Below are 57,671 nucleotides of genomic sequence, written 5' to 3'. Positions count from 1 at the left end.
CCATCGCTTCGTCAACCAGGTACAAAATCGATTCATAATTCTTCCCGGTAGCCTCCGACATAGCCATTTCGCATGTTTTTGTACTCGAATAATATCCACTGAAATCCACTGATGAAACTTCAATCGCTTCCGGTCGTGTGGCCGATGCTGTTAGTTCGGGAAATAAAAATCCTCTGTCACCAGCCATGCCGCAACACCCTGCATGTATCGGTACATGTACGGATGATGCACAAGCCGATGCAATTTTATTAAACTTGTTTTCAATTGCCATTTTCTTTAAAGAACACACGGGATGCAATGCGACAACCTTTTGTAGTTTTTTCAGTTTTGCAAATGGTAAAACCATATCATGTAAAAAATCCACACTATCCAATATTTGCAGGCCATCAAACTTATGTCGGTTATCTTCAGTTAACTTACTACGAACATGATGCAGCGTATATGCACACGAACTCACGTCGATAACGAGAGGAAAACTTCCATCATTACTTACGTTGTATACTGCTTCGATGAATTTATTTGCGCTGTACGCTGCTGCAGAGGCAAATCCCTTCGAACTGAAAATCTGGCTGCAACAGTTTTGCCTCGTTGATTCCGGAATGATTACATTAAATCCAGCCCGTTCGGCAACATCAATAAAAGTCTGCACCTGGTCCTTTTTCCCCTCTCCACTCGAACCCATCAATCTGGAAATACAGGCAGGGAAATACACGATCGATTTCTGAGTCGGATTTCCAATGAGTCGTTTTTTATCCAGAATTCCCAGATCCGGTGGCTTGCTGATCTGATCAGTCCACCTCGGAAACGCCGGAATCAGCTTCCTGATCCCAGTGGTCATCGTCGTCATTGTTCTTCTTCCGAACAAAGAATTCAATCCATGACCAATGTTTAATGCTGTCCGAACCACCATCGCTACTGTTCCGAAATTTTTACTTACAGCCAGCGCCATGCGACTATTGAAATCTGAATGATTTTCTGCTCTCAGTCTCTTTACCAGATCACCGGTATTGATATCGACAGGGCAAGCAGTAGAACACATACCATCTACGCTGCAGGTTTCAAGACCATCGTACTGATAATCTTTCAACACATCAGCAAATTTTTGTTCCTCACCTGCATTTTTTAAAAGCGATAATGCTCTTCGTGTTACTATTCTTCGCCTGGGCGTCATCGTTAAGTTGCGACTAGGGCAAACGGGTTCACAATAGCCGCATTCAATACATTTGTCTACTTCCGATTCCACCACAGGCATCTGTTTCAGATTTTTTCTATGCGCCTCAGGGTCGTCATTGATAATTACACCAGGATTTAACAGCGCATGAGGATCAGCAGCAGCTTTCAACTGTTTCATGATCCTGTACGCGTCAGGCCCCCATTCTGTTTCAACAAAAGGCGCCATATTCCTGCCTGTACCATGTTCGGCTTTAAGTGCACCGCCGTATTTTTTTACCACCAGCTCAATTACTTCCTGAAGAAATGCATCGTACCTGTTGATTTCATCAGTCGTAGCAAATGATTGCGTTACTACAAAATGCAGGTTTCCATCTTTGGCGTGACCAAAAATGATTGCATTGCTGTAATTGTATTTTCTGAACAACTCCTGCAGGTCAAGAACAGTATCACCTAACCGATGTACAGGTACGGCAATATCTTCAAGTATAACAGTAGTTCCTGCCGCTCTAACGGCTCCTACTGCCGGAAAGAGTCCTTTTCGGATCTTCCAGTAGAATTCTCTCTCGACAGGATCACTGGTGAAAACGGGTGTATTTAAAAAATTTAAATCAGAAGACACTGCCAGAAATGCATCAACGGCATGAGTCAATTCATCCAGGCTGTTAGCCTGGAATTCTATCAGTAAGGCCGCCGCCTTTTCATCGAGCGTTTTTATAAAAGGATCGATACCCTTATAATTGGAAACTGCATGCAATGAAGCACGATCCATCAGTTCCACCATTGCAGCATTGGCTTCAATTAGAGGCACTATGGCGCGACAGGCAGAAAATATTTCCGGAAAATAAATGAGCGCAGTTGCTTTGTGCGGCGGATCAGGCACCGTCTCCAGCACAGCTTCTGCAATAAATGCAAGTGTACCTTCTGCGCCAATTAGCAAATGACTAAAAATATCCAAAGGATGATCATAGTCTATAAATGAGTTAAGACTATAACCTACCGTATTTTTTGTCTGGTATTTCGAACGGATCTGGTCATTCAGCATTTTGTTCGAAATAATTTCATTTCGAAACGATAAGAGAGATGCCGATAACTCTTTGCATTCATCCTCAAATCTGAAATAATCATCCTGATTTTCAGTACTGAATGTTTTTCCATCCGGCAGCATAAATCGTATATACCTGGTGGTATGATAAGCATTCATTGCAACACCACAACACATGCCGCTGGAATTATTGGAAAGAATTCCCCCCATCAATGCCGTGCTGATACTTGAAGGATCAGGGCCGATCTTCCGATAATGTCTACGAAGTCGCGCATTCACCATACTACCGGTTATGCCTGGCTGCACACGTACTCTTGCACCTTCATTTTCCACCGTGATCCGGTTCCAGTATTTACTTAAATCGATCAGTATGCCGTCTGTAATCGACTGCCCCGACAAACTTGTACCTCCGGCTCTGAACACAAGAGGTATCTGATTTTGATGAGAAAATCTAAACAGATCTGCAATTTCCTTTTCGGAAACTACCTGCACAACAGCCCTGGGTTGCAGATGATAAAATCCCGCGTCAGATGCGTAAGAAAGCAGGTCGATTAATCTTGTCTTTATCCGATCGGAAGGCAAAATATTTTTCAGTTCTGCAGAAATGTCCATCAGTCAAATTTAGGCAATAGGCAGGAGGCAAAAGGCAATAGGAACGCAAAAGGAAAAGTAAAAGGTCCCCACAGTACTGTGCAGGAAACAGCTGGTTGAGGTGTATTACACACTTTTTCTGTATTCAGTTTTCTTTTCTTATTAAGGCAATAGGTAATTACCGCTTCATGCATAATTACTTTTTAAATGATCTTCAGCAAATGCGCAAAGTGCCAACTTTAAACACCTACACGCAATTTACTACTCACTACTTACTTTTCTTCCAGAAATCTTCAATCTGCTCCAGTGACTTGCCTTTTGTTTCCGGTAATATCTTATAGACAACTATAAAACCTATTAAACAAAATACTGCAAATGCCCAGAATGTGCCTGCCGTGCCTAAACTTTTTAATGAAATTGGTGTCAGCTGGCCGAGTATTGCATCTGCGATCCACATCGTCATAATACTGATGGCAAGTGCGCGACCACGGATTTTATTTGGAAAAATTTCTGAGGCCACCACAAACTTCAACGGGCCGATAGAAAAGGCAAAGCTCGCGAGGAATAGCAAGACACAAAGCAAAAGCCAGACACCCGTATATCCAAAATAAAAACAGAGCCCTGTCAGGAATAAACTCACCGTTGCGCATGCAGTTCCCACCAGGTACAATTTCCTTCTGCCCATGCCATCCACTTTCCAGATCGCGATGAATGTGAACAGAACTATTGCAACACCGAAATAAATCTGACTCGTGAGTGAATCGCTCAGTTCAAGGCCCGCACTCTGTAATATCGTAGGACCATAATATATGATTGCATTTATTCCACTGAACTGGGAAAGTAAAGGCAGCAAAATACCAATCAGCAATGCCCTCCTGATACCGGGCTCAAGCAATTCTTTATAACTGCCGTTTTCATTCTTACTATGTTTACTCACCTGTTCCGCTTCCATTACAGCGCCACCGGGATCTTTAGAAATAGCAGTAAAAATATTAACGGCTTCGGACAAACGAGAATTCATAATCAGCCATCTCGGACTTTCCGGGACGAATAACAACCCAACGAGGAAAATCAGGGATGGAAGAACAAGAATGCTGAACATTCCACGCCAGACTTCCTCTACAAAAAGAAAATGGAACAAACCACCGCCACTGTTTCCGGCCTGGTTTGTGGCGTATGAAAGCAATCCAGCATTTGCCAGATAGGCAATCAATATCCCGACGGTGACGGCTAACTGGTAACAGGTAACGAGACTTCCCCTTACCGAAGCTGGCGCCACTTCTGAAATGTACAATGGAACAATGATCGATGCCACGCCGATACCAATTCCACCGACCATCCGTGATGTAATGATCCAGAATGTATCAGGAAACAAAGTGCAGCCCAATGCAGAAAAGAAAAACAGAAACGCGGATAATGCAAGCATCTTTTTTCTTCCGAAGCGATCACTCAATTCGCCTGAAAAAGCAACACCAACAATACTACCGATCAGTGCAGAAGAAACGAACCAGCCTTCCTGTGCCGGAGAAAATCCAAATTGTTCTTTTACAATTGGAAGAATTCCGGAGATGACAGCAATATCAAACCCGAACAGTAAACCACCGAGCGAGGCAATAACTGTTATCAATACAAGATATCCTGTAATTTTTGCCGGAGCTGCAGATTCATTAACCGTTTTCAACTGTACTACTGCCATAAAAATATTTTTCGCCCGCGATATACTTTGTCGGTCATTGCGGGTGTGATAAAAAATCCAGTCGGTTTTGTCGAAATGGTTTACACTCCTCTACGATCTGTCGACTACTTTGTATTGCCTTTGCGGGCTGTTTTCTCTGCGTTCTTTGGCTATCAGAACATCAAACCGCAAAGTGAACAGCCAGGAGATTCGCGAAGAAACAGCCAGGTTAATTTAGGGCAACATCTTTATGCTAACGTCTTTGTACAACACTTTGCTTTTCGGGTCGTGTCCCTGCAAGGCAATGGTTCCTGACGAAATAATTCGCTTTTCATTTCCTTTTGTCGGAACGTAATCATCAGGCTGAGTATACTCATTGATCACTTTATCATTCAGTTTCACTGTGATCGTTTTATCTTTAACAATAATGTGTTCAACATACCATTCATTATCTTTTACATACACTTCACGAACATCTTTTAGCCCGTAAACACTGCCTGTCTTACGCCAGTCACCTTGTGTCTGGTTAACCTGGATCTCAAATCCCTTTGCAGGCCATCCAGAATCCTGGTAAGCAGTCTGAATAAATATTCCGGAATTGGACCCTGGGGTAGTCATCAGTGTCACCTTCAATTCAAAATTTCTGAAATCGTGATTGCCTACTGCGCCTTCATAAAACATATGCGAACGGACACCATTCACTACAATGACGCCGTCTTCAATTTTAAAAGTTTCGGGATGTTCATTGATCTTCCAGCCGTTAAAAGATTTTCCATCAAATAATTTAACCCATCCTTTCTCCTGCGAAACACCAGCCTTGCCAGCACAGGATGCGACTACAATTGCAACGAGGCACAGGTATAGGAGCGTTTTTATTTTCATAATTCTTTTTTTTCGATCCGATGATTTATTTGTTGCCGGGGTCGGTTGAAAACGAATATGGGAGATCTGCATCAGCAACCCCTCTGCTCTTATCAGGCATGCTCGTCATCTTCATATCGATCGTTGCGCCATCAGTAAGCATTTTGTGGCTGATCCAGTTCTTTGTATAGTTCTTTCCATTCACCGTCATAGAGGCAATATAACGATTCGCTACACCATTTTGCGGAGCATTAATGGTTAATGCTTTTCCATTCGGCAATTTCACCGTCACTTTCCTGAAAAGAGGCGAACCAAAAACATATTGATCTGTGCCAGGAGCGACAGGATAAAAACCCAGCGCTGAAAAAATATACCAGGCCGAAGTCTGTCCGGTATCTTCATCACCACAATATCCTGCTGGTCCGCTATTGTATAATCGATCCATAATCTCTCTTACCCAGTATTGCGATTTCCATGGCGTTGCTGCAAAATTGTACAAATACACAACATGCTGCATTGGCTGGTTGCCATGCACATACTGACCCATATTTACAATCTGCATTTCCCGCATTTCATGAATTACGTAGCCGTACCAGCTTTCGTCAAAAATCGGGGGTAATGTAAATACGGAATCCAGCTTTTTTACAAATTTATCTTTACCTCCAATCAATCCGATCAGTCCATTCATATCGTTAACAGATGCCCAGGTATAATGCCAGCTGTTTCCCTCGGTAAATGCATCACCCCATTTGAACGGATTGAATGGTGATTGGAAACTTCCGTCTTTGTTTTTTCCACGCATCAGGCCGGTGGATGGATCATAATGAGCTTTATAGTTCATAGATCTTTTCGCAAAAAGATCGACTTCTTCTTTTGGTCTCTTCAATGCTTTTGCAAGCTGATGAATAGTAAAATCAAGGTATGCATACTCCAGAGTGCGGGCAGTATTCTCTTTCACACCCACATCATAAGGTACGTATCCCAACTGATTGTAATAAGTAACACCTAATCGACCCACACTGCGGATATCCTTTGGAGGCTCACTTACAGTATTCTTCAAAATACCTTCATATAGTTTATTGATATCATAACCGCGAATGCCCTTGATATAAGCATCCGCAATCAGGGTTGCAGAATATGCACCAAAAGTAACTCCGCGATGATGACCCGGACTGGTCCATTCCGGAAGCCAGCCGCTTTCATCATATGCATTAGCCAATCCCTGCAGAATCTGTGCGTATAATTCAGGATACATCAGGCTAAAGAAGGGAAACAGTGCGCGGAATGTATCAAAGAAACCATTGTCAGTGAATAAATATCCAGGGAGAACTTCTCCGTTGAACGGACTATAATGCATGATTTTCCCGGCTGCATCAATCTCATAGAATTTTCTCGGGAACAACAGGCATCTGTAAAGACATGAGTAAAAAGTTTTCGCCTGTTCAACGGTGCCACCTTCTACTTTCATTTTGGAAAGTTCCTTGTTCCACAGTTGTCTTGATCTTTCTTTGATTGTATTGAAATCAGCATTCCCAACTTCAAGCAAATTTCTTGCTGCCTGCTCGTGGCTGATAAATGAAGAAGCTACTTTCACTTCAATTGTCTCTCCTGCTTTTGTTTTGTATGATATAACAGCACCAGCATGATTGGAAGTCTCAGTTAACTTTCCTGGAGTTAAAATTGAATCGCTGAATGTTGCGGAATTCAGAAAGCCTTTTGGAAACTGCAGTACAAAATAGTTTTTGAAATTATCCGGAACACTTCCTTTGTTTTTTGTAGTGTATCCTACAATCTTATTCTGTTCAGGGATGATGGTAATCGAAGATCCCATGTCCAATGCATCAATTACAATAAATGCACTATCGGTTTCAGGGAATGTAAACCTGAGTACTGCGGCTCTATCTGTCGTTGTAATCTCCGCCGTGGTGTTATATTCGGCGAGATATACAGTGTAGTAATGTGGCTGCGCTATTTCAGTTTTATGGGAAAACCAACTGGCGCGGTCATCTTCATTGAATTTTATCTTTCCCGTTCCAGGCATCACAGCAAATTGACCATAGTCGCCGATCCAGTTACTCGCCTGGTGTGTTTGTTTGAATCCGCGAATCTTATCACTATTGTATTCATACATGAACGGAGCACCGGCCTTTCCTGTTTGTGGTGTCCAGAAATTCATTCCCCAGGGAACAGCAACCGCAGGATAGGTATTCCCGTTTGACAAAATCATTTTTGAATCGGAACCGACTAGTGTACTCACATAATTGATGGGCTCTCCGAAATGCTGAATTATCTGCGCATTAATGAATAATGGCATTACCAGGCTCAATACCAGAAATTTTTTGCTAATGCAGTTTACCATAATCAATTTCATTTCATCCGGTTCTCGATGTCTTTCTTTTGAATTTCCAAAAACGAAGGTGGTAATCTCGACTCATCTGCACCCCATTTTTTATTCGGCAATTTTCCCATAACAAATACCAGCTTACCGCCATTCATCAACTCATCATGCGTAAACCAGGAACGATTCAATGACTTTCCATTCAGTGTTGCTGTCTGTATGTATTTATTCTCTGCTGAGTTTTGTTTCGCTTCTATAATCATTTGCTTATTACCGGGAAGATTGATCGTTGCTTTTTCAAACACAGGACTTCCGATATGATAAATCGGAATACCTGGCGTTACGGGAAAGAATCCAACCATCGAAAAAATAATGAAAGGAGAAGTTCCACCGCCATCTTCATCACCCGGATAACCGAAAATATTATCAGGGAACCATGTTTCGAGAAGCATGCGTACACGTTTCTGTGTTTTCCAGGGACTTCCCAGGTTGTTGTACAAATAGGGAATGAAGAAACCCATTTCATTACCCATGGAATACTGACCCACCAGACCACTGGCATCTGGTTGTATTACCCAGAAATGTGGTTTGTCGATGCCAATATTTTCACGGAACAATTGATCGAGTTTTGCTTCTGCGGCTTTCCTGCCGCCCATCATTTCAAACAAATTATCGAGATCCTGTCGCGCATGCCAGTTGAAGGTGTAAGCATTGTTCTCTGTATAATATTCACGTCCCGCGAGACTGGGATTCATAGGCTCAATCCAGTTGCCTGATGAATCCCTCGGCCACATAAAGCCTTTGTCTGCACGGTACATTTTTTTGTAATTCTGTGCTCGCTGCATCAGTAATGGCTTGTCCTTTGCATTTCCGGAAACTTCGGAAAGCTGCGCGACAGCCCAGTCTCCATAACTCGTTTCCATCGTAACAGATACCGATTGCCTTCGCTCCCAGAAATTCGTTATTTCTTTTACATACTCTTTTTCATTTTCGTATAGTCCGGGAAGGTATCCCTTTCTGTTATAGAACGAATCCAGCCACGAAACTGCTGGTCCGTTTTGCCAGGGTAAGAGCGTTGCTTCAAGCGCATTTTTTTTCAGTCCTTCGTAAGCTTTCTTTATGTCGAAGTCTCGGATACCCTTTGACCATGCATCATTCATCCACACCGCGGTATAATTTCCTGTCATTGCGGGCCAATCGCCATCAATCAAAGCGAATCCCGGCATCCATCCACCCTGTTCGTACATTTTGATGTACGATCTGATGAAATATTTTTGCTTTTCAGGATTCAGAATCATTTGCAAAGGATATAGTCCGATGGAGAAATCATATATCCAACTGTCGACATAAAAAGGTTCATTGGTTTCGTGCACCTTTTTATCATAAGCACTGTAATATTTTCCGTATTCATTGATATCTACCATGCGCTCACTGGCGCGATACATCGCGGTGTAGAAAACACGCTTCTGGGATGTTGTTCCCCCTTGTACGCTGATTTGGTTTAATGTTTTGTTCCAGACATTAATTGCACTCTGACGATACACACCAATGTCCCAGCCTGTAATTTCTTTCTGAAGATTCTGTTTCGCCTGGTCTCTACTGATAAACGAAATGCCATAACGGAAAGATATTTTTTGAGCAGCATTGCTGAACTTCAAAAGTAATGCAGAAGTGCCGGAGCCTTCTTTAAATTCTGATCCTGAAAATGCTGTATTGAGCTCTGCATAGAAATACGCTTTCATTCCTAAAAACTCTTCTACACCAGAAATCATATTATTTCCTGAAACCGCCAACTCCCCTTTCTTGCTGACCAACTGCATCCGGAGAAAATGTTCTCCTTTTTCAGGAAAATTGAATTCAAAAAAACCTGCTCTTGCGGTCGGCACAAACGTCACCTGGATGTCATCTTCTTCTGCGCGAACATAGTATTGATAAGGTTTGATGATCTCTTCTTCACGAATCATCTTTCTTTCCCAGATATCAACACCGCTCCCCTGCAGTGGGAGTATGCCAAATACATTTGCCAGGCGATGCGAAGGTGAGGTAAGAGGAAAGTACCTGATCTGGTCGTCCAGGTGATCTCTTCTCACAGGAAAAACACGAACCATGCTGTTGGGAAGATGTACTGTTGGCAAAGCCGGACCTAGAACTTCACCTACTGTACCAATGGTTGGATCAACATAGTCGAGAACATTCAATTTGTTCTGTGCATATATGTTTGAGAAAACAGAAAAGAAAAGAAATAAAATCGTTGATAAAACTCTCATGAACAGCTTCTGATTATATTATGGCAACCGTAATATCCGAGATTTTAAAGATAGGGAAAAATCAGCATCTTGTATATACAAGTTGAAATTATTTTAAGTCAATAGAAGTTGTTAGGCCGCAGGCAAAAGGCAAAAAGAGAAAATAGCGGGTAGCGATTAGTGCCAAGCACCCATTCTAAAAGAAAATAAAGTTGAAAATTTTTGAAGTTTCGTGCTTTTCACAAATTTCGGAAAAACCCGCCAGGTATCCGATACTTGCAAGTATCGGATACCTGGGAACTTTCAGCAAATTCGAAAGCATTTTTGGAATTTCCAAAGTGTTTTTCCCGGAATCAAATGTATTTTTCTATTGATTGGCTGTATTTGTTTTCTTGGCAAATCAGAACATATATACGAAATGTTTCAGCTAAGTATTTAATGCTTTACATTTTTCTGCAGGCAAATCTGCGGGGTGATACTGATAACTTAAACACCTGCAACATACAACCTCCCTTAATTCAGCAGCACTTCATCAATAAGTAAAACAGAAAGTTTGCCTTTGGCTTTGTGCCAGGAAGGAAAAGTTTGCGGATGAGCAATGATTTTAATCCACTTTAATTTTTGGCGATCGAAATTAATTTCCGCTGAAGAAATATTGAGCTTCTCATCTTTAGAGGTGACCGGCAGATTTTTTTTTCTAACCAGTTTCAAATGCTGAACATCCTCACCACCCCAGATTTCCAAGGAACCGGGCGGAAAGAAACCAGCTGGTGGATTCGACAAATAATTTATAGTGACAGAACGGAGGTTGACGGTATCATTCAGTAACAGCAATAGCTCCATGGGGAATGCTGAAAATCCCACCCAACGGTCGCCGTACTGACTGTAGCCTCCGATCTTCCCATCGAAAAAACTCTCCGTTCCCAAAGCCGGAAAACGTTCGTGAACAGCTGTGATCAATTGAACAGCATCAGGTTTATACCGGCTCTTATACAACCTGAACTCAGTTATATCTCCTGAAATCCATCCGGATTTGTATGCCCTTGCTTTTATCAGAACAGATTTATCAACTTTATCTTTTCCATTGTAAACAGGCGAAACAATACTATCGGGATCTTTGCCATCAAGTGTATACCTGATGTCAACACCGGGAATTGGGTGTTTCAATTGCAGGAAGGCAGTTTCGCTGAACACCGAACTGGAATTTTTCAATTGAACTTTATTCAGTTGAAGCATCATTTGATCCTCTTCTTCATTCCCTGCATTAATTCTGATATGTTTATTTGCTGCAACGAGGCTGCGGATATTTTCCTTTGAAAGTCCTGAATTCCAGAAAGCAAGTTGATTTAATGATTTGGCCGCATTCAAATATCGCTGTAAAGATTCCATTTCCATTTTTGTACCCGTTAAGGAAAGCGATTGCAGGTGTTCCAACGGTAATAAATGAACCAGGCCCTCAGCTGTAATCTGAGTAAAATTCAGGTTCAATCGCCGCAGGTTAACAAAGCCTGCGATGTGTTTAAGGTCATCATTTGTTACAGGAACTTTATGCAGCTCCATTGAAACGATCTGCTGTTTTACACCCACCAATTCTTCAATTGATTTTGCAGACCAGCCTCGATTGTTAAAGAAATTTACGGCCAAAGCGGGAGAATTGGCAGCAATGGGCCTGACCTTACGAAAATCATTATTGAGTTTCTCCATTTTACTTTCATCCGTCGCAGCAAAGTCAAATTTTTCTTCTTTGCGAACCGGCAGAAAAGCGATGGCCATTTTTCTTAAACTATCCTCTTCAGGATAAGAAGCAATTTTTACATTGAATCTTGCGCTGTCTTTTATCCACGCATTGATCAGATCTTCTTCAGCCCTTGACAATTGCGTTTTGCCGGCAGGAGGCATATGTTTTTTATCGGACTCCGGAAGATGAATTCGTTCCATGATCAGGCTCAGTTCAGGAGACCCATGCACAAAAAGCCTTCCAGATTTGCCACCCTTCAATAGCATTGCGCTATCGGTCAGGGATAACTGCCCTTTTAATTTCGATGGATTGTGGCAGCCCTGGCATTTTGCCGCAAATACCGGCCTGATCAGATCTTCATAAATCATTGCATCTTGGAATGCAACCTGTTTTTGCTCCTGCGCTGAAGTCAACGGACCTGTAAGATAACCGGACCCGTGTGTAAGCTCACCCCCATAATGCCCGGAAATTATCAACACAACAGTCCCCGAGATTGCAAAAATCCGCGCGGCAATAATTTTTTGTGAAAACCTTTTGTTGAATATGTAAAGAATTACAGCAATGAAAAATAAAACAATAGCTCCCCACTGATGAATAAAAAGTATCTCATCATTGTATCCAGACTCCTTTGAAAGGAAGATTCCCATAATTGCGGTTAGCCCTGCCAGTGCAGCTCCGGCAAAAAGAAACCATTCCTCCATTGCACTCCAGGTATTATTTCCTGGAGTTTTCTTTATACATACAAAAACGAATGAAATCAATAGCAACACTATCGGGAAATGCAACAGAACCGGGTGCATACGGCCAATAGATTGCAAAAGGTCTGGTAATTCAATCTGATCCAGGAAAAGAAGAAGGAACAGGATAAAAGCAGATAGAGCGATTAATACATTTACCGCAATCTGTTTATTGACTGTTTTCATCCGTGCGAGTTGATTATGCGATAATTCCAGGTACCAGTTTCCCTGCAACATCGGTCAGGCGATAACGACGACCGAGATGTTTGAATATCAGCTTTTCATGATCAAGCCCCAATTGATGAAGTACGGTGGCATGCAGATCATGTACATGTACAGGGTCGCGTACAATATTGTATCCGAATTCATCAGTTTCTCCGTATACAATTCCGGGTTTTATTCCACCCCCTGCAAGCCACAGACTAAAACAGCGTGGATGATGATCGCGGCCATAATTTTCTTTTGTAAGTAATCCCTGGCTATAATTAGTACGACCGAATTCTCCACCCCAGATCACCAGCGTTTCATCAAGCAACCCTCGCTGTTTTAAATCAGTAATCAGCGCTGCCGATGGCTGATCTGTATCTTTCGCCTGTCCTGCCATTTCCGTTGGCAGGTTCTGATGCTGATCCCACCCCTGGTGATAAAGTTGTACAAAACGAACGCCGTTCTCTGAAAGTTTTCTTGCAAGCAGGCAATTGGCTGAATATGTGCCTGCGACAAGACAATCCGGTCCGTATAACCGAACAATCTCGTCTGGCTCTTTTGATAAATCCATCGCTTCCGGAACAGCCATCTGCATCCGGTAAGCCATTTCATACTGACTCACTTTCGAGTGAATTTCAGGATCTCCCAATTCTTTAAACGAAAGTTCATTTAATTCTGCAAGCCTGTCCAATGTTTTCCTGCGATCCTCTCGTGTCATCCCCTCCGGATCCTTCAGATACAAAACAGGATCTTCTCCATTACTGAACTGTACTCCCTGGTAAATTGAATCAAGAAAACCATTTGACCACAATTTGGAATACACGCCCTGCCCATTTCCCTTTCCTTTGGACAGCAATACTGTAAATGCAGGCAGGTTCTCGTTTTCACTTCCCAATCCGTAGCTTACCCATGAGCCCATGCTGGGCCGGTTGCCCTGTTGTGCTCCGGTTTGAAAAAAAGTCAATGCCGGATCGTGATTGATTGCCTCTGTATGCATCGAACGAATAATACAGAGTTCGTCAACAATCTTTGACATATAAGGAAATAAATCACTTACCCACGCCTGAGATTCACCGTATTGCCTGAAATCAAAAAATGACCCAACAAGAGGAAAAGATTTCTGACCAGAACTCATTCCGGTTAGTCGTTGCCCATCACGAACTGACGCTGGCAACTCCGTTCCCCAGAGCTCCCTGAGTTTAGGTTTATAATCAAACGATTCAAGATGTGAAGGCGCGCCGTTCTGAAAAAGATAGATCACCCGTTTTGCTTTTGGTGCAAAATGTGCGAGACCTTTCATCATCGTTTCTTCCTCTTCCTTTCTTTTAAAAAGATCCGGTATCAATAGCGAACCAAGTGCCACGGATCCGACGCCGACAGCAAGCCGTGACAAAAATCTGCGTCGATTAATATGTAATGCATGTTCATAAAGTTCCCTGTACATACACGAGGTTTTACCGAACAATAGTTTCTTCGAGATTATAGATCGTATTTATCACTTTAGTCAATGCAGCGAGTTGCACAATATCAAGGTTGGTATCGATTTTTGATTCACCGTATTGCAACAATCTGACAGCCTTCTCTTTTGTCAACGAATTCAGCTCTTCATTATAAAATTTCATGAGCACATTCATTTCCCCACCTGTTGCAGTTCTGCATTCAATTCTTCTGAAAGCCCGGCTGATCATCTTATCAGCACTCTTCTCTTCGTTCATCATTTTCGCAGCATGAAGTCTTGATGCTTCAAGGACTACCGGATCATTCATCATCACCAATGCCTGCAATGGTGTGTTTGTTTTCAACCTGAATACTTCACACTGATCCCGGTTGCTTGCATCAAATATCATCATCGAAGGTGGAGGTACAGTTCGCTTAATGAAAGTGTACATACCGCGACGATATAATTTTTCCTGGTGGTCCTGTTTGTAAGTACCAAGAATACCAAAGCTTCCCCCGGTGGACGCTGCTGCCTCCCATAACCCCGATGGCTGATAAGGCTTAACACTGGGACCGCCGATTTCTTTATTCAAAACACCTGCAGAACCAAGAATGATATCTCTCACTGTTTCTGCCTTTACACGGTTTCGTGAAGAATAGCTCAGCCATTTATTCTCCGGATCTTTTTTGCGTTTATCCGGATCCGTTATTACCGATTGACGATACGTTGCAGACGTAACCATCTGCCTGACCAGCCTTTTTATATCCCAACCATTCTCTCTGAAATCTACGGAGAGCCAATCCAGCAATTCCGGATGTGTTGGTAACGCTCCCTGCATTCCGAAATCCCCGGAAGTTTTTACAATGCCGGTCCCGAAAAATTCCTGCCAGAGAAGATTGACAAAAACGCGCGCCGTAAGCGGGTTTGCAGAATCAAAAAGCCATTCGGCAAGCCCCAACCGGTTCTTTGGCCAGGATGGTTTAAAGGGAAGAATGGCCTCGGGTGTCGAAGGATACACTTCTGTTTTGTGCTGATCATATTGTCCACGGTCAAGTATATACGATTTTCTTGCAGTATCCCGTTCGCCCATGATGGAAACTATCAGCTTTCCGGTGTCTTTCTTATTTACAAAATGTAGAATCGTGTTTGCGTCTTCATTTGAGATAGACATAAAAGGCTTCTTAGCATAGGTCTCAGGCCCACCAATAACCGACTCCTGCCCGACTTCTGTCACGTTGTTGAAGAATGCGAACAACTCGTAGTGTTCCTTTTGTGAAAACGGGTCGTATTTATGATCATGACAATGGGCACATTCCATTGTAATACCAAGGATTGCTTTACTGAAAGTGTTTGTTCGATCAGTAACATATTCCACACGATACTCTTCATCAATTACACCACCCTCTTCAGTGATTTTATGATTGCGGTTAAATCCGGTAGCAAGCAATTGTTCTTTAGAGCGATCCGGCAAGAGATCACCTGCTATCTGCCAGCTCACAAAATCTTTGTACGATAAATTTTTATTGAAGGCATAAATCACCCAGTCGCGCCAGGGCCATTGTGTACGATAGCCATCATCCTGGTAGCCGTGTGAATCGGCATAGCGTGCGAGATCCATCCAAAGCAGTGCCATCTGTTCACCATAAGATCGCTGTGCGAGCAGGGTATCTACTATCTTCTCGTAGGCATTTTCGGATTTGTCATTCAGAAAATCATCCATCATTTTTTCTGATGGAAGAAGTCCTGTCACATCGAGGCTCACTTTTTTAAGCAACCTTTCCCTATCTGATTCCGGATTGGGCTTTGATTTTCTTTCTTCAAGAGTATGGAGTATAAAACGATCGATTTCATTTTTGGCCCATGCTTCATTGTCAACTTTTGGCACCGCAGATTTAACCGGTGCTGTAAATGCCCAATGCTTTTCGTAGGTGGCCCCCTGCCTGATCCATCTTTCAATCAACCGGACCTCAAAACTATTGAGAGAGAGATGTGAAGAAGGTGGCGGCATCAATTCGGAAGTATCTTCGGATGAGATCCTGCTGAAGACGACGGAATTCAGCGGATTGCCCGGAACTATTGCATATTGACCAGGGGATTCCTTTAAAACAGCATAAGCGCTATCTGCAACATCTAACCGAAGTCCGGCCTGTCTTGCATTTTTATCGGGTCCATGACAGGCAAAACATTTATCTGATAGAATGGGCCGGATATGAAAATTATAGCTGACTTTTTCCGGCAACCTTTGATCATCTCCTCCATCTTTATTAAAACATGATGGAATTGAAAAAAATCCCACTGAAATCAACAAAACAATATGAAATGATTTCTTTTTCAATCCAACTCAAATTAAAAACTCACCACCAAAGGAATTTTATCAGATGATTTTGGGAGTATAAACACCAGCCATTCTCCATCTGCCTTACTTTTCAATGACTTTCCGTTGATCAGCACTTTTGCTTTTGCAGGATCCATCTTTTCTTTTATCCTGACTTTTACCACCTGGTCCTTTTCACTTTGGTACTCCCCCGAAATCGATTTGTCTTTCATCAGGTAGGTAAACTGAATGCCGCGCCAGTCGATCGTCTGACCAAAACCAGCAGTCCAAAAATCTGCAGGAGCCGTTGGAGAAAGTTCAATTGATCCATCAAGACCAAACTCAACTCCAAACAAAAATCGTTGTGTAATCCGGATCAGGTTCGCGGGATACTCATTGTATTTTTTTGCGCCATAACCACCTTTGGCATTGTATCGCTCACGCCAGTAATACCCACTATCGCGACCTTCTTTGCAAACACGTTGAATACTTTCTACGAGTCCTTTTCCATCATTCATATTAGCTCTTGCCCAAGCTTCGATATACCAAACCCTTCCCATCGCTGCAAGATCCTGGTTGTCAGCATACGTAGTCTCCCAGGCTTCATAGGTTTCAGGCTTTGTTGAAATACCTGTCGGCATCCCGTTATAATAGAAAGAGGGCTGACTGATCAGGTTTGGCCAGAGTATAATTTGCTGTTCGCGGGTAGCCATATGCGTGGCGATCGATGTCCAGTCTACATCGGTATAACCATGATTCGATATAAATCCTCTTTCCGGATTATAGTACTCTGCGAAATGATCTTTCATCCAGAAACGGTTCTGAAAATTCGATTTGATTTTATTTGCAAGTGCTGTGTACTTTTCAGCTGATTTTTTATCGCCGGCAATGGTGTTTAATGCAGCCAGTCTGTAAAAAGCATCTGCTGCATGACCTTGTGATACACCATCAAATTCTACACGTGTGGGTCGCTCCACATAGTAACCCGCGCCTCCGACATCTCCTTGTGCATTCACCATCGAGGCAAGATAATCAGCTGTTAGGTTGATGGAAGGAAGCTGACTGATCAGCCATTGTTTGTCCTGAGTGAATCGAAAAATCACATCAGCATTCTGAATATACGTCGGACCTGCCAACGGCTTCAACGGATCTTTTGGTACCCAATGTTTGTACAAACCTCCATTGGGATCTACAGGCGCCTGGAATCCTTTTGGCCCGATCATTTTTCCAGCTTCGGCAGGAATAATTGCAATAGGTAATTCTCCTTTTGATTTCTGAAATCCACGAACATAATCCCAGTTGCCCTTTACTACTTCTGTTTGTCCCAGCCAAAGCAAGGCGTCACTCATCTGGTGCCCATCCAGCGAAGGATACGTGTTGCCATAACCGAAACCAAGACCGTCGGCGCAGACTGAAAAATATCCGGGAAATATTTTGTTGTTGACTGCGGCCAGTACATTTTGTGATGCGGCCTTTTCATATGCTTCTGTGATGTTTTTATCAGGAAGAATAAGATTAGTTGCAACCTGGGCAGAGGCAGAAACAGAAAACAGACAACTGAAAACAGAGTAAACAGCCAAATATCTTTTTTGTAGAGTCATGTCTTTTTTATTTCCTGATAAAAATATCTGCAAATCTGGGAGGAACCTGCAGTTTCACTCCGCTACCAGATTTCAAAATAGTTTCGCTATATAATCCTTTAAAATCCCCCGGACTATTCAGATTGACAGTGACAGATTTATCCATCGCGTTTTGCACCGTGATGAATTCTGTTTTCCCACCGTTCTTTAACTCATCAACACGAACAGCATTAATCTCTGGAGAATTGAGTTGTAAGGTTTTCCTGATTCCAGCTTTATCACAAATCCTGGTTAGTAATTTTGCCAGACCGGAATTTTCTTTTGATGCACCGATCCCGAGAGATCCGGAATAATAATGCACATATCCCTTCCCTACTGGTTTTGAAATGGCGACAGGATGGTCTTTTTCGAAATAACCTTCAACAGTAAATCCTGTTCCGGAAATTTCGGCATACCTCAGCGCCGACCAAAGTACAGTTCCATCTTTAAGTTGAATCGGGTAAAATTTCCCACCGGTTACACCAGTAGACTCGAGTAGCTTTTTTGTCTCTGCATTCATTGGTCCGGCAGAGCTAAGCGCTTCGGATTTATCCATTTGCAAATGAAAAGAAGCTGTCGTGAAATCTTCTTTGATACCAAAAGCTTCGGCCAATCCCAATCCCGGCATATATCGGCTATGCCTTCCAGTTGATCCGTTATATCCGCCCGTATGTGCTTCTGTTAATAGGGTTCCGCCTCTATTTACCCAATCGATGATCGACTTCGCTTCTTCATTAGTGAGATAATAGGCAGATGGAAGAATCAGCAATTTTATTCCTGCAAGATCTCCGGCAGAAAGCATATCTCCGGAAACATAACGGTAGCCATAACTGTTCCAGTAGCAGGTATTCGCATATCCGAAGACGTTATCAAAAAGATTCGTCAGGTTTCCATACATGCAGTAGTGAAAAATCTCATTCTTCCTGCTTTTCCAGATACCAACAGGTGGTGCATCCGGAAAAGATTTCATCAGGAGATTGGTATGCGGACTCAATTGTTTCCAGAAAGTTCTGATACCCCTGGTTACTTCTCTGTCTGTCCCATCCGTATTCACCAATCCCCAGGCGGGTGATTCATTCCCCAGTATTTCTGAACGGTATTGCCAGAAAACAATGCCTTTAATTCCAAGTCCGAGTTGCGGAATGATGTCTCTTTGTAATGCTGCGAGATCAATTTTTCGCTGATGCATAGAAATGCCGCCGCCGTTGATGTGGTTTTCGACGTTGTAACAAATCTTTCCGACTCCGGCGGAAATCACCTGCGGGGTAAACAATGGGCCTGCATTCATTGTAGCAGCAAATACATCACCCAGTTTCGCCACTTCAAAATCATCCGTGCAGGTACTTACTGCATTAAACGGAATCATGGTGTTGGGCACCACATGAAGAAAAACTATTTTGGAAGGGTCATTGGCACGTACAATTTCCATTCTCCATTTTGCTTCATCCGTCATTACAGCAGAATGAAACTCTCGCCAATCGATAAAATCAACAAACGTACTATGGGATCGGGGCATTTCTACATATTTCCACTCCGGATAATTTCTACCCCATACATAGTTTAGGCTTTTCAGATCCTGATATTTTTTTTGCAGATAGATACGAAAATCAGCTTCGCAATATTTGCAATAACAAACCAGTTTTTCAGTATCAATTGGTGAACGCTGCGGGAACGACAATTCAGGTTCATTCCATACATCCCACATATTTACAGCCTTGTATGGCTTTAAAGTTTTAACTGCTTCTATCAGAAATTTCTGACGCTCTTTGCGTGCGCCGGGATGAGAATAACAGGGACCGGGATGTCCTCCGATATGACGATGACCAACCGCGAACGGTTCAATGATTCTACCATTATTCATCACCTGTCTGGCATCCGGATATTTTTCAAAAAGCCAATGCGGTGATACATCAAAGAGGTTGTTTATCGTAATATTAATCCCGTACTTTTCTGCAATGGTCAACAGCTGTTTAAAATCTTCAAAATCGTATTTGTCCTCTGCAATATGCGACCAACGCCACTGCATCAGGAATTTCACATTGTTGAAGCCCAGCTCCTGCATCTTTTTGAAATCGCCATCCCAAAGTTCCGGTTCGGGTATGGGTGCGCGATAGTAAGCAGATCCCCAGAGAAAAGGATAATTTTTTGCATCAGGCCGGTCCACCATTCCGGCTTTACCTATTGCAGGTGATATACTCAACCCGGCTGTTGCCATCGCAGAATTAACTAAAAATTCCCTTCTCTTCATAGTCTTTGGATATATTCCGGTGCTACGCTTTCCAGCTTATACGAAATGTTTTTATTTCGAAACCACGTATTGCAAAGCTCACACCATTACCGGTTGTGTTCAATTTTGAGATCGGATCTTCGATAAGGTTCACTTCAGAAATCTCTCTTACCGGTCTGTTAAATTTCAGGTTTACAGCCTGTTTTGCATTCCCGGTTGACTCATATACACGTACGATTGTCGTTCCATCAGCACCAGGTTTTACCGAAGTTAGTATTACTGCAGGATCTGAAATTTCCAGCAGGTTCCATTTTGAAGACAGCTTTCCTGTATGCGGTTCTTCTTTCCGGCAGATCAGTGGATTATTAAAGCAGAGTCCTGCAAATGCAAGATCGGCTTCCTGCCAGCCACCTTTATGAGGGAGCAATGCATAATTAAACTCCATCGTTTTATTGAGTTGTAAACCCGTGTCAGAAGTCATCCAGGGTTCATACCCACCGAAATAAGGGTAATCGTCGATTTTTGCCGACCGCATCAATGAAACCATCATCGTTGAATTGCTCGTGATGTTGCCTGGCAAACCACGGTTTAAAACTGCAAGTCCTTTTGAAGCGTCACTATAGTCCGCCCAGTTCTGTGCAGGGAATTCCATTGAATCAGGTCGTTCAAATGCACCGAAAGGAATTTCATGCATAATTTTTCCATTCTGAATACTGGTGGGGAACATCACCTGGTATCTGACAAATTTTTCAGTGTTGTATAGGGTAGTGAAAATATCGATGCGTTTTAACCCGGTGTATAAACGAACGCGCGTAGAAAATTTATTTGCCGCACCAAAACCGTGACTAACCGAAAATTCACTGTACACCGGACCACGACGTATTACGCCTTTTTGTCCGCGATATAAACGTTGATTGCTCAGGCGCTCTTTTTCAGTGGTGGGAACAGTTTGCTTGGCAGTATTCTGAACCATTCCACCGGTAAGATTATGGTACAGTTCCCAGAAATCGCCTCCATCATACTGCCTGGAAACAACATTTGCTGGAGCTTTCAAAACTTCCCATTGCTGGGCTTTGTCGTAAACGCTGGTAATAGCACCACTGTTAAGATCAATTTTGATGCGCCAGAATTCATTCTCTATCTGATCTTCCGGAATATCCTGTTTCAATTCTGCCGCAGTTTCTTTTTTCCCTTTAAGCCTATAAAGTTTGTAGCCAAGTGACGGTATCTGCTTCGCAACAAAAATGATACGTGCCGTACGAATGGAACCGTCATCATATTTTTCCTGGTGCATGATCTCCGCGGGAACCTCTGCCCCTTTATCATCGGTCAGAAGTATTGAATTGATACCGGTTTCAAGGAATGCGATATCGGCTTCTGCAACATCATCGCGAACCAAACCGAGACTATTAAATACAATCACTGCAACGCCATCACCTGTTGTATTTATCTGGCCTGATAAATAGTCAAGATTTTCTTCCAGCAATTCTTTCCCCACCTGCTCTGCATATTCATATCCACGGACAGTATCTGCATACACATGATCCGTCATTACGCCTGACATCAGATCATGTGCCTGGTTAAACAGCGTAGGCTCCCAGGCTTTCCAGATGAGGCTATCGTCGGTTTTTCGCCCGAATATTTCATTTAGCGCTGCAGTTTTTTCCGCGGCAGTAAGTATTGTTTCAACATCACGCAGTTTTTGTTTCAGTTCTATCCTGCTGCTGTAAATTCCCTGGAAAACGGGATTTAGTTCTCCGCTGTAAGTCTGCCGGTTAGTACGTTTCCGAACGATCGCTTCATATGCTGTCGGTACAGAAAATTTAAGATCAAATTGACGTGAACTATTTTTATTATAAGCGCGAACAAGTTCCGGTAAAACCTCCTGTGGATTCTGCACGTCCATACCGGCAAGACCTACCCGATTCTTTTCGCCCTCCATATTCGGAGTAAGTTCATTAAATTCCCTTTCAACAAATGTTGTAAATTCTTTTTCGGTTTCTGGTACCCGTGAGAGGTTCACATAGCTCTGTGCCAGCCAGATAGCATCAATCGGAGTGCCATCCAAAGATTTCCAAATAAATTCGGCCGGAAAATCCTGTCGCGGTACACCTCGCTGGAACCAGACGGAATTAAATCCTGCAAGGCGTAGAATCTGCGGCATCTGCGCGTTATGCCCGAATGTATCCAGTGCCCAGCCCGTTGTGACGTCAACACCGAGTTCTTTCCGGTAATAATGTTTCCCATACAGGTATTGACGTACGATAGATTCAGCCGAAGGCATATTATTGTCGTGCATGGAATCCATGGCGCCTACGATCTGTAAGCGCCCCTGTTTTACAAACTCCCGGAATGCCAGGGATTCTGATTCATATCGTTCCAGGAAAGGTTTTACATAATTGACCTGATCGAGTACAAAAGTGTATTCGGGATATCTTTTTAGCAGGCTCAGCGCTGTAATGATGTGCGGGTGACCCATCTTGAGGTAGGCCTCACGGGTCGCGAAAACAGCGCCTTCCCAATGTGTATGCGGGATCACATAGAAAGTACCCTCAGGCGCCAGTGGTCCTTTGCCCCATTCATCGGCTGCACGTACTGTAAGACCTGTTGCAAAAACACCAAGCGTAGTGATTGCGGAATTAAACAGAAATTTCCTTCTGGAGTTTGTTGATTTTACATTCATAAAGCAGCAATTGTTTGGCAATCCGTTGATCAATATGACCAACTTGTATATACATGTTTAAAAATAGGGAAATCAGCTTGTATATACAAGAAAAGTTGGGAGTTAAAAGTTAAATGTTGAAAGTTTAATGTGGGAAGTGAAAAGCTTCGATACCCGGGAGGCTCTTCATCAGGAGAGAAAGCGATAGTGGTGAGCACATGACTTTACGCCTGATTAATTTCGCTGATATCCGGGTATAAGCATTTAGCATACGACTATCGGCTTATTCATGATGTATATTTGTTATATGGAAATCAGGGAACCAATACCGGTTTATGGAAAGAATAAAGTCACCGCCGAGGAATACCTTGAATGGGAAAAAGCTTCGACTGAAAAACATGAATTTTACAAGGGTGAAGTCTTTCCTATGGGGGGACATGGTGAGCTACTGGCAATGTCGGGCGCAGGGAAAAGACACAACAGGATCTTTACTAATATTTTTGGAGAACTTTTTTCCAGATTGAAGGGAAAGCCATGTCAGCCATTTGGCCCGGATCTGAGAGTCTACATTCCGGAAAATTCGCTATTTACCTATCCTGATATTTCTATCATCTGTGGTGATATGATTACTTCAGGTGTGGATGAAAATTCCGTTGTTCAACCGACTATCATCATTGAAATATTGTCACCTTCCACGAGGGATTATGACCAGGGTGAGAAATTCCGGTTGTATAGGGATATTCCGACACTGAAAGAATATATCCTGGTTGATGCATCTTCAGTACACATTGAATCATTTCGAATAAATGCAGCAGGGTTATGGGAACTCATAGAATATAAATCGCTCAAGGATGAACTCAGCATTGGTTCAATTGAAACCGCTCTGCCTGTTGCGGATATTTATTTTGGAGTGAATATGAGTTAAGGTCCTGTACATGTCATCGCACATCAGGTTGGTCCGGTCTTGATAACTCCTTAGTACTAATTCAATATCGGAAGGCTGTTTTTGTAGAAATCGTTCGTCCTTTCCCGGATCAAACGAAAATTCTTTCTATTGTTTTTTAGGACTCAGGACTTAGAAAATTTAAAAATGGAATAATGGCAACAGCGCGATACGATCTCTAGCCGAAATGCTGAAGGCGCAGAAACGCAATGCACGGCGTCTGGTGTACATGCCTGTACCGACTACTAAGCCGGCCATTCCATTATCTTACCTCTATCCTCAATTTTCAGACATTCTTTTAGTGTCTGTTCGTCGTAGGCAAGGTTGTACTGTTTCAGAACATCCTCAGGCACGCCATCCCAGGCATTGGGCTTGTTGCCCTGGTAACCCATGTCCTCAATGCCCATTTTACTGCTGAAAAATCCCATGGCAACGAGATTGCGAAGTTGCGTGAAAAATGCAGCGCCCTGTTTGTTTTCGGGAAGAACATCTTCAGGATATGCAATCAGATCGAGGATTACCTGTTGTTGTTCCTTACTGCTACCCGTAAACGAAGTCCCATACATATTGGCAGCCTTCATATCGATCCAGCGAAGTCCGCCACGGATCGGCGTTTGCAATCGCGGCTGATCCTTCACGATAAAATCAATAAATGCAGGAACGCCAGCATCAGAGGCAGATCCGGATTTTTCATCTTTGGGAATTATCCAGTCGCCGAGCACTGTGATTGTACTCAATTCAGCAGCGGTGAGAAATTTTTCTGCTGCAATTTTCCTATTTCGTTCGATTTCCTCTGGTGTCTGACCAAATAATTCAGCGGCAGCACCTGAAGTTTCAGCTGCTTTTGTTTTATCGACGGGGTCGCATCCGGTAAGAATTGCACCTGTTCCAATCGTTGATATTGCGAGCGCTTTTAATGTCTCTCTCCTGTTCATACGTTTTGTTTTTTCAGATGTTCTGTTTTTTCAACTGATCAACAATAAATTCTGAAGTCTTTAACGACAATGCCAGTATTGTCCATGTTGGATTTTTATCCGCCTGAGAAACAAAAGGTCCCCCATCAACGACAAAAAGATTATTCACTTCGTGTGCCTGGCAATTTTTATTTAAAACAGATTTGTTTTTATCATTACCCATTCTTGTTGTACCCACTTCATGAATGATCTGTCCGGGTTTTGCAAGGCCATACATATTTTCTTTGCCTGGTTTATCGCCCATGGCAATTCCTCCCATAGAATCAATGATCTGTTCAAAGGTATCCTGCATATGTTTCGCCTGCAGGATCTCGTGATCTGTCCATTGATAATGAAACCGAAGTACAGGTATACCATACTTATCCACTACTTTCGGATCGATTTCGCACCTGTTTGATTCGAGCGCAATGCTCTCTCCTCTTCCTGCAAATCCAACATTCGCTCCATAAAATCTCCGGTAATCATTTTTCAAAGAAGCACCGTATCCGCCGGCTTTTTTTGTTTCGCCTGCCTTCAATCCATACTTTCCATTGAAACGTTCAATACCTCCGCCAAAACCATAACCCGGCATTCCCATTCCTCCGCCATATTCGATATGATATCCACGCGCGAAGTCAAGCTTTTTATTATCCAGCCACCAGGGAGTATACACATGCATCCCGATCGTTCCATCTTCATTGTACCTTTTTCTGTCCATCAGCTTTGGAATGAATGCAGACCGGGAGGCACCGGTAGAATCATGAAGATACTTTCCGACTACACCGCTGCCATTCGCCAGACCGTCAGGAAAGTTTGCAGATTTACTGTTCAGCAACAATCTTGCAGACTCACAGGCACTGGCAGCCAGGACTACCACCTTACCCCGGACATGGTATTCCTGCAGATCTGTGCGATCAACATAAAATACACCAGTTGCTTTTCCTTGCGCATCGACAGACACTTCACGTGCCATCGCATTAACAATAACCTCCGTGTTTCCGGTTTTTCTCGCAGGTTTAACCAATACTGATGATGAAGAAAAATCGCCGTATACAGAACATCCCCTGTTGCATTGAGCACAGAAAAAACAGGACCCGCGGGAATCATTGATTGGTCTTGTCAGAACAGACTTACGTGCAGCAACAACAGGGACATTGATTTTATTTCCAGCTTCTTTAATCAGTAATTCATGCAGGCGTGGTTTGGGCGGAGGGAGAAAAAAGCCATCGGGCTCATTCTCCATATTCAGATTGGTTCCATAAACGCCAATCATTTTATCTACTCGGTCATAGTAAGGTTTTATTTCTTCGTAAGAAATAGGCCAGTCTTCGCCAAGACCGTCAAGACTTCTTCTTTTAAAATCGTGTGGGCCAAACCGTAAGGAGATTCTTCCCCAGTGATTTGTTCTGCCGCCAATCATCCGTGAGCGGTACCAGTCGAATTCTGTACCGGCATCTCTCATGTAAGGTTCTCCTTCAATTTCCCAGCCACCATAGGCGGCATCAAAATCACCCCCTGCACGAAAAGGTGTTGACGCACCGCGCCGCGGTGACTGGTAAGGCCATTTCAGTTGTGTCTGCTGCGCAGGATCCGCCGGGTCATAATCTGGACCCGCTTCGAGAAGTGCTACCTTAAGCCCGGCTTCGGAAAGAATTTTCGCAGCCATTCCTCCTCCCGCTCCCGATCCTACTATTACGGCATCGTAAATTTCTCCTTTGGTTTTTATTTCAAAGCCCATGATGGTTTATTTGCAATCGTTGAAAGTTGAACGTTAAACGTAGGCCTAAGCTATTTCAATGCTGTCAAAAAAATATAAAATGTTTTCCACTTTTAGTCAATACTCAGGTTACGCGAGCTCTGACGTTTTACGTTACACGTTCTGCGTTATACCTCATATCACGCGTTCATTCCCACCATCCACCGGGATCTGTGCGCCCGTAGTTTTTGCGAAAAGCGTTCCGCATAATTCAACAGCCAGTTCACTGACATCGGCACTGCGGATCTCGGTTTTCAGGACATTATTCTTTTTGTATTCTTCCAGGGTAAGTCCGTAATTCTTCGCTCTTGCAGCGAGAACTTCGTCCGTCCAGATACCTGTATCAAAAACTGCATTGGGGTGAACTGTATTGATCCTGATGTTGTCTTTTCCCCATTCAAGTGCGGCTACCCTTGCCAGTTGGTTGAGCGCGGCTTTTGAAGCTGAATATGCGGCAGCGCCAGGTCCTGGAGCAGGAACATTTTTGGATCCGATGATGGCAATACGTCCTCCCCGAAATGCTTTTTTCAGAAATGGATATGCTTCATGCATCAAAATAAAATTTGCGTCGAGATTGATGCGCATTACTTTCTGCCAATCGCTGAGCGCCATACCTTCGATTCTGCTGCTTGGAGGGAATATTCCTGCATTTAACAGAAGGATATCCAATCCCCCAAATGCAAACACTGTTTTCCTGAGTACATCTTTTATTTGTTGCTGATCAGTTACATCACAAACCAATCCCAGGTACGCATTTGATTTAAAAAGTTCTTTTACTGATGAATTGAGATCAATACCGACCACTGCGGCACCTCTTTTCAATAATGAATCAGCACATGCCTTACCAATGCCGGAAGCAGCGCCTGTAACAATCGCAACTTCTCCGGTGAATGCAGGTCCTTTTCCCGCTTTGGAAAGTTTTGCCTGTTCAAGCTCCCAGTATTCCACATCGAAGATATCTTTTGCAGGAAGTGCTTTGTATCCGCCAAGTTCGGTTGCCCATTGTATAATATCAATCGTATGATCATAGATATCTGCAACGATCTGTGCATCTTTCGCAGTTTTACCAACGGCACAAACACCAAACACCGGATCAAGAACTACACGTGGCGCGGGGTCAAGAATTTTTTTCCTTTCTTTCGCTAAAGGCTCGTTTGCTTCGAAATAGTTTTTGTATTCAGAGACGTATTTCCCGACATCCCTTCCCACCAGAGGCAACCTCTTTGTACGGATCACATGGTCGGGAGTTGCTGGCCCCTGTGTAGATATCGATGCAAGATCTTCCCGCGAAACAAAACTCATCGACTTTGCATCATCCACTCTCTTCACAATTAACGGAACTCCTGCTGCCTTAGAAATTTCAAGCCTCAGATCAGCAAATTCAATGGCCGTCTGATCATCCTGTTTAGCCTCTGGCGATTCGCTGTTTACGTTAGCATTTTCCTTTAGATAGTCTTCTGCCTGTTTTACCAGTTCGATCATCCTGTTGTATGATTCTTCTGCAGTATCGCCAAATGAAAACACGCCATGGTTCAACAGAACCATTCCTTTTTTGTCAGGAGTAAGTTCTTTCTTCAGTATTTCTGCAGCAAGTCGTGAAAGATCGAAGCCCGGCATGATGTAGGGAACGTATACAACAGTATCGCCATAGATTTTTCTTACAATTTCATCTCCATTCTTTGAATTCGAAATCGCAACAAAAGCATCAGCATGGGTATGATCTACATAACGGTAAGGTATAATTGCATGTAAGATAGCCTCCACTGAGGGAACCGGTGCACTGGATTTTTTCAGATGGGTAACCAGCTCGTTGACCATCACTGAATCAGGCAGCTCTGAGAGTTCGGCAAGTTTTTTCAGGTGATTTAATCGTACAGGAGAAAACCCATCAGCTGTTATCGTCTCCAGGTCCCAGCCGCTACCCTTCACATACAATATCTCTTCTTCTTCCCCGAGAATATTCTTTTCGGTGACCTTAACTGATGTATTGCCACCTCCATGCAAAACCAATGATTTATTATTTCCCAGTTGCCGCGAAGTATTTACCCGCGCTTCTATCAATGAAGCATTGTCAGCAATCGCCATAGTTTTAGTTTTAGAATTTCAACGTGCGAAGTAAAGATAGGAGGTTCAACTTGTATATACAAGATAATTTTTAAGTTTGAAAGTTAAACGTTGAAAGTTAGACGTAAATGCCCGCGGATGATCTTTTCGTACTTAAATGAAAAAGGAATAATAGGTAAAAAGTTGTCGCACTGGTTAATCAGAGAAAATACCAAAATTGAATTATGAAAAGCTGATGATCACAGCCAGATTTGATTTCGAATTTTTAAAAACAAAATTCAGCGAGCAAAAAATTTACGGAAGATTTTATTACGTCGCATTCATAAAAGCTTTAAAATTGAAGATTGTCACTATTCCATTTCCACTAATTCTCCTGCCTCCATACCCCTACTATATAACCACCTTTTGCCGGGAAGTCTCCAAGACTCGAAGGTTGCTCAAAGATTTGCTTCGGGCTGCCTTACAGTCTTTGAGTCTTAGAGGCTATAACCCAGACGATCTATGTTATTTTTAAAGAAACATTAGCGTCGCGCTAATAGTGAGACTGCCTGCTGCCTAGAAATAATCATCCAGATAATAGTTCTCCGTATTACAATACAACCAGGAATAAATATTCAGGTCCCGGACATTTGTTTTAAGCTTGCGCTTCATATGAACGATTGGACTGCCGGCTTTTAATTTGAGCAGTTTTGATTTGTTTTTATCTGCAGCAACGGCCCAGATTTTTTGTTCGCCTCCAATGACTTCCACTTGGTAATGTTCGTTAAGTACTTTCAGGAATGAACGATTTTCCAGGCTGCGGGATGTGAACCTTGGAAGATTGATATCAGAAAGAAAAGTTTCTTCAAATAAAATCGGAACGTTATTGATATTCCGAAGACGTGTAAAGAAAATACAACCGGCAGCCTGCTCTTCATAACTCAACTGGCCCTGCAGTTCCGGTGGCCAGTTTTGTTTGACTGGTTTCTCCAGGATCACCGTTTTCAGGTTCTGGTCACCGACGCCCGCTGTTACACCGCTTACCGATAAAATGCCAAGACCTCGCCTGGGCTCAGCCACGATACTACCCTTGCCCTGCTGCCGTACAATCAGACCAGAATTTGTTAATTCGGAGAGCGCCTGCCTGACCGTGGGTCTTGTTGTATGATATGTTTTGCACAAATCATTTTCTGAAGGGAGAAGTTCTCCTTTTTTATATTTTCCTTCTTCGATCGCTTTTTTAAGATCCTCGATGAGCTTACGGTATAAAGGTGTCGTGTCGCCCTTTTGCATTCACTAAAAATTAAGGTTAGTATTTTTTAAAAATTGAATAAATATCGTTTTTTTAACAATTCCACCTAAAAAAATAAATTTAAGTTGTATAGACATGTTTATGTACATTCGCATTACTCCTAACCGTTCTATCGACTGAACTGCGTTTTTTACCTGCGATACACCATTCATTGTTCTATCCAAAAAACAGTTTGCCATGTGTTCTTATTCCAACGGAAAGATATCCGGTATTTTACTTTCATTTTTTTGCAGCGTCATTTTTTTTTCCGGAGGTTACAGTCAAACGGGAAATGAAACAGCAACGATCAACTTTGAGCCTGTACATGCCTGGAGGCCACCTTTTGGATTGGACAGGGTCGGCAGATCGATGGATGTGATCATTACCATTCCGGGCAATGGCTCACGGCTTTCAGCATACCAACTGACTTCTCTTTCCAATGGACAGAAATTAGCTACTGAAACGATCAGTTTTACCGGATCAAAATCAGACTCATCGAGGCTCACCATACAGGAATCGGCTGATGAAATTATAGTACAGGGTAAAACGACCAGCGGGCAGTGGAAAGAGCTGGCAAGAAGCAAGCCCTCGCTGCCTGTGTTTGAGTGTGATGCTGCCACAAGGCCTGCTGCGTTTAAACATCCGATTGATATGGGTGTCATCCTGGCGCCAGCCAATTGGCTGGTAATCAATGGCGGGCAGCAGTCTTTTGCAGATCTGGCGCTGATCAGCAGAAAAAGAGGGACTGAAAAATTTGAAGTAAAGGCATGGTTTACATCACAGCCGGAAAAAGCAGTAACGAAATCCATTTCACTATTGGGAAATAAAAAAACTTCCGTTGCAATTCCTCTTCCAACGACATCGAACAACCTGGAAACTGATTCGTTGCATTTAACCGTGAAAGATGCCAGTGGAACAAAAGTGTGGGAGAAAGGAGTACATGTAATGCTGGTGCAGAAAATGCAAAAGCTTCCGGGTTTCGGAGTAGCAGAAATGAAACTGAGGTACGATATGCCGATCACCAATATAGTTGATGGGAAAAATCAACCCTTCAGTTACGATTCTGCATGGTCTCCTGAGAAGAAGGACTATGTTGTTTTTCTACCCAATGGTTCACGCTGGGTTTTCTGGCGCGGTGCAAGCTATATCCCTGTCTGGGTGAGCAAATACAATACAGGTCTGAGTTATGAATGGGCTGAAAGAATTTCTCCGCTGGATGGGTTTAAAGATTGCCCGGAACCATTGATGGACAAACAGCTTCGTTATGGAAAAGTTGAAGTTATTGAAAACACCAATGCCCGTGTGCATGTACGATGGAACTATCAGTCATGCGATTTCAACTATAAAGTGAATGGTGATTTTGCACAGGAAGATTATTATTTCTATCCTGACGGACTGGGAACACGTGTACTTACATTGACCTGTTTGCCTGTTGCAGAATATGAGGTTGCCGAATTTATTCTTCTTGCACCACCGGCTGCATTGCCATTTGATGTCATGCCCGAAAAACCTATGCAGATTATTTCATATCAAACAGGAAAATCTGCATCGCTTTCGCTTCCTGAAAAAGATACCACATGGAAAACCCTTGGTGATCCTGTAATCTACCGGATGAAAATTCACAAAAAAGAACCGCTGACTGCATTTAGTTTTAGTCCGCTGTTGCACAAAAAACCCTGGGCATTCGCACCTTTCAAGGACCAGGGTCTTGTTGTAACTCCGGCATACTGGGGCGGCCATTGGCCATTGAGCCAGGGGTTTAATACAGGAAGAAGCATAAGTGAATCTATCTGGACGGGACCTTCACATAATTCACTCATCACCTTCGCCAATAAAAGACCTGAGCCGATCCGTTCAAAAACTTTTGAAACGAGAGATGCATTGGGTGTTGTAAAACCGATGCGTGAAGAAACCTGGGTCTGGCTGATCGGGATGACGGATGAATCTGATCAGTCATTGCTGGAAACATCCAGGAGTTTCGCACAGCCGGCGACGTTGACAGTTAAAGGGGGACGCCAGGAACCGGATGGATATGCATCTGAGAGAAGAGCTTTTAAATTGATTGCCGACAGTAAAAAATTAAACATCACTATCCAGCCTCAAAGCTGGTGCGTGAATCCAGCATTTGAAATAAAATTTGCATCGAAGGAGATTAAGAAGATCAGTTTGAATGGTGTTGCATTGGCAGCTGATAAATATCAATGGGATGGAAGTACTTTATGGATCAATGCGAAGTTTAGTGATAAACGGGTTCTTGAGATTCAATTTGGAGATTGATATGCAATGATAAAGTCAGGTGGCCCTAAAAATTAACGGTTCGTGTCCATTTATCACTCTACGAATTCCAGATTTCAATTTTACAACGTTGAAATTGATAATTAAACCAAGGTGATAGTTACCCAATCTCAAATAAGTGAGTAATTGGGCTAAATGAGCATCATTAATTGCTTCAACACTTTTAATCTCCAGTACTAACTTATTCTCTACCAGAAGATCCATCCGATAACCACAGTTAAGTTTAATTCCCCTTCTTATAAAAGGAATAGGTTTCTCCTGCTCAACCAGAAGGCCCGATTCTCTAAGCAATAACGCAAGATATTCTTTATAAACATGTTCAAAGACTCCCGGACCAACATCATTATGCACTTCAATTGCCTTACCTATTACAAGTTGCGTGAGTTCATTCTCTTTCATTGTCCATTTTATAGCAAATTAAATTTGCAGAAATGTTTTTCAATGTGAAGAACCCCATTAATGGAAGAGAGTTTTCTGTGGGATGTTCGTAAAAAGACAAACCACAGAGAAGAAGCCGAGTTTTCACAGAGCAACAGCCGAGTCAATCCTCTGCATTTGCTCTGTGGGCTGTTTCTCTGTATCCCTCTGTGTTTTGCCTTTAAAAAAAACTATAAACTTATAAACTATGCTATTATCTCAGCCTCATATTCTTCAATAAACCGAAGTATCTCCTCTTTGGATTTAATCCCAGCTGTTGTCCCGATCTTCATGATACAATGCGCTCCGACTGCATTTGCAAAGCGCGCAGACTTCCGCACATCCCAGCCTTCATGAAGGCCGGTCAGAAATCCTGAACAGAACGAATCACCGGCGCCTGAACTATCGACAGCTTGCACCCGATTGAAAGAAGGAACAATAAATCCTTCCTTACCTTGTTCCTGCACATAACATCCTTCTGCATTCAGTTTGATAATTACATTTTTCACGCCTTTGCTGAAGAAAACAGCTGCCATATCTTCCGGCGCCCTAAGATTTGTTAACTCAAATGCCTCATCGTAACTGGGCATAAACCAATCAAGATATTCGAGTGAAGATTCAATTTTTTTCATCCACTCCCCTTTCGAATCCCAGGCGGTATCCATGCAACAGATCAATCCTTTTTCTTTTGCATACTTCAACAGTTTCCTTGTTCCTTCACCATCAAATGAAGGCATCAGAAAAGTGCCCGCAATCAACAATACTTTTGCATCAGCAACAACACCGAGATCAATATCTTCAAATGCAAAATGACTATTAGCTCCAAAGGAATGGATTATGGAACGTTCCCCGTCAGTAGAGATCATCACCATGGATGCAGAAGTAGAAACAGCGTCATCTACTTTCAAACCGGAAGTATCAACCTCATCTTTCTGCAGAGTATCCAGCAGAAATTTACCAAGACTATCATCACCTATTTTTCCTACAATCGTTGGTTGTAACCCGATTTTCGCGAGACTGATGGCTACATTCGCAGCGCAACCACCCACCTGTAAAGTAATTTTGTCGACAAGACTCAGCTTTCCTTTTTCCGGAAGCTGATCAATAGTTTTACCGAGCACATCGGCACAAAGAATGCCCGCACAAATAATTCCGGATTTTTTTGCCGCCATATGATTAAGCTTCGTCGACTACAGTAAACCTGTTGATCCGCGGATCTGAAAAAATATCCTGGTCGTCTGTACTCATAGTTGAAAATTCAGAAACCACAGCACCTTCTTCTCCTGAACGAAACCAGTGCCAGGTATCCGGCATAATGGTATACTGTTCCCCCGGCAATAATACAACTTCATGGGCCACTTTTAAATATTGCGCATGATCATCCAGCCCATCCGTGAAAGGTTCGCTGTTTTTCGGGCCGCTGACGTACAAATGAACTTTACCCCAGCGACAACGAAACGTCTCTTCTTTTCCAGGTATTCCATTTTTTGTAGGATGAATATGTTCGGGACAGGTCTGCCCGGGAAACATCACCAGCTCTTTCGCACAAACTCTTTCTGTATTCACATACACCAGCACTTCGAGACCGATCCTGTATAAATCGCTTAGTCCGAAATCAGCAATTTCTATTTGGTTTTTTTCCGCTTCTGTGAGTACCAATCCTGCACGATCATAGTACTGAACGGCACGGATACGGGCTTCTTCTATTTCGGATGGCTTGAGCATGGTTTATTTTTTAGGCAGGAGGCAGGAGTAAGGAGGCAGGAGAATTAGAAATTTAGAATATTGTAACAAGCTTTCAAGAAAATCTTATTGACACCCAAAAACTATTGCAATTCATTTTACTTAGTACTATTATTCTATTCACTATCTCTCCTGCCTTCTCACTCCTGCCTGAATTCTTTTCCTCAATACAACAACAACTCCGGATCTTCCAGCAACTCCCTCACTTTTTGCAAAAACGGCGCGCCGACGGCGCCGTCGATGATCCGATGATCGAATGATGCGGTGATATTCATGATATCCCTGATCACTACTGCATCATTCACTACCACTGGCTTTTTGCTGATTCCACCTACGGCAAGAATACAACTTTCAGGTTGATTGATGATGGCAGTAAATCTGTCTATACCAAACATGCCGAGATTTGAAATCGTAATCGTTCCGCCCTGCAATTCTGATTCGGTAAGCTGGTTGTTTTTTACCCGGGCAATACTCCTCGAACTATCTGCAGTGATTTCAGCAATCGATTTTTTGTTGACGTTATGTACTACAGGAACAATGATCCCTGTTTCTGTAGCGACTGCAAGACCGATATTTACATTTCTGAAGACCTTCAGTTTATTTTCAGAGAAACTGGCATTCACCAAAGGAGCACTCTCAACAGCTTTTGCGACGACTTTCATCAGCAGATCATTAAAACTTACTTTCAATCCCTGTTTAGAAAGTCCGTTTTTATTGAGCTTATTCCTGAGTGCGATGGCAGCAGTCATGTCCACATCGACACTGATCACATAGTGCGGAGCCGTGTTAAGACTCTCACGCATTCTTTTTGCAATCGTTTTGCGGATCTGCGAGTTATCGATGAAATAGTGATCGGATTCTATTTCTGTTTCTACAGGCGCCTTTGTTTGTTCCCGGAGATATCTGCTGATATCTGCTTTCTTTATCAGGTTACCCGAAACGAAACGAGCTACTTTTTCGAGATCAATCTTTTCAATTTTTGCAAGACTTTTGGCCAATGGAGATGCAAGGATTTTTTTGCTGCCATTAAACCTCGCGGGAGTGTCTGTTTCAGCGACCAGTTCTTTATTTACAACAGCGTCTCTCTTTTCTTTCCGATCTACCTTCTCTTCCTGTTTCTGTTTTTGATTCTCCTTCTTCTCCTGGTCCAGGTCGCCGGGATTTCCTATCAGCGCTACCACTTCTCCCACTTTCACCATTACTCCCTCGGGAAATCTCACTTCCAGCAAAACTCCTTCCGCGAAACTTTCAACGGTGAGTATTGCCTTATCGGTTTCAATTTCAAATAAAATATCACCGCGTTTAACTGTGTCGCCTACGTGCTTATTCCATTTCTGAATAAGCATCTCATCTGTTGTTTGGCCTCCCGACGGCATTAATATTTTACTCAGCATATGCTCTTCAGATTAGGTGAGCTTTGTTTTCGCTCCCGATAATTTTGATAAATCTTACTACTTCTTCCGCAATCGCTTCCCTTGCTCCGCAAAGCATATCCATAGAACCTCCCCTGCCAATTACATTGTGCGGATCCATATGATCAACATCGTGGTTGCCCAGGTAATTCTGAATAGACTTAAGATACGCTCGTTTCAAAATGGTGCCCACATTGACCTTGCACATTCCCAAGGAGACGGCCTGCCTGAGATCATCCTCAGAAATACCAGTTCCACCATGAAGCACCAAAGGCACTTTTACTTTTTTGCGAAGGCAACGGATCAGATCAAAATCAATTTCAGCATGACCTGATTCCAGCAGGTGAACATTCCCAACCGAGACTGCCAGTGCATCTACTCCCGATTCCTCCACAAATTTTGCAGCCAGGTCGGGATCTGTTTTTTCTCCTTTACTGATGGTATTGCTGGAAATATCGGAATCCGGCAACTGTCCGATCTCCGCTTCCACCACCGCACCCAGATAATGTGCAGTCTTTACCAGGTATTTATTCAGCGATGTAAATTCTTCGATACTGAGATCGTGGGACTCATACATGATCGCATTAAACCCGCTGTGTAACCCTTTGATCAGCAAATCAACTGTATGTGCTTCATTCAGTAGTAGTGCAACAGGAAGCTTTGTATTCTTGGCGATTGCTTTTCCCAGGTATCCGTAGTGTTCAATGTTTTCCCTGACGGTTCGCTTTTTGCTTCCTATGAATTGTCCGCCAAAACCGATGATGACCGGCGAATTTGTTCTCTCCGCCGCATCAACTACAGCAAGGATTGATTCCATATTCCAGGCCTCAAAATAACCAACCGCATACCCGTTTTGCAGCGCATGATTCATTAAACCGGTCATCGAAACTAATGCCATAGTAGTTATTTTAATTTCAGGCTTTCATTAATTTTCTGGCTGCCTCTGCTATCCGTGCGGCCGACGGTACAACAAAATTTTCCATCACAGGCGCAAAAGGAATGGGCACATCATATGTTGCAACGCGGATAATGGGTGCATCGAGATAATACAATCCATCTTCAGCAATCTGTGCAGCAACTTCTGCCCCCCAGCCATTTCTCCTTGTATCTTCTTCAACGATCATCAACCTGGACGTTTTCTTAATCGACGACAGCACCAACTCATAGTCGAATGGCACCAGTGTACGTGGATCAATTACTTCAACGCTGATCCCTTCTTTCTCAAGTATCTCTGCAGCTTCCATCGCCCGATATACCATCAGCAGATTCGCTACAATGGTGATGTCAGTACCTTCTCTACGTATCACCCCCTCTCCAAAGGGAATCAGGTATTCTTCTTCGGGAACCTCACCGACAGGGCTAAGCGCTGATTTCTCTGCGCGGTTTCCTTTACTGCCGTACAATAATTTATGTTCGAAAACCACCACAGGGTTTTTATCCCTGATCGCTGTCTTCAACAAACCTTTTGCATCGTAGGCTGTTGAAGGACAAATAATTTTAAGACCGGGTACATGCGTGAAAAAACTCTCAAGACTTTGTGCATGCTGTGCACCACGTGTAGTGGCACCCACCGGCGCACGCATCACCATAGGTACGCTGACTGTACCACCCGACATATACGTCATCTTTGCTGCGTTATCAGCCAGCTGATCCATCATACAAAACAAAAAATCACCGTACTGTACATCAGCTATCGGAATCATGCCGGTCATCGCAGCACCAACTGCGGCGCCTGCGATCATGATTTCAGAAATAGGAGTATCCAATATGCGTTCGTGACCGAATTCTTTTGAAAGACCCAGGGTAACAGTAAATGCTCCACCAAATCCACCCGGAATATCGATATCTTCCCCAAGGCAAAACACGCGCTCATCTCTGCGCATCTCTTCCCGGATTGCTTCTCTCAAAGCTTCTGCAATTGACATTTTGGCCATAATCGACTTCTCTTTTTAATCAACTTTTAAACAGCGTAAACATGTTCCAGGGCATCTTCCGGTTTTGGATCCGGACTATTCTTTGCATATTCAACAGCGTCTTCAATCCTTTGTAAAACGCGTTTTTCAATTTGTTCCAGTTCCTCAGCAGTAGCATATTTCTCTTCGAGGATCCGGTTTTTAGAAATGATCAAAGGATCTTTTGCATACCACTCTTTTTCCTCCACCTTATCGCGGTATGCACAGGCATCATTACGTGAGTGCCCGCAACGGCGATAGGTTTTCAGTTCGATAATTGTTGGACCTTCACCTTTTCTCGCTCTTGCAATGGCGCGGGTAGCAGCCTCATTTACAAGCTCAACGTCATTGCCTTCCACAACCTCACCAGGCATGCCGTAAGCTGAAGCCCGATCTGCTATATTCTCAATATTCGTTACGAGTTTGATATGGGTGGAAGCTCCGTAAAAATTATTCTCACAAACAAACACCACCGGTAGCTTCCAGATTGCAGCAGCATTCATTGCTTCATGGAATGCACCTTCATTGCTTGCTCCATCACCAAAAAAACAAACCACAACATTGTCCGTTCTTCGCATTTTACAACTGAGCCCTACACCTACTGCTACGGGCATTCCACCTGCAGTAATCGCAATTGCAGGAATTGCGCCGACACTGATATCACCCGTATGCATTGCACCTCCTTTTCCTTTGCAACACCCTGTCGACTTTGCAAACATTTCCGCCATCATTGAATCAAGCGAAACTCCTTTTGCAAGACAATGACCTGCCGGGCGATGGGTAGAAGTCATGTAATCTTCCTTTCGCAAATCAAATAACATCCCAACCGCACAAGCTTCCTGGCCCTGGCTTTGGTGAATCGTACCTGGCATCACACCTTCAAGAAACAGGAAGTAAATTTTTTCTTCATAACTCCTCAGCAGAAACATCTGCTCATACATTTCCAGTAAACGCGCAGCGGCTTTATTCTTATCAGCTTTGCTCAGTACCAGTTCATTTTCTGTTTTCATGCAACAAATATAAAAATTAAGCGGACAACTTGTATATACATGTTAAATATTTCTCTGGGTAATTTTAAATCATCGGCCACCGACATACAGCGGATCCTTATGCTGCAAGGGTTCTGTCGAAATAGTAACAGGTATATAATTAAGCTTATACAATTCTTTTTTCTGATAATTACCCGTGGGATACAGGATTGCCTTCACCGTTTTATCATCTACTTTCTCCTGGAAACGCTGTCCCACGATAGGTACATACCAACCCAACTCCTTAGTATCAAGCGTTTTAAATTTCGTCCATGGTCCCCACGGTTTAGGCGCCTCATAAAATTCATTGATGGTTCTTGGATCAGTTCTGAGATTATAGGTGGTATAGTGCCACACAACCATGATATACCTGTTCAGACCAGGGATATAAGTCATCCCTGTCATGCTGGAGTTACCGGTGTTCGTAAGTATGTGACCAGCGTCGTCCATATTCGCAACCCAGCTGGCGTCGTTCATACCATCTCCGGATTTATAAAATGTCCAGTCAGCAGCATTGAGATCAGCGAGTTTCGATTTGAGTACTCTGCCGATGATGTAATTATCACCACTTTCGAAATGTCCGTTGTTTGAAACAGCGTATACGTATTTGTCGGCGTTGTCGACAGATCCTTCGCCATCTTTTCCAAACCACACAAAATAAGGCGCACCGAATCTTTTGCCCGGAAACATGGGCTGATCATAATTTTCTTTTTCAGAGCGCGTCCAGGTTTTTCCACCATCTACTGATTTGATAATACTGGAACTTCTGAATACATGACGATTGGCTGTGTCACCCGATTTTTCAGGGTATAAACAACGTGTAACAAACATGTACAAAACGCCATCAACACTATAACTGTTCATGGTTTTCCAACTGGCGCTGTCTGCTTTTAATTCGCCGGCATAACCATACTCATTCATCGGATTTATTGTAGTACCTGTCAGATTATAAGGACTGCTTCCTTCCAGTTTTCCAAAAGCGAGATTATTATTTTTACCCGGACCAAAACTTGATCCATCGTCATTCCCTGTAAACAATACATCGTCACGTCCCCAGGTCGGGGCCCACTCATCACCTACACTGTTAGGAATTTGCAAGTAGGAAGAATCAAAGCGGATATCGACAATCGGCTTTGAAGTAATTTCTGTTGCCGCGCCTGTTTCTGTTTTCTCTTTCTCTTTCTGTTCGCCGCCGCAGGAAAATACCGCAGGAATTATTAACAATGATGCGAAGTGTAACAGCGGATTTCGTTTTGTTGCTTTAGGCATGAGTCATGATTTATACTTGTTTACAACGAAGAATGATTTATTACCTGGAAGCACGGACTACTCTGAAGCCAAGTGAATGATAACTTCTCCGTGGAGAATTACCAATACGATAAGTCGGTCTGGCTCGTTTGGCAATATCATCCCAACTTCCTCCCCTCCTGATTCTGAAAACACTATTTGTTGAACCTGTTGGATTTGTTGCCGGGGATGCACTGTATTCATCCAAAAGGTCGCTGCACCATTCCCATGCATTTCCACTCATATCGAAAATGCCCAGCTCATTTGCTTTCTTCCCGGCTACGGGGTGCGTTGATCCTTTACTGTTCTCACGATACCATCCAACTTCGTCCAGCTCATTACTCCCTGCATACAAATTATTTTTTGAGGAAGCTCCGCCACGGGCAGCATATTCCCATTCGGCTTCTGTTGGCAGACGATATACTTTGCCGGTTTTGCCACTCAGCCATACGCAATAGGCTGTTGCTTCTTCCCAGGTTACGTTTACCATCGGATGATCATCATTCCAGCCCCAGGCGGGCGCATCAGGCATCTTCAGATTCGCGAGCGTAGTATACTCACGCCATTGCTTAACCGTAATTTCTGTTTTACCAATTTCATAATCCGATAGCGTAACCTTGTGAACGGGCTTTTCATCGGGATCACCACCACCTTTACTATCACCCATCATAAAAGATCCTCCTTTCACTTTGATCATTTCAGGTTCAGTCTGTGCAGAAACTGTCAGGCTAAAAAAAAGTGCAATAGGTAAACCAGCGAATATTTTTCTCATTGTAGAATATGATTAAGAACAGGCAAAGAAACCCTAGCCGCGGGGGAAGAAGCTAGGTTGAACGTTCAACGTTTAACGTGAAACGTAAAAAAGAAGTTCCGGTATAGAAATACCGCAACTTACTATTAACCGTATTAGACGACTGAATATGACTTTATTTAAGAGCAAAAATTCCCTGTTATTGACTCGCTTTCCATACAAGCAGTCACCTCATTCCTGCACTTCAATATCAACCCGCTGTGTCTGGAAATAATATCCTTTCGGATACTGTGTCCATGAAAGCCAGAATGATTTACCATCTGCTGCTATCCAACCCGGCATGATCTGTGGCTGATAAGTCTGCCCTTCAGGAGTTCCTCCCGGCGGAAACCAGGCTTTATCTTCATGAATCTGTTCCCATGGCCCCCATGGTGTTTTTGAAGTCCATATTCCGAGATAAGTAGGTTTTGTAAACCACATTCCTGAGGTATCAACCCCCACACCCCAGTTGGACATCATGTAAATATCCAGAGGCTTATTATACACCACACTCGGATGCCAGGAATACGGATGCTTTAAACGGTTGACATATCCGGAAGGAAATGTTGCCACCGGTTTTCTTTCCTGGATATTTTTTGACCAGTTCGCACTACCGTTATCTGCAGTTCCAGTAAAGAATTCGTATTCACCACGTTGAAGGATTTTATCTTTTGGTACGCGGAACATCACCAACTGATTCATTTTACCTTCGGTTCCTCCATTTGGCGAGTACACATATACGTAACCGTCCGTATTGTCTTCATAACCTTTTCCCATCTGTAACATCGTAAGTAAGGAAAATGAATTGTCTTCCTCTTTGAAGAAAGCCATGTTCGATTTGCTTCGTTGATTGGTCTCTTCAAATACGATCGGCGTAGACTGATCCTGGTTGTGCCAGGTTTTTCCGGTGTCCGGCGAATAGACGAGTTTTGTACCGATAAAATTCCATGGAGGATCTGTATACCATTTATCAGGCGTAGAAAAATAATGATAGATATTTGGTCCTACACCGAGAATACCGAATCCGTAATAACGCTCGTGGGGCTTTTCTTTCGGACCAGGATGCGAGAAAACTTCTTCAAACCTGAAGTCCGATGGTTTACCAATAAGTTTCCAGATCTGTGTGTTATAACCCTGGCCATCACATTGCAATACATATTGATTACCGTCAGATGCCCAGGTTGTATGCCAGTTGTCTCCTTCAAAATTGGGTTTCCTGATAATGGAATCGTTCCTGAAATTGAGTTTTAGTTTACCCTTTCCCGTTACTGCAGTTTCTCCCGATGAATCCTTACCGGAGTTACAGGACTGACACAACAGCATCAGCGCTGAAACAATTACAGGAAAAAGACGATGAAATGATTGCTGATCGACCTTCATGATATTTTATTTCAGGCAATAAGAAAACTTTCCGGATAATCTTCCCGGTTGAATAACACAACCGGGAAGAACATTCCAGTATCAGATTTTCGCAAAATCATTCATCAGTATCCAGGATTCTGAGGTTGCAGGTTTGGATTGTTCTGCATCTCAGGACGTGGCAATGGCAGTAACAAATGTTTTTCAGCCAAAGGTTTGTTGGTGCTCAGGTTGATATGGCCAACGAAATCATCAAATCCTTTTGTAGTTACATTGAACACTTTCCTTGTTCTGATCATATCAAACCAGAGAATGTTTTCATATGCCAGTTCATACCAACGCTCGCGCCATACTGCTTCACGGAAACTTTCTTTTGTAAAGCTGCCGACAGCAGGTGTTGAAAGCCCAGCACGATCACGGATTCTTTTCAGCGCGTCAACAGTTGATTGATCCGGGCCACCCACTTCATTCTGTGCTTCGGCATAAATCAACAATACGTCTGCAAAGCGAATCTGTGGCTGATTCAGGCTGCTGTTAGCAGTACCGGGCACCCCTGGGCTTCCGTTAGCTACTACGTCGAAATGTTTGAAGATATATGGCGCACCAAGATCATAGGATGCACCGTAGCCGCCCTGGAAATAAGTAGTGTAGAAATAACCTTCCCTGTCTTTCGTTCTTTTGTCGCCAGCTTCATAAGAATTATAGAACTGAGGAATAGGAACTGTAGTACCGAAGTTGGCAGTGTAAGCAGTAATAGGTTTGAAGTTTGGCAGATAAAGAATCTGCATATCATTATTACTGGCGATACCTGCCACGAACTGAATCTGGAAGATATGCTCAACGGTATTCTTTTTGGAAGGAGTGTGAATAGAAAGATAATCAGGGAACAGGTTGATTGTACCTGGATTGTTGATGATTTCTTTTGCCTTGTCCGCAGCCAGCTTGTAATACTCTGCGCCTTTGTTCAGCGGAAACCCTGCCATTGTTAAGTATACTTTTGCCAGCAGGGCTTTTGCAGCTGCCTGTGAAACACGACCGGTTGCATCCGTCCAGGGCAATCCGGCACCTTCAGCAGCTTTCAGATCCAATACGATCTGATCATAAACTGCAGATGCAGGTGTACGCGTAGGCAGAAAATCTTCTGAAGTAGCAGTCTGAGGTTTCAGGATCAATGGAACATCGCCCCAGTATTGTACCGCGTAAAAATAGGCCCATGCGCGGAGGAAAGCCGCCTGGCCAAGGATTTTGTTTTTGGTGGCCTCATCCATAGGATTAATGCCGGGAACCTTGTCAAGAACCAGGTTCGCCTGTGCGATCACGTTATACAAGCCATTCCACCAGTTGATGATGTGCTGGTTGCCCGCATCATGTGCCAGACCCAGCAGGTTATTCAGATCGGAGTTCTGTGCAGACTCGGTACTTGCAATACCTGTCAATGCATCCGCCATCTGGTAGTTGATTGAAATGATGTTCGCACCACCTACGATAAACCTGGTTTGTGCGTACACTGAAGCGATGGCTGCGTCAGCATGTTGCGGAATCGTGTAAAAATTGTCCGGCGTGAGATTCGAAGGATCACGCTCGTCAAGAAACTTTGAACAGCCCGTGCCCGCAAACAGGAGCGCCGCTAAGGCCAGTGAAGTTATTTTTGATTTATGACGTAACATATGATTATTCGTTTAATAAGGTTAGTATTAGAATCCTACAGAAACACCAAACATCCAAACGGTTGATTTAGGATATGCGTGGAAGTTCTGACCCTGTGCAAATACCCTGTTGGATTCGTTACCAAATGTGTTGAGCGTAATTTCAGGATCGCCGTTCGGATACTTCGTGATCAGGAAAAAGTTCTGTACGGAAGCGAACAGACGCAGTTTACTGATATGAATTCTCTCGAGCATTGTGCCTTTGAAATTATAGGCGAGCAAAATGTTTTTACCTCTGATGAAACTTCCATCCTCTACCCAATGGCTATCCACGTTGGTTACATAACCAGCTCTTGTATCACGGATCTGGGCGATGGGTGTATTCTGATTCTGAGGAGTCCATGCATTCAATACACTCTTATAACTGTTAGCCAATGACTGGCGGTCTTCACTGGAGTGTTTAGTCTGATCCAGGATGTCGTTACCGAATGAATACTGAAGTTCGAGAATGAATTCCCAGTCTTTGAAACGAAGGTTATTTGCCCATCCGCCGTAAGCGTTCGGGTAACCATTACCAATGATCATCCTGTCTGCATCGTTGATAACATAGTCGCCGTTTACATCCAGGTATTTGATATCACCAGGCAACAGTGTCAAACCGTTTCTGTAGCTGGTATATTTCGCAGCTTCAGCAGCTTCTGCTTCACTCCAGGTACCGAGACGTACAAGCCCCCAGTAAGCACCCACGGGTTCGCCTACACGGATTATGTTTGTCTGGTTAGTGAAACCAGGTCCGCCTACGCCGAAGATATCAGCCGGAGTGGCGAGAGACAAGACTTTATTCCTGTTGAAGGAAACGTTGAATGCCGTGTTCCATGAGAAGTTTTTCTGACTGATAACAAGTGCATTCAATGTCAACTCAAGACCTTTATTCTCCATGGAACCTACGTTCTTCCTGATCGTTGCATAACCACTGGTTCTTGCCACAGGCGCATCCAACAGCATATCTGTTGTTTTCCTGTAATAAAGATCAGCTTCAAGATTCAACCTGTTGTTGAACATGCCCAGTTCGAATCCAAAATCAAACTGTGCTGTTTTCTCCCAACGAAGATCAGGGTTTGCGAGGCGACCAAGACCGGTGCCTCCTACACGGGCATCACCAAGAATTCCAACGTATCCTGAACTAAGAACAGAAAGCGAAGTGTAGGGCGGAATTTCTGAGTTACCCGTCAAACCGTAGCTGGTACGGAGTTTCAGGTGAGAGATCAATTTATTATTCTGCAGGAACGCTTCATCAGATACTCTCCATGCCAAAGCTGCAGAAGGGAAGAATGCATATTTATGATTGTCCCCGAATCTTGATGAACCGTCTGCACGACCCGTTACTGTTACGAGGTACTTGTTTTTAAACGCATAGTTAACGCGTCCAAAGTAAGAGTTGAATGCGAATGAAGAACGTCCGGAACCATAAGTAGGATTGAAGCTTCCTGCTCCAAGGTTATTGTACTGAAAATAATCAGTAGAAAAATTTTGAATACCGACTGCAGAAGAATTAAAATCCTGGTGTTGCCATGACAGACCCAACAGGGCTTTCAGGTCATGATCAGTACCAATGCGTTTTGTATAAGTAAAGTAGTTTTCCAATGACCAGAAAGTCTCTTTACTGTTATTGATACTTGCACCACCTGAAGTACTGGGTTGTAAGCCGCGACTGACTGCCTGATCAATTTCCTGGTTCAACACATTTGCACCCAGTACAGTGCGCATCTGCAGATCTTTTGTGAAATCAATATCAGAATAAATTGATCCCATGGTAGTCTGGCTCTTCACAATGAATTTCCTTTCAGTAAGTAGCTGAACGGGATTCCAGAAAGGCTCAGCAAAGGGATAATCACCACTCCATGACCAACGGCCATCATCATATTTCACAGGTTGAAAAGGAAGACCTTCAGCGATGTTACGCATCACCTGGTAATCCTGGTCAACTATATTTTCCTCCTGATTATTATAGCTGAGTGTGACGCCAACTTTCAACCACTTCTTAACCTGTTCATCAGCTGCCACACGTGCAGAATATCTTCTTAAAAATGAATTGAGCAACAGCCCCTGATCATCGCGATAACCGAGACCGATAGAGTATGAACCTGTACTGCCACCCCCTGTAAAACTCAGATCATGGTTCTGAGAAAGTTTATGTTGAATACTTTCTTCCATCCAGTCAGTGTCATATTTCGGTTTACCATTTGCATCGAAAACACGCGGGTCCGTTCTTGTGAGTGCAGGATTGCGTGAAGTATATTTACCCGCTGCCCAGCCTGCAGGGTCAAACTTCGCCATGTTTGCATATGCCAGATCTTCAACATCGAGGTACTGCTGTGCGTTGAGTACTTCGTATGGATTTGGCCCCAGCGTATTAGTGCTGAACTGACCATTATAGCTTACGCGACCGGGAGTGTTGTTACGACCTCTTCTTGTAGTTACGAGGATAACGCCATTCGCACCGCGTGCACCATATATTGCTGTTGAAGACGCATCTTTTAATACTTCCACTGAAACGATATCATCAGGGTTGATATAGTCAATTGCGTTTGTGGCCTGCACCTGTATACCCACCGGCATCGCAACTCCGTCGATCACATATAACGGGTTGTTCGAAGTATTGATTGAACTGAAACCGCGGATACGTACGTTGTTTCTTCCGCCCGGCCGACCGGAGTTTGAGTTTACCTGTACACCCGCGATCCTGCCCGCAAGACCCTGTGCAAGTGATGGCGCTGGTCTTTCAGCAAGCGTTGCCTGTTTTACACCACCAACAGAACCCGTAAGGTCAGACTTACGTGCTGTACCATAACCGATCACCACTACTGAATCTAGTGAGGTATTTTTTATGTTCAGCACAACATCCAATGCCCGCTGACTTCCTACCCTGAACTCCTGTGAAACATAACCTGTATGCTCAACAACGAGTACAGATTGCTCCGAAGGAACTGCAATTGAAAATGCACCATCCGAATTGGTAGTGGTTCCTTGTTTGGTTCCTTTAACAGTGATGGAGGCGCCGGGCACTGGCGAACCATTCATGTCCCGTACGGTACCGGTGACCGTAATTGTTTGTTGAAAATGCCGGAGATTGTTTTCTGATTCCGGCGCCGCGGTCAGCTGAGCAGCTACCCCGGTGAGCATAAATACCGATAAGAATAAGCCTTTCCTTATTCTTCGCCCGAATGTCGTCAAATACTTGTGGGAAGGACAAGCAGTCTGCTTTTTCATGCAATCGTTTTTTGGTTACTATGATTTAAATACAACTGAAACCCTGAAAAATTCTAAAACAACGGTGTGGAAATTTCATACAGCCACCCTTGTTCCACTCAAATATAGGATTATATCTTGTATATACATGTTTTTGAATAATTTTTTTTTACGAGTGGTAAATTTTCGCGAAAACCTTTACTGGCCTGCGTTTCAAAAAATTCATTCGATTGCAAAAAAAGTCGCGTTTGTTCCTTTTCGTCGAAATTCTTGTATATACATGTAAATTTCCCGGTAAAAATACTGTTGATAAACTGTTAGCAGATGTGCAATTCTCCCGGGGAGTAAACCCAGTATGGCCAGCGATAACGAACGCAGCTTTACCATTCCTGTTAACAGGAATTACTGATCCGCAGGGAAATTTTGGGGTGAAGGGACACCACCTGGAAATTCAACCGGTAAATGTCAAAGAGAATAATTAAAACAAAAAGACATCCGGAGGACGGAAAATGATGCATGAGAAAAATAATGATCGTATTGCGTATATCGTAACTCGGAAAAAAATTAGATTTTATTCTTATATAAACATCAGTCGCTCGATATTAATCTGATCCCTGCCTGACATTAGCTGTTGTTCCAACTTTAAAAGTCAATATTTTTTAGCCACATTTTCATTGATCGGAATGGGCGCATCGTTAAGTGACTCTTACAGATTGCAATTAAACAATAATGCAGCCGATGGGCTGCATTATTATATTTTTCCAATAACTGATCGTAATCTCTATGCTTTACCAGGAATCTTTTATTTGGTCATTGTATCAAATCGATGAATCAAATGTCCACCAACGATAAATTTAAACCTTCAATTCCAGCTTAATATTTACTTCATACTACTCACCTACTTCTCACCTCTCACTTGAAAATGTATCTCCCTGCCTGATATCACCCGTTTCATAACCTTTCTTGAACCAGTACATTCTTTGTTGTGAAGTTCCATGAGTAAATGCATCCGGTACCACTTCTCCCGTTGCCTGTTTTTGCAGGCGATCATCACCAATTGCATTCGCGGCATTCAATGCCTCCGCAATATCACCTTCTTCAAGACTTGAAAACATTTTCTGCGCATGATTTGCCCAAAGCCCTGCATAAAAATCAGCCTGCAGTTCCAACATTACACTATATCTGTTTCCTTCAGCTTCGCTGGATTGCTGACGGATCCTGGTTACCTTTTCTGCTGTGCCCATCAGTTTCTGAACATGATGCCCTACTTCATGTGCAACTACATAGGCCATAGCAAAATCGCCTGGCGCTTTGAAACGTTCCTGCAGTTCTTCGTAAAATGATAAATCGATATATAATTTTTCGTCAAGCGGGCAATAGAAAGGCCCCGATGCTGCACTCGCATTTCCGCATCCCGATTGAACCCGTCCGCGGAACAGTACAAGCGTTGGTTTCCGGTACTGGGAGCCATTATCTGCAAAAATCTTAGACCATACATCTTCCGTGTCGGCGAGCACTACGCCGACAAAATTTGCACGTTGATCATCTTCTGCTTTTTGTTCCTCTGACATCGGCGCACTACTACTCTGCCCCGGATTAAGATCAGGTATCTGCGAAGGATCTATCCCGTTGCCCGATAGCAATGAAAAAATTAAATAAATAATCAAACCTCCGATACCGCCACCCACTGCAAGACCAGTTCCTGACATTCCCCTGCGATCTTCAACATTTGAGCTACTCCGTCTGCCAATCCATTTCATAATGGTTTTAGTTTATTCTGACCGATAAAATTTTTATGCCAGCAAAGTATGGTATTAAATATATGATAAATGTGTCGAAACGAAAAACGTTCCATGCATCAGCTAACCAGCCAAAACAAACGAAATCGGGAGTGCCATCATGCACCCCGGATGATAGTAAGCAAACAATATTTACCCGCTGTCAACTGATAATCCCATTAGGAATTATCCGGAGATAAAAGCTTAGATTTTTGAATTCAATTCATCTGACTTCTCCGAACCTTTAATAAATTCCTTTCCAAAGTGTACAAATGCCCGCGCGACCGCTTACCCTCCAAATCCTGCACGGGATGAACATGGTGATCTGTTGTCATATAATTTTCCCAAACTATCCTTACTTTTTCCCAGTAACAAGTGACGAACCATCAGCTTCGGAAGATGGATCAAAGTTTTATCCGCAGTTATAACCTTTGCTACTTCAGTTTTCGGGTGATGTAAAATGATATCTGCGCAAAGCTGATCGTGGCGTTTGGTATTCTGTTGATAAACGGGCGAGAGTCTTTGAACCTGCCTAAAGGTCAATTCCTGCAACTGCTTTCGGAGAGGAGTAACCGATTTGGAATTGCCTGGGCGAATCAATGAAATTCCCGCAGGTGTACATTGGTTTCGATCGTTCTACTGTAGCGACCAATGTTTCCAGCACCGGTCAAAACATATTGATGTACTAACCCTGCTTGATTAAGCAGGTCATGCGCCCTAACACCTTGACAATTGGGTAGAATCAGCGGTGCCGGGATGAAATTGCAAAAATTCACCGATAAGTGTTTCAACAATTCCGTCCGTCAATCGATACCTGGCAGGTCTTTAAGACCTCGCAGGTGTAAAGACCTGGCAGGTGTAAAGACCTGGCAGGTTTAAAGACCTGGCAGGTTTAAAGACCTGGCAGATGTAAAGACCTGGCAGGTGTAAAGACCTCGCAGGTTTAAAGACCTGGCAGGTCTTAAACCTGGGAGGTTTAGCACCCCCAAGGTTCAACCACCCAATCACCCCAGAGAAAATCTTTATGCAGTGATTTTCAACAATTTAAATTTTATCGGAAGGGAAATTCATCTCAATTATTGCCTTCCGGTTTTCGCGTGTTCCCATCAACAAAGCGTGCATATATCTCCACAACGTTCTCGCGGTTGAAAACAGTTCAGGGGGATTTTCTTCAATACAGTCAAATGGTACGGTTTTTTGAATATAAGAGCGATTGCAACCAGAAATGCAAAACTTTTGTTCACCATTTAAACCTCTATAATATGAAACAGAATGAAAAAACAGCTGAAATATTAAATGACCTTATTCAAATCAATAATGACCGTGTGGCAGGATATGAGAAAGCATCAAAAGAAACAGGTATTGGTGATGGCGATCTGAGAACACTTTTCGCAGACCTTGCAGCAGACAGTCGCCAGTACGCTACAGAGCTTAAAAAATATGTATTCGCTGAAGGCGAAAAACCCACTACGGACACTACACTCCGGGGCAAGATATATCGCGCATGGATGGATGTGAAAGCCACGTTCTCAGGTAAAGACAGAAAATCTGTGCTCGAATCCTGTGAGTTCGGTGAAGATGCTGCGCAGCGCGCATATGAAGCCGCATTGAAAGATAGCGATGAATTGTCACCAGAAATCGCGAGTGTGGTGCGCGAACAGCAACGTAAACTTCGCAATGCTCATGACAACATCAAAGCGTTGCGTGACAGGCAAAAAGCGAACGCTTAATATTAACCGTTACACGTAAAATAAATCACTTAAAACGTAAGGTACCATTGAGATAATTAATATTCCACTCCGATCAACAATTTGCTCGACCAGCATTTTGTCTCGAATTGAAGTATTTGATCCCTGCGTTTTTCGTAAATTCTACCTTAAGAAATATAACGGACCGGCTTCGGCTGGTCCGCTTTTTTTTATGCAGGAGGTACTAAATGCGGGGTCGGTTTTATCCCTCAGTTTATATAGATAGAAAAAATAAAAGGCCGCTGCATCAGCAGCGACCGTAAGTTTTGAAATATCAATCTAAAATTTGATCCAGTCTCATCCCCTTACCCCTCACTTTATTTTGCGACGCCTAACGGAGAAAAGTAGGCGAAAACACAAAGAATAATCACCACTACGAACAACGAAAGTATTACGTCAGTTCTATTCCAACTGGCGCGGCTTGCAGCACGATCTTCAGCAACGGTTGTCGCAAAAGTAAGTCCACGGACATGTTCTTCTGCCGGCGTGGGAGTCAACAGGCTCACTACCACCATGACGGCAATACTGAAGATGAAAAGATAAATACAGAAGTACAAAAAATTCAGTGTAGCAAAGGAATGGATAAACCCACCTGGTGCAAAATTCTCTGCAGTCATCTGTAATGTCAATTTCAGCAGACCCAGAATAAAACCGATCACCATTGCAGAGTAAGCTCCTTTCGCATTCAGCCGTGGGAAGAAAACGCCAAGCAGGAATACTGCAGCGATCGGAGGTGCCAGGTAGGACTGTACGCTTTGCAGATAATCGTATAGACCGGTTGAAATCTTTCCCATCAACGGGATCCACGCCATCCCTAATAACACCACCACACCTGTTGCAATTCTCCCGACTTTCACCAGCTCTTTTTCAGAAGCATTGGGATGCGATTTTTGATAGATGTCCATTGTATACAAAGTGGAACATGCATTATATACAGATGCGAGCGAACTCATCAATGCGGCAAGTAATCCACCGGCCAGCAACCCGCGAAGACCCACCGGCATGATCTGTTTTACCATCGCAGGAAATGCCGCATTGGTATCATCGAGAACGAGTTTTCCCTGCTGATGCAGTACATATGCAATCAAACCTGGAATCAGGAAAATAAAGAAAGGCAGTAATTTCAGGTAAGCAGCGAAGATGGTTCCCCTACGTGCCTCGCGTTCATTTCGTGCTGCGAGACAGCGCTGAACGATATGTTGGTCCGTACACCAATACCAAAGCCCCACAATGGGCGACGCAAACAATATCCCGACCCAGGGAAATTCAGGATCACTGAGTGGCGGGAACATGTTCAGTTTACCTTTTGGAATTGAAGCGATCATGCTATCCCACCCTCCTACTTCTTTTAAACCGAAAACGAGTAATACCGCTGAGCCCAGTAATAATACAATTGCCTGGATAGCTTCAGTGTACATCACAGCATGTAAGCCTCCAAATATGGTATAGACTCCGGTGACAACCACGAGGATGATCGCACCCGTCCAGAAATTAACTCCGAAAAACTGGTTAAACACAAGTGCACCCGCGAAAATGGTCACCGATGCTTTTGTAATTACATAACTGAGCAATTGTATGATCGATAACAACCGGCGTGATTGAGGATTGAATCGTCTCTCGAGGAATTCAGGCATCGTATATACCTGGCTCCGCATGTAAAAAGGGACGAAAACCCAACCCAGTACAAGTACGAGATAAGAATGCAATTCGTAATGACCGAGAACCGTTCCCGACCGCGCAGCCGAACCTGCGAGGCCAACAATATGTTCCGATCCGACATTCGACGCGAGAATGGAAGCGCCGATAACAAACCAACCGAGGTTTCGGTTAGCGAGAAAATAATCGGATGCGGACTCTTTACTTTTTCGGATACTCCATACCGATATGCCACCGATAATGATTAGATAGATGACGATAAAAATCCAGTCGACCGGGCCGAGAAAATTCATATAGCAGTTGATTTGGAAGTTTGATGTTCCTGGTAAGATAGAGAATATTTAGGAAGTTCAAAGTACGAATTACGAAAGGCGGAGATGAAGTTGAAAGATGAAAGGTGGTAAGTCGAAAGTCAGTTTATGTGAGGATAATAGGTTTAGAAATGGAATGACTTCGGGACCAATCATTTCTCCGGCAACCGTACCACCTGACCGTTGGCGAACTTTCTTTTATAATCGCTAATTTCGGAGATAAACCATTCGCATGCGCCCGGGCTATTTTCTTCTTATAGTACTTCTGCTTTCATTACAGAGTGGTTTCTCACAATCACTGTCTAATCGCTACAGCGAATTTTTTACCATTGGCGTTGCAATCACACCAAGGTCCACAACAACAGATGAAGCGAAACTGATTGTTTCACAATTCAATAGTGTGACAGCAGAAAACGCAATGAAGATGGGTCCGGTTCATCCGCAGGAAGACCAATATAACTGGGCCGGACCGGATTCTATTGTTGCATTTGCGCAAAGCAGTGGAATGAAAGTACGTGGTCATACCCTGGTATGGCACAATCAAACACCGGCCTGGATTTTTAAAGATGCCAATGGACAGGAAGTGAATAAAGAAATATTGCTTAAGCGACTCAAAGAACATATTACAACAGTTGTCACCAGGTACCGGGGAAAGATTTACGCATGGGATGTAGTGAACGAAGCCATCAGCGATAACCCAAACGAATACCTGAGAAATTCAAACTGGCTAAAGATTTGTGGCCCGGAATACATCAACCTTGCATTTCAGTGGGCGCACGACGCAGATCCCGATGCGATTCTTTTCTATAATGATTATAACGAAACAGATCCTGTGAAACGAGAAAAGATATACCGTCTTATCAGCGAATTAAAATCCCAGGGTGTGCCGGTAAGTGGTTTGGGGCTGCAGGCACACTGGAACATTTATCATCCTTCTGCGGCACAAATTGATAGCGCATTGCAACTCTATTCAAAACTTAATGTAAATCTCCAGGTAACCGAGCTGGATTTATCCGTCTACCCCTCCGGTCCGGATTCGACCTTTAAACCCGGAACTATTCCGGCTGAATTCACCCCTCAACAAGAGCAAAAACAAATTGAAAAATACCGGGAAATTTTTGCAATATTCCGCAAATACAAAAAACAGATAACCAGCATCACATTCTGGAACATTTCTGACCGGAGAAGCTGGCTTGATAATTTCCCCGTGCGTGGCAGAAAGAACTATCCATTATTGTTTGATAAGGATCTGAAACCGAAAAGGGCTTTTGATGCAGTGATGAATTTTCAGTGAGTAATACGTGGTAAGCAGGAAAATAGCCGACCTATGAAATTTTGGGGCCTCTCTTGCACTTAAGATAGCATTACTCAACTCTTATTCCTTCCCCGGAATACGAATATCAATATTATTACCACGACCAGTATAACAAGAAATATAGCTGTGTTAAATCCTGCTTTGAAAATTCCGCCTACGAGTTCACAGGAGTTCAGGGTAATCATCAAAAAAAACGCCGAGAAAAATGCAATCAGGCTACGCATGTGATTTGTTTAAAATACTATTTAAAATTTCATACCAGCTACCCCAACCTGGGAGGTCTTAGACCTCCCAGGTTGCCGGTTCTCCGAATGTAAAAGAGCAAGTTATGCATAAAGTTTTCCCTGAAAGGCGATTCACACCTGGCAGGTCTTAAGACCTGCCAGGTGTGAATTCAGCTCGTTGCCCATTGATCGAAAATCGCTATCTTCCCAATCATTAACCAATCAACGATTATGAGAATTCTGCGACTGAATTTCCTGGTAATTCTGACCTTTCTATTGGCTCAATCCGCTTCCGCACAAAAACAGTTTAAAGCCCTGCTCGTAGTGAATACAAAGGGCTGGCATCACGAATCTATTCATGCAGGTGTACTGGCAATGCAACAGCTGGGGCAACGGAATTTTTTTGATGTTGTACTCTGGGAGAACCCCGGTGGATTCAATGATAAATATCTTGAACAGTTCAAAGTGGTCATCTTCCTGAATACTACTGGTGATATCCTTGATACTGCCCAGCAGAAAGTGATGGAAAGATTTATTCAATCCGGAAAAGGATTTGTCGGAATCCATAGCGCTTCGGATACTGAATATGACTGGGAATGGTACACAAAACTGGTAGGCAGGATGTTCAATATTCATCCGGCTAACCAAACCGCAAAACTCCAGGTACTCGATGCCAGTTTTCCCGGCTTACAGGGTTTGTCAAATGGGAAATTATGGACAGATGAGTGGTATGACTTTTCTCCCGAAAAAACAACCGGGCTGAAATATATCCTTGCTGTTGATGAAAAAACCTATAACCCCAAAGCACAATGGGGAAATAAAAAAAACAGTGAAACCAATGGAATGCATCCCATTGCCTGGTACCACGACTATGATGGTGGAAGGGCTTTCTATACGGCGCTTGGCCATATCCCCACCAATTACAGTAATGAAGCATTTCTGGACCACGTTTATGCAGGAATTCTGTGGGCTGCGACTGGTAAAAAATAAAAACTATTCTTCCCGATATTTATTGAATTGCGGTTGCACCTTTGTAACCGCAATTTGTTTATCAGTCAACCTATGATTTTTAACCGAACTTACTTTATCATCGCGGCATTGCTATTGATGATCGAAATTCTGATCGCCTTATTTGTTAATGATAAAATCGTCAGACCCTATATCGGGGATTTCCTTGTAGTGATCATGTTGTATTGTTTTGTGAAATCATTCACTAACGCATCGGTTTTAAAAGCCGCAATTCGGGTATTACTCTTTGCTTATTTTATCGAATTTCTTCAATGGCTTCAGCTATCTGCGAAGCTTGGGATATCCCGTAATAAACTTGCACACACTGTTCTCGGGAGCTACTTCGAATGGATGGATATGCTCATGTACACGGCGGGAATCGCTGTAGTCATCATTTGGGAAAAATTTCGGTTCAATAAAGAAAGATGAAAATAAAACAGCGGCATGTCGATTTTTGATACCTTCATTTTTAACGACCTTCATGCAGATCGAATGTTTCAAAGCGACTCTTAAAGATGTTTTGCCACTTCGCGAACTCTATCTCCAGGAAAACAATTTCCAGATCAGATATAATGCACGGCATGAGCGCGGCTGGGCAGATGAATACATAATCTCCTGCGACGACCAAAGGGTCGGATATGGCTCAGTGGCAGGACGTAATAATATAAGTGACCGTGATTGTGTTTTTGAATTTTTTCTTCTGCAGGGTTTCAGAAATATTTCCGAGACTGCTTTTGAAAAATTGCTTGAAAATTCGAAGGCAAGGGTAATTGAAAGCCAGAGCAATGATCTGCTGACCACTTCCCTTCTCTATCGTTTCGCGAAAAACATCAACGCTGATATTATTCTTTTTGAAGAAAATGTTACAACCCATTTAAAACCTGTGTCTGCTGTTTTCAGAAAACGCCGTGAAGAAGATATCATTTTTGAACATTTTGCTGAACCTGTCGGTGATTATTTGATCGAATTCAATAATGAAGTAGTAGCTACCGGTGGGTATCTTACCCACTATAATTTCCCTTTCTGCGATCTGTACATGGAAGTAAGAGAAGATCAACGATTGAAAGGGTTCGGAAGTTACCTGGTCCAGGAAGTAAAAAAAGTAAGTTATCTGAATGGCCGGGTACCTGCCGCACGCACCGGTATCGAAAATAAAAAATCGATGAAAACTTTGTTGAAAGCCGGTTTTAAGATTGCCGGATTTATGCTTATTGGTGAAGTAATTGAAGAAGTTACGTAACCAGGCTCTGGTCATTTATGCTATTTCCCCTGACCATCCTTTTTCCTGAACATCGTTTGAAGCATCTGATATATTTCCGGATGATGTTGCTCCAGTAGCACCGGCTTCGTGAAAAAATATTCAGAAATCACTGCAAGAAATTCCGCTTCGTTGGTTCCTGCATATGGATTGATATCATCGCCTTTCTGCCTGATTTCGGCAATAGCTCTGTGCACCTGTTTCAGCCAGGGATCCTTCAACGAAGAAGGCATAAAAAATTCTGGAAGTCCGTCAGTAGCACCATCTGACTTATCAAGCAGATGAACAAATTCATGTATACCGGTATTGCCAGCATTTTTTTGCTCATATCCCTGCCGCAATGATTCCTGTGATAAAATCATCTGACGGTTTAATGCGCCATCTCCTACCATTCCGAGTACATTCCGATCCTTACTATGCTGTTGAAATCCTTCATCGAATGAGCCGGGATACACAAGCACTTCATCGAGATTTGTATACTGCCATTCTGGAAAATGAAAAATCGGAATAATCGCGCTCGCACCAATATAAACTTTGTCGAGATCTGTCAGTTGTACATTACCAACAGGTGTTATCCTCGTTGCAGATAAAAACTGACTAACCCTTTTTGAAAATGATTCCTGCTGGCCGGAAGATAATCGCTGATAAAAAGAAACATGTTTGCTTAGCAGGTCTTCAATGTTATTTGAAGCAGGAACAGGTTGAGGTGCATTTGCCTTCTTACTAAATTTTACAAATAATAAAATGATGACTACAAAGAATCCGATACCGATGTAGGTTGCCATAAGATCAATTACCACGGCAATGATATAATTAAATATTGAATATGATGAAATTTGCTACAAGACTATTTGTCGGAGAAATGCTATAAACACCATTTTCCTTGGGATGGCCAACGGGCAAAAGCTCTGGTCAGTCATGAGGAACTTTATAATTCGAGAAAATCACCAAAATGGGAGGAGAAAAAAACGTTTTGAAATGCTTAAAACAACATTCCGGAATGCAGAATCAATTTCAATTTTACTTCATGACAGAAAATGAAATATCCTATCTAATCAGAGGTTGTGTTTTTAATGTTTATAATGAACTTGGTCCGGGGTTATTGGAATCAGTTTATAAGGTTGCATTGGCTTTTGAACTAAACAAGGCTGGTCTCAAGGCTTATTCGGAAGTGCCATTACCGGTCGTATACAAAGGCATTAAACTGGAATGTGGTTTCAGAATGGATATCGTTGTTAATGACCTGGTATTGGTTGAAATAAAATCAGTCGAATCACTTGCGAACGTCCATCACCTGCAAATGCTTACCTATTTAAAGTTATCGGGAAAGCGACTTGGACT

The 57,671-nt window shown here is 43.0% G+C and carries 39 protein-coding genes (1 of these 39 only partly in view); 9 read left to right on the top strand and 30 right to left on the bottom strand.

What is annotated here, in order from left to right:
- The 11 genes from P2W82_RS14915 to P2W82_RS14865 form a co-directional block, all read right to left on the bottom strand.
- A protein-coding gene (locus tag P2W82_RS14915; RefSeq protein WP_336516701.1) for an FAD-binding and (Fe-S)-binding domain-containing protein crosses the window boundary here: on the bottom strand, window positions 1-2,827 show its 5' portion. It extends 11 nt beyond the left edge of the window; only the first 2,827 of its 2,838 coding nucleotides appear in the window; its start codon is at window positions 2,825-2,827; its stop codon lies off the left edge, out of view.
- 247 nt (window positions 2,828-3,074) lie between these two features.
- On the bottom strand, window positions 3,075-4,502 hold the full coding sequence (locus tag P2W82_RS14910; protein ID WP_336516700.1) for a sugar porter family MFS transporter: 1,428 nt from the start codon (window positions 4,500-4,502) through the stop codon (window positions 3,075-3,077).
- A 213-nt stretch (window positions 4,503-4,715) separates the two neighbouring features.
- Window positions 4,716-5,363 (bottom strand): 3-keto-disaccharide hydrolase, encoded by a 648-nt coding sequence (locus tag P2W82_RS14905; RefSeq protein ID WP_336516699.1) that lies wholly within the window; start codon window positions 5,361-5,363, stop codon window positions 4,716-4,718.
- A 25-nt stretch (window positions 5,364-5,388) separates the two neighbouring features.
- On the bottom strand, window positions 5,389-7,713 hold the full coding sequence (locus P2W82_RS14900) for a GH92 family glycosyl hydrolase (RefSeq protein ID WP_336516698.1): 2,325 nt from the start codon (window positions 7,711-7,713) through the stop codon (window positions 5,389-5,391).
- Window positions 7,710-9,947, bottom strand: a complete 2,238-nt coding sequence (locus tag P2W82_RS14895; RefSeq protein WP_336516697.1) for a GH92 family glycosyl hydrolase — start codon at window positions 9,945-9,947, stop codon at window positions 7,710-7,712. The genes P2W82_RS14900 and P2W82_RS14895 overlap by 4 nt, the downstream gene beginning before the upstream one ends.
- 492 nt (window positions 9,948-10,439) lie before the next feature.
- On the bottom strand, window positions 10,440-12,587 hold the full coding sequence (locus tag P2W82_RS14890; RefSeq protein ID WP_336516696.1) for a c-type cytochrome domain-containing protein: 2,148 nt from the start codon (window positions 12,585-12,587) through the stop codon (window positions 10,440-10,442).
- 13 nt (window positions 12,588-12,600) lie between these two features.
- Entirely contained in the window at window positions 12,601-14,052 is a 1,452-nt protein-coding gene (locus P2W82_RS14885; protein WP_336516695.1) for a DUF1501 domain-containing protein, read from the bottom strand.
- 10 nt (window positions 14,053-14,062) lie between these two features.
- Complete coding sequence (locus tag P2W82_RS14880) at window positions 14,063-16,381, bottom strand: PSD1 and planctomycete cytochrome C domain-containing protein (RefSeq protein ID WP_336516694.1); 2,319 nt, start codon at window positions 16,379-16,381, stop codon at window positions 14,063-14,065.
- Between the two features lie 11 nt (window positions 16,382-16,392).
- Window positions 16,393-17,961, bottom strand: a complete 1,569-nt coding sequence (locus P2W82_RS14875; RefSeq protein WP_336516693.1) for a hypothetical protein — start codon at window positions 17,959-17,961, stop codon at window positions 16,393-16,395.
- Between the two features lie 7 nt (window positions 17,962-17,968).
- Window positions 17,969-20,227 carry a beta-galactosidase gene (locus P2W82_RS14870; protein WP_336516692.1) on the bottom strand — a complete coding sequence of 753 codons (2,259 nt, stop codon included), beginning with the start codon at window positions 20,225-20,227 and terminating at the stop codon, window positions 17,969-17,971.
- 22 nt (window positions 20,228-20,249) lie between these two features.
- Window positions 20,250-22,889, bottom strand: a complete 2,640-nt coding sequence (locus P2W82_RS14865; protein ID WP_336516691.1) for an alpha-mannosidase — start codon at window positions 22,887-22,889, stop codon at window positions 20,250-20,252.
- Window positions 22,890-23,175: 286 nt separating this feature from the next.
- On the opposite strand from P2W82_RS14865, the gene P2W82_RS14860 reads away from it, so the two are divergent.
- Entirely contained in the window at window positions 23,176-23,793 is a 618-nt protein-coding gene (locus P2W82_RS14860; RefSeq protein WP_336516690.1) for a Uma2 family endonuclease, read from the top strand.
- Between the two features lie 263 nt (window positions 23,794-24,056).
- On the opposite strand, the gene P2W82_RS14855 is transcribed toward P2W82_RS14860, so the two are convergent.
- From P2W82_RS14855 to P2W82_RS14840, 4 genes are all read right to left on the bottom strand, one after another.
- Entirely contained in the window at window positions 24,057-24,746 is a 690-nt protein-coding gene (locus tag P2W82_RS14855) for a gluconate 2-dehydrogenase subunit 3 family protein (protein WP_336516689.1), read from the bottom strand.
- A gap of 13 nt (window positions 24,747-24,759) precedes the next feature.
- Window positions 24,760-26,502 (bottom strand): GMC family oxidoreductase, encoded by a 1,743-nt coding sequence (locus tag P2W82_RS14850; RefSeq protein WP_336516688.1) that lies wholly within the window; start codon window positions 26,500-26,502, stop codon window positions 24,760-24,762.
- 153 nt (window positions 26,503-26,655) lie between these two features.
- A complete protein-coding gene (locus P2W82_RS14845; protein WP_336516687.1) occupies window positions 26,656-28,605 on the bottom strand; it encodes a bifunctional aldolase/short-chain dehydrogenase in 1,950 nt (649 codons plus the stop codon).
- Between the two features lie 534 nt (window positions 28,606-29,139).
- Window positions 29,140-29,856 (bottom strand): GntR family transcriptional regulator, encoded by a 717-nt coding sequence (locus tag P2W82_RS14840; RefSeq protein ID WP_336516686.1) that lies wholly within the window; start codon window positions 29,854-29,856, stop codon window positions 29,140-29,142.
- Between the two features lie 196 nt (window positions 29,857-30,052).
- Between P2W82_RS14840 and P2W82_RS14835 the strand changes: the two genes are divergently transcribed.
- Window positions 30,053-32,131 (top strand): hypothetical protein, encoded by a 2,079-nt coding sequence (locus tag P2W82_RS14835; protein WP_336516685.1) that lies wholly within the window; start codon window positions 30,053-30,055, stop codon window positions 32,129-32,131.
- Between the two features lie 15 nt (window positions 32,132-32,146).
- Here P2W82_RS14835 and P2W82_RS14830 read toward each other — a convergent pair whose 3' ends face one another.
- From P2W82_RS14830 to P2W82_RS14775, 12 genes are all read right to left on the bottom strand, one after another.
- Window positions 32,147-32,548 (bottom strand): GxxExxY protein, encoded by a 402-nt coding sequence (locus P2W82_RS14830; RefSeq protein ID WP_336516684.1) that lies wholly within the window; start codon window positions 32,546-32,548, stop codon window positions 32,147-32,149.
- Between the two features lie 224 nt (window positions 32,549-32,772).
- The gene (locus P2W82_RS14825) at window positions 32,773-33,738 is read right to left on the bottom strand and encodes a carbohydrate kinase family protein (protein WP_336516683.1); all 966 of its coding nucleotides are present in this window, start codon (window positions 33,736-33,738) and stop codon (window positions 32,773-32,775) included.
- A gap of 4 nt (window positions 33,739-33,742) precedes the next feature.
- On the bottom strand, window positions 33,743-34,291 hold the full coding sequence (locus P2W82_RS14820) for a D-lyxose/D-mannose family sugar isomerase (RefSeq protein ID WP_336516682.1): 549 nt from the start codon (window positions 34,289-34,291) through the stop codon (window positions 33,743-33,745).
- A 182-nt stretch (window positions 34,292-34,473) separates the two neighbouring features.
- Window positions 34,474-35,703 (bottom strand): dihydrolipoamide acetyltransferase family protein, encoded by a 1,230-nt coding sequence (locus tag P2W82_RS14815; protein WP_336516681.1) that lies wholly within the window; start codon window positions 35,701-35,703, stop codon window positions 34,474-34,476.
- 7 nt (window positions 35,704-35,710) lie between these two features.
- Entirely contained in the window at window positions 35,711-36,619 is a 909-nt protein-coding gene (locus tag P2W82_RS14810) for a class II fructose-bisphosphate aldolase (protein WP_336516680.1), read from the bottom strand.
- Between the two features lie 16 nt (window positions 36,620-36,635).
- On the bottom strand, window positions 36,636-37,655 hold the full coding sequence (locus tag P2W82_RS14805) for an alpha-ketoacid dehydrogenase subunit beta (RefSeq protein WP_336516679.1): 1,020 nt from the start codon (window positions 37,653-37,655) through the stop codon (window positions 36,636-36,638).
- A 26-nt stretch (window positions 37,656-37,681) separates the two neighbouring features.
- Window positions 37,682-38,683, bottom strand: a complete 1,002-nt coding sequence (locus P2W82_RS14800; RefSeq protein WP_336516678.1) for a thiamine pyrophosphate-dependent dehydrogenase E1 component subunit alpha — start codon at window positions 38,681-38,683, stop codon at window positions 37,682-37,684.
- A 69-nt stretch (window positions 38,684-38,752) separates the two neighbouring features.
- A complete protein-coding gene (locus P2W82_RS14795; protein WP_336516677.1) occupies window positions 38,753-39,970 on the bottom strand; it encodes a hypothetical protein in 1,218 nt (405 codons plus the stop codon).
- A gap of 40 nt (window positions 39,971-40,010) precedes the next feature.
- Window positions 40,011-40,760: a formylglycine-generating enzyme family protein gene (locus P2W82_RS14790; RefSeq protein ID WP_336516676.1), complete on the bottom strand. Its 750-nt coding sequence runs from the start codon at window positions 40,758-40,760 to the stop codon at window positions 40,011-40,013.
- Between the two features lie 210 nt (window positions 40,761-40,970).
- On the bottom strand, window positions 40,971-42,158 hold the full coding sequence (locus tag P2W82_RS14785; RefSeq protein WP_336516675.1) for a hypothetical protein: 1,188 nt from the start codon (window positions 42,156-42,158) through the stop codon (window positions 40,971-40,973).
- 104 nt (window positions 42,159-42,262) lie between these two features.
- A complete protein-coding gene (locus P2W82_RS14780; RefSeq protein ID WP_336516674.1) occupies window positions 42,263-43,804 on the bottom strand; it encodes a RagB/SusD family nutrient uptake outer membrane protein in 1,542 nt (513 codons plus the stop codon).
- 27 nt (window positions 43,805-43,831) lie between these two features.
- On the bottom strand, window positions 43,832-47,053 hold the full coding sequence (locus P2W82_RS14775) for a SusC/RagA family TonB-linked outer membrane protein (RefSeq protein WP_336516673.1): 3,222 nt from the start codon (window positions 47,051-47,053) through the stop codon (window positions 43,832-43,834).
- Between the two features lie 209 nt (window positions 47,054-47,262).
- Here P2W82_RS14775 and P2W82_RS14770 point away from each other — a divergent pair, with 209 nt between their 5' ends.
- On the top strand, window positions 47,263-47,514 hold the full coding sequence (locus P2W82_RS14770) for a hypothetical protein (RefSeq protein ID WP_336516672.1): 252 nt from the start codon (window positions 47,263-47,265) through the stop codon (window positions 47,512-47,514).
- Window positions 47,515-47,937: 423 nt separating this feature from the next.
- Here P2W82_RS14770 and ypfJ read toward each other — a convergent pair whose 3' ends face one another.
- A complete protein-coding gene (ypfJ, locus tag P2W82_RS14765) occupies window positions 47,938-48,792 on the bottom strand; it encodes a KPN_02809 family neutral zinc metallopeptidase (RefSeq protein WP_336516671.1) in 855 nt (284 codons plus the stop codon).
- A gap of 1,280 nt (window positions 48,793-50,072) precedes the next feature.
- Here ypfJ and P2W82_RS14760 point away from each other — a divergent pair.
- Window positions 50,073-50,540 (top strand): PA2169 family four-helix-bundle protein, encoded by a 468-nt coding sequence (locus P2W82_RS14760; RefSeq protein ID WP_336516670.1) that lies wholly within the window; start codon window positions 50,073-50,075, stop codon window positions 50,538-50,540.
- A gap of 335 nt (window positions 50,541-50,875) precedes the next feature.
- Here P2W82_RS14760 and P2W82_RS14755 read toward each other — a convergent pair whose 3' ends face one another.
- Window positions 50,876-52,507: a sodium:solute symporter gene (locus tag P2W82_RS14755; protein WP_336516669.1), complete on the bottom strand. Its 1,632-nt coding sequence runs from the start codon at window positions 52,505-52,507 to the stop codon at window positions 50,876-50,878.
- A 250-nt stretch (window positions 52,508-52,757) separates the two neighbouring features.
- Here P2W82_RS14755 and P2W82_RS14750 point away from each other — a divergent pair, with 250 nt between their 5' ends.
- From P2W82_RS14750 to P2W82_RS14735, 4 genes are all read left to right on the top strand, one after another.
- Entirely contained in the window at window positions 52,758-53,819 is a 1,062-nt protein-coding gene (locus P2W82_RS14750) for an endo-1,4-beta-xylanase (protein ID WP_336516668.1), read from the top strand.
- Between the two features lie 476 nt (window positions 53,820-54,295).
- A complete protein-coding gene (locus P2W82_RS14745; protein WP_336516667.1) occupies window positions 54,296-55,054 on the top strand; it encodes a ThuA domain-containing protein in 759 nt (252 codons plus the stop codon).
- Between the two features lie 72 nt (window positions 55,055-55,126).
- A complete protein-coding gene (locus P2W82_RS14740; RefSeq protein ID WP_336516666.1) occupies window positions 55,127-55,501 on the top strand; it encodes a ribosomal maturation YjgA family protein in 375 nt (124 codons plus the stop codon).
- Between the two features lie 52 nt (window positions 55,502-55,553).
- Window positions 55,554-56,312: a GNAT family N-acetyltransferase gene (locus P2W82_RS14735; protein WP_336516665.1), complete on the top strand. Its 759-nt coding sequence runs from the start codon at window positions 55,554-55,556 to the stop codon at window positions 56,310-56,312.
- Between the two features lie 20 nt (window positions 56,313-56,332).
- Here P2W82_RS14735 and P2W82_RS14730 read toward each other — a convergent pair whose 3' ends face one another.
- Window positions 56,333-57,115, bottom strand: coding sequence for a M90 family metallopeptidase (locus P2W82_RS14730; protein ID WP_336516664.1), 783 nt, complete (start codon window positions 57,113-57,115; stop codon window positions 56,333-56,335).
- A gap of 242 nt (window positions 57,116-57,357) precedes the next feature.
- Between P2W82_RS14730 and P2W82_RS14725 the strand changes: the two genes are divergently transcribed.
- Window positions 57,358-57,671, top strand: a 314-nt coding sequence (locus tag P2W82_RS14725; protein WP_336516663.1) for a GxxExxY protein, incomplete at its 3' end; no start/stop codon positions are given.

Origin of the sequence: Pollutibacter soli, assembly GCA_029269725.1 — a bacterium.
GTDB lineage: Bacteria > Bacteroidota > Bacteroidia > Chitinophagales > Chitinophagaceae > Pollutibacter > Pollutibacter soli.
This window is presented reverse-complemented; position numbering and strand designations above follow the sequence as displayed.

What these genes read in the sequence shown, in the direction of transcription:
- P2W82_RS14785 (WP_336516675.1), bottom strand. Translation starts at nt 42,158, where the DNA reads ATGAAGGTCGATCAGCAATCATTTCATCGTCTTTTTCCTGTAATTGTT.
- P2W82_RS14750 (WP_336516668.1), top strand. Translation starts at nt 52,758, where the DNA reads ATGCGCCCGGGCTATTTTCTTCTTATAGTACTTCTGCTTTCATTACAG.
- P2W82_RS14790 (WP_336516676.1), bottom strand. Translation starts at nt 40,760, where the DNA reads ATGAGAAAAATATTCGCTGGTTTACCTATTGCACTTTTTTTTAGCCTG.
- P2W82_RS14810 (WP_336516680.1), bottom strand. Translation starts at nt 36,619, where the DNA reads ATGGCATTAGTTTCGATGACCGGTTTAATGAATCATGCGCTGCAAAAC.
- P2W82_RS14895 (WP_336516697.1), bottom strand. Translation starts at nt 9,947, where the DNA reads ATGAGAGTTTTATCAACGATTTTATTTCTTTTCTTTTCTGTTTTCTCA.
- P2W82_RS14800 (WP_336516678.1), bottom strand. Translation starts at nt 38,683, where the DNA reads ATGAAAACAGAAAATGAACTGGTACTGAGCAAAGCTGATAAGAATAAA.
- P2W82_RS14760 (WP_336516670.1), top strand. Translation starts at nt 50,073, where the DNA reads ATGAAACAGAATGAAAAAACAGCTGAAATATTAAATGACCTTATTCAA.
- P2W82_RS14735 (WP_336516665.1), top strand. Translation starts at nt 55,554, where the DNA reads ATGCAGATCGAATGTTTCAAAGCGACTCTTAAAGATGTTTTGCCACTT.
- P2W82_RS14865 (WP_336516691.1), bottom strand. Translation starts at nt 22,889, where the DNA reads ATGAATGTAAAATCAACAAACTCCAGAAGGAAATTTCTGTTTAATTCC.
- P2W82_RS14835 (WP_336516685.1), top strand. Translation starts at nt 30,053, where the DNA reads ATGTGTTCTTATTCCAACGGAAAGATATCCGGTATTTTACTTTCATTT.
- P2W82_RS14860 (WP_336516690.1), top strand. Translation starts at nt 23,176, where the DNA reads ATGGAAATCAGGGAACCAATACCGGTTTATGGAAAGAATAAAGTCACC.
- ypfJ (WP_336516671.1), bottom strand. Translation starts at nt 48,792, where the DNA reads ATGAAATGGATTGGCAGACGGAGTAGCTCAAATGTTGAAGATCGCAGG.
- P2W82_RS14830 (WP_336516684.1), bottom strand. Translation starts at nt 32,548, where the DNA reads ATGAAAGAGAATGAACTCACGCAACTTGTAATAGGTAAGGCAATTGAA.
- P2W82_RS14850 (WP_336516688.1), bottom strand. Translation starts at nt 26,502, where the DNA reads ATGGGCTTTGAAATAAAAACCAAAGGAGAAATTTACGATGCCGTAATA.
- P2W82_RS14755 (WP_336516669.1), bottom strand. Translation starts at nt 52,507, where the DNA reads ATGAATTTTCTCGGCCCGGTCGACTGGATTTTTATCGTCATCTATCTA.
- P2W82_RS14885 (WP_336516695.1), bottom strand. Translation starts at nt 14,052, where the DNA reads ATGTACAGGGAACTTTATGAACATGCATTACATATTAATCGACGCAGA.
- P2W82_RS14740 (WP_336516666.1), top strand. Translation starts at nt 55,127, where the DNA reads ATGATTTTTAACCGAACTTACTTTATCATCGCGGCATTGCTATTGATG.
- P2W82_RS14855 (WP_336516689.1), bottom strand. Translation starts at nt 24,746, where the DNA reads ATGAACAGGAGAGAGACATTAAAAGCGCTCGCAATATCAACGATTGGA.
- P2W82_RS14910 (WP_336516700.1), bottom strand. Translation starts at nt 4,502, where the DNA reads ATGGCAGTAGTACAGTTGAAAACGGTTAATGAATCTGCAGCTCCGGCA.
- P2W82_RS14905 (WP_336516699.1), bottom strand. Translation starts at nt 5,363, where the DNA reads ATGAAAATAAAAACGCTCCTATACCTGTGCCTCGTTGCAATTGTAGTC.
- P2W82_RS14875 (WP_336516693.1), bottom strand. Translation starts at nt 17,961, where the DNA reads ATGACTCTACAAAAAAGATATTTGGCTGTTTACTCTGTTTTCAGTTGT.
- P2W82_RS14825 (WP_336516683.1), bottom strand. Translation starts at nt 33,738, where the DNA reads ATGGCGGCAAAAAAATCCGGAATTATTTGTGCGGGCATTCTTTGTGCC.
- P2W82_RS14775 (WP_336516673.1), bottom strand. Translation starts at nt 47,053, where the DNA reads ATGAAAAAGCAGACTGCTTGTCCTTCCCACAAGTATTTGACGACATTC.
- P2W82_RS14780 (WP_336516674.1), bottom strand. Translation starts at nt 43,804, where the DNA reads ATGTTACGTCATAAATCAAAAATAACTTCACTGGCCTTAGCGGCGCTC.
- P2W82_RS14820 (WP_336516682.1), bottom strand. Translation starts at nt 34,291, where the DNA reads ATGCTCAAGCCATCCGAAATAGAAGAAGCCCGTATCCGTGCCGTTCAG.
- P2W82_RS14730 (WP_336516664.1), bottom strand. Translation starts at nt 57,115, where the DNA reads ATGGCAACCTACATCGGTATCGGATTCTTTGTAGTCATCATTTTATTA.
- P2W82_RS14805 (WP_336516679.1), bottom strand. Translation starts at nt 37,655, where the DNA reads ATGGCCAAAATGTCAATTGCAGAAGCTTTGAGAGAAGCAATCCGGGAA.
- P2W82_RS14870 (WP_336516692.1), bottom strand. Translation starts at nt 20,227, where the DNA reads ATGAAGAGAAGGGAATTTTTAGTTAATTCTGCGATGGCAACAGCCGGG.
- P2W82_RS14745 (WP_336516667.1), top strand. Translation starts at nt 54,296, where the DNA reads ATGAGAATTCTGCGACTGAATTTCCTGGTAATTCTGACCTTTCTATTG.
- P2W82_RS14900 (WP_336516698.1), bottom strand. Translation starts at nt 7,713, where the DNA reads ATGAAATTGATTATGGTAAACTGCATTAGCAAAAAATTTCTGGTATTG.
- P2W82_RS14815 (WP_336516681.1), bottom strand. Translation starts at nt 35,703, where the DNA reads ATGCTGAGTAAAATATTAATGCCGTCGGGAGGCCAAACAACAGATGAG.
- P2W82_RS14845 (WP_336516687.1), bottom strand. Translation starts at nt 28,605, where the DNA reads ATGGCGATTGCTGACAATGCTTCATTGATAGAAGCGCGGGTAAATACT.
- P2W82_RS14795 (WP_336516677.1), bottom strand. Translation starts at nt 39,970, where the DNA reads ATGCCTAAAGCAACAAAACGAAATCCGCTGTTACACTTCGCATCATTG.
- P2W82_RS14890 (WP_336516696.1), bottom strand. Translation starts at nt 12,587, where the DNA reads ATGAAAACAGTCAATAAACAGATTGCGGTAAATGTATTAATCGCTCTA.
- P2W82_RS14840 (WP_336516686.1), bottom strand. Translation starts at nt 29,856, where the DNA reads ATGCAAAAGGGCGACACGACACCTTTATACCGTAAGCTCATCGAGGAT.